This window comes from Mycolicibacterium sediminis (assembly GCF_010731735.1).
GTDB lineage: Bacteria > Actinomycetota > Actinomycetes > Mycobacteriales > Mycobacteriaceae > Mycobacterium > Mycobacterium sediminis.
This window is the reverse complement of sequence record NZ_AP022588.1, coordinates 5,989,678-6,043,616: the sequence shown is the minus strand read 5'-3', so window position 1 is coordinate 6,043,616 and position 53,939 is coordinate 5,989,678. Positions and strand designations below refer to the sequence as shown.

General features: G+C 70.0%; 64 protein-coding genes, 1 tRNA gene and 2 pseudogenes (2 of these 67 only partly in view). 42 read left to right on the top strand and 25 right to left on the bottom strand.

Features of this window, described 5'->3' with window-relative positions; translation table 11 throughout:
* Positions 1–536 carry the 5' portion of an SAF domain-containing protein gene (locus tag G6N64_RS28795; RefSeq protein WP_163801158.1) on the bottom strand. The gene continues 127 nt to the left of window position 1, outside the view, so the window shows 536 of its 663 coding nt (coding positions 1–536); its start codon is at positions 534–536; its stop codon lies off the left edge, out of view.
* Between the two features lie 70 nt (positions 537–606).
* Here G6N64_RS28795 and G6N64_RS30770 point away from each other — a divergent pair, with 70 nt between their 5' ends.
* Positions 607–855 carry a hypothetical protein gene (locus tag G6N64_RS30770; RefSeq protein ID WP_409370730.1) on the top strand — a complete coding sequence of 83 codons (249 nt, stop codon included), beginning with the start codon at positions 607–609 and terminating at the stop codon, positions 853–855.
* 14 nt (positions 856–869) lie between these two features.
* Here the strand turns inward: G6N64_RS30770 and G6N64_RS30765 are convergent.
* A pseudogene (locus tag G6N64_RS30765) lies at positions 870–1,010 on the bottom strand (FmdB family zinc ribbon protein); the annotation flags it as partial.
* Positions 1,011–1,112: 102 nt separating this feature from the next.
* A complete protein-coding gene (locus G6N64_RS28785; protein ID WP_246230844.1) occupies positions 1,113–1,727 on the bottom strand; it encodes a 5-formyltetrahydrofolate cyclo-ligase in 615 nt (204 codons plus the stop codon).
* A gap of 90 nt (positions 1,728–1,817) precedes the next feature.
* Here G6N64_RS28785 and G6N64_RS28780 point away from each other — a divergent pair, with 90 nt between their 5' ends.
* From G6N64_RS28780 to G6N64_RS28725, 12 genes are all read left to right on the top strand, one after another.
* On the top strand, positions 1,818–2,732 hold the full coding sequence (locus G6N64_RS28780) for a UTP--glucose-1-phosphate uridylyltransferase (protein ID WP_163801156.1): 915 nt from the start codon (positions 1,818–1,820) through the stop codon (positions 2,730–2,732).
* A 44-nt stretch (positions 2,733–2,776) separates the two neighbouring features.
* Positions 2,777–4,048, top strand: a complete 1,272-nt coding sequence (glp, locus tag G6N64_RS28775) for a molybdotransferase-like divisome protein Glp (RefSeq protein WP_163801155.1) — start codon at positions 2,777–2,779, stop codon at positions 4,046–4,048.
* Between the two features lie 18 nt (positions 4,049–4,066).
* Positions 4,067–4,714, top strand: a complete 648-nt coding sequence (locus tag G6N64_RS28770; RefSeq protein WP_197748310.1) for a GNAT family N-acetyltransferase — start codon at positions 4,067–4,069, stop codon at positions 4,712–4,714.
* 134 nt (positions 4,715–4,848) lie between these two features.
* Positions 4,849–5,970 carry a divisome protein SepX/GlpR gene (sepX, locus tag G6N64_RS28765; RefSeq protein ID WP_163801154.1) on the top strand — a complete coding sequence of 374 codons (1,122 nt, stop codon included), beginning with the start codon at positions 4,849–4,851 and terminating at the stop codon, positions 5,968–5,970.
* 51 nt (positions 5,971–6,021) lie between these two features.
* A tRNA-Ala gene (locus tag G6N64_RS28760) sits at positions 6,022–6,097 on the top strand.
* Between the two features lie 250 nt (positions 6,098–6,347).
* The gene (locus G6N64_RS28755) at positions 6,348–7,304 is read left to right on the top strand and encodes a cutinase family protein (RefSeq protein ID WP_163801153.1); all 957 of its coding nucleotides are present in this window, start codon (positions 6,348–6,350) and stop codon (positions 7,302–7,304) included.
* Between the two features lie 123 nt (positions 7,305–7,427).
* Complete coding sequence (locus tag G6N64_RS28750) at positions 7,428–7,712, top strand: DUF1490 family protein (RefSeq protein WP_163801152.1); 285 nt, start codon at positions 7,428–7,430, stop codon at positions 7,710–7,712.
* A 4-nt stretch (positions 7,713–7,716) separates the two neighbouring features.
* Positions 7,717–9,873, top strand: a complete 2,157-nt coding sequence (locus G6N64_RS28745; RefSeq protein WP_163801151.1) for a heavy metal translocating P-type ATPase — start codon at positions 7,717–7,719, stop codon at positions 9,871–9,873.
* A gap of 125 nt (positions 9,874–9,998) precedes the next feature.
* Positions 9,999–10,403 (top strand): TOBE domain-containing protein, encoded by a 405-nt coding sequence (locus tag G6N64_RS28740; protein ID WP_163802191.1) that lies wholly within the window; start codon positions 9,999–10,001, stop codon positions 10,401–10,403.
* A complete protein-coding gene (modA, locus tag G6N64_RS28735; RefSeq protein WP_163801150.1) occupies positions 10,400–11,191 on the top strand; it encodes a molybdate ABC transporter substrate-binding protein in 792 nt (263 codons plus the stop codon). The genes G6N64_RS28740 and modA overlap by 4 nt, the downstream gene beginning before the upstream one ends.
* A gap of 50 nt (positions 11,192–11,241) precedes the next feature.
* Complete coding sequence (locus G6N64_RS28730; protein WP_163802190.1) at positions 11,242–12,000, top strand: ABC transporter permease; 759 nt, start codon at positions 11,242–11,244, stop codon at positions 11,998–12,000.
* Entirely contained in the window at positions 11,997–13,076 is a 1,080-nt protein-coding gene (locus tag G6N64_RS28725; RefSeq protein WP_163801149.1) for a sulfate/molybdate ABC transporter ATP-binding protein, read from the top strand. Before G6N64_RS28730 ends, G6N64_RS28725 begins: the two co-directional genes overlap by 4 nt.
* On the opposite strand, the gene G6N64_RS28720 is transcribed toward G6N64_RS28725, so the two are convergent.
* Positions 13,077–14,546: a sensor histidine kinase gene (locus tag G6N64_RS28720; protein WP_163801148.1), complete on the bottom strand. Its 1,470-nt coding sequence runs from the start codon at positions 14,544–14,546 to the stop codon at positions 13,077–13,079.
* On the bottom strand, positions 14,543–15,241 hold the full coding sequence (locus tag G6N64_RS28715) for a response regulator transcription factor (RefSeq protein ID WP_163801147.1): 699 nt from the start codon (positions 15,239–15,241) through the stop codon (positions 14,543–14,545). The genes G6N64_RS28720 and G6N64_RS28715 overlap by 4 nt, the downstream gene beginning before the upstream one ends.
* Positions 15,242–15,382: 141 nt before the next feature.
* On the opposite strand from G6N64_RS28715, the gene G6N64_RS28710 reads away from it, so the two are divergent.
* Positions 15,383–16,183 carry a hypothetical protein gene (locus tag G6N64_RS28710; protein ID WP_163795003.1) on the top strand — a complete coding sequence of 267 codons (801 nt, stop codon included), beginning with the start codon at positions 15,383–15,385 and terminating at the stop codon, positions 16,181–16,183.
* A 43-nt stretch (positions 16,184–16,226) separates the two neighbouring features.
* Here G6N64_RS28710 and G6N64_RS28705 read toward each other — a convergent pair whose 3' ends face one another.
* A complete protein-coding gene (locus G6N64_RS28705) occupies positions 16,227–17,579 on the bottom strand; it encodes a PP2C family protein-serine/threonine phosphatase (RefSeq protein WP_163801146.1) in 1,353 nt (450 codons plus the stop codon).
* A 201-nt stretch (positions 17,580–17,780) separates the two neighbouring features.
* Between G6N64_RS28705 and G6N64_RS28700 the strand changes: the two genes are divergently transcribed.
* Complete coding sequence (locus tag G6N64_RS28700; RefSeq protein WP_163801145.1) at positions 17,781–18,581, top strand: alpha/beta fold hydrolase; 801 nt, start codon at positions 17,781–17,783, stop codon at positions 18,579–18,581.
* Entirely contained in the window at positions 18,578–19,762 is a 1,185-nt protein-coding gene (locus tag G6N64_RS28695; protein WP_163801144.1) for a PP2C family protein-serine/threonine phosphatase, read from the top strand. The genes G6N64_RS28700 and G6N64_RS28695 overlap by 4 nt, the downstream gene beginning before the upstream one ends.
* A 4-nt stretch (positions 19,763–19,766) precedes the next feature.
* On the opposite strand, the gene G6N64_RS28690 is transcribed toward G6N64_RS28695, so the two are convergent.
* The 5 genes from G6N64_RS28690 to G6N64_RS28670 form a co-directional block, all read right to left on the bottom strand.
* Entirely contained in the window at positions 19,767–20,006 is a 240-nt protein-coding gene (locus G6N64_RS28690; protein WP_163801143.1) for a hypothetical protein, read from the bottom strand.
* A gap of 161 nt (positions 20,007–20,167) precedes the next feature.
* A complete protein-coding gene (locus G6N64_RS28685; RefSeq protein ID WP_163801142.1) occupies positions 20,168–21,358 on the bottom strand; it encodes a cytochrome P450 in 1,191 nt (396 codons plus the stop codon).
* Positions 21,355–22,905: a bifunctional 3-(3-hydroxy-phenyl)propionate/3-hydroxycinnamic acid hydroxylase MhpA gene (gene mhpA / locus G6N64_RS28680; RefSeq protein ID WP_163801141.1), complete on the bottom strand. Its 1,551-nt coding sequence runs from the start codon at positions 22,903–22,905 to the stop codon at positions 21,355–21,357. Before mhpA ends, G6N64_RS28685 begins: the two co-directional genes overlap by 4 nt.
* 9 nt (positions 22,906–22,914) lie before the next feature.
* Positions 22,915–23,853 (bottom strand): fumarylacetoacetate hydrolase family protein, encoded by a 939-nt coding sequence (locus tag G6N64_RS28675; RefSeq protein WP_163801140.1) that lies wholly within the window; start codon positions 23,851–23,853, stop codon positions 22,915–22,917.
* On the bottom strand, positions 23,850–25,004 hold the full coding sequence (locus G6N64_RS28670; RefSeq protein ID WP_163801139.1) for a VOC family protein: 1,155 nt from the start codon (positions 25,002–25,004) through the stop codon (positions 23,850–23,852). The genes G6N64_RS28675 and G6N64_RS28670 overlap by 4 nt, the downstream gene beginning before the upstream one ends.
* 143 nt (positions 25,005–25,147) lie before the next feature.
* Here G6N64_RS28670 and G6N64_RS28665 point away from each other — a divergent pair, with 143 nt between their 5' ends.
* Entirely contained in the window at positions 25,148–25,810 is a 663-nt protein-coding gene (locus G6N64_RS28665) for a TetR/AcrR family transcriptional regulator (RefSeq protein WP_163801138.1), read from the top strand.
* Positions 25,811–25,980: 170 nt separating this feature from the next.
* Entirely contained in the window at positions 25,981–27,849 is a 1,869-nt protein-coding gene (locus tag G6N64_RS28660) for an HNH endonuclease signature motif containing protein (RefSeq protein ID WP_163801137.1), read from the top strand.
* A gap of 181 nt (positions 27,850–28,030) precedes the next feature.
* Here the strand turns inward: G6N64_RS28660 and G6N64_RS28655 are convergent, their stop codons facing one another.
* Positions 28,031–28,330: a MarR family winged helix-turn-helix transcriptional regulator gene (locus tag G6N64_RS28655; RefSeq protein ID WP_163801136.1), complete on the bottom strand. Its 300-nt coding sequence runs from the start codon at positions 28,328–28,330 to the stop codon at positions 28,031–28,033.
* Positions 28,331–28,527: 197 nt separating this feature from the next.
* Here G6N64_RS28655 and G6N64_RS28650 point away from each other — a divergent pair, with 197 nt between their 5' ends.
* Positions 28,528–28,845, top strand: a complete 318-nt coding sequence (locus G6N64_RS28650; protein WP_163801135.1) for a hypothetical protein — start codon at positions 28,528–28,530, stop codon at positions 28,843–28,845.
* Between the two features lie 3 nt (positions 28,846–28,848).
* Here the strand turns inward: G6N64_RS28650 and G6N64_RS28645 are convergent, their stop codons facing one another.
* The gene (locus G6N64_RS28645; protein WP_163801134.1) at positions 28,849–29,322 is read right to left on the bottom strand and encodes a DUF309 domain-containing protein; all 474 of its coding nucleotides are present in this window, start codon (positions 29,320–29,322) and stop codon (positions 28,849–28,851) included.
* Positions 29,323–29,343: 21 nt separating this feature from the next.
* Complete coding sequence (locus tag G6N64_RS28640; protein WP_163801133.1) at positions 29,344–29,487, bottom strand: hypothetical protein; 144 nt, start codon at positions 29,485–29,487, stop codon at positions 29,344–29,346.
* A 388-nt stretch (positions 29,488–29,875) separates the two neighbouring features.
* On the opposite strand from G6N64_RS28640, the gene G6N64_RS28635 reads away from it, so the two are divergent.
* Entirely contained in the window at positions 29,876–31,114 is a 1,239-nt protein-coding gene (locus G6N64_RS28635) for a KasA/KasB family beta-ketoacyl-ACP synthase (protein ID WP_163801132.1), read from the top strand.
* Positions 31,115–31,117: 3 nt separating this feature from the next.
* Here G6N64_RS28635 and G6N64_RS28630 read toward each other — a convergent pair whose 3' ends face one another.
* Together G6N64_RS28630 and G6N64_RS28625 are read right to left on the bottom strand one after the other, a co-directional pair.
* Positions 31,118–31,339 (bottom strand): hypothetical protein, encoded by a 222-nt coding sequence (locus G6N64_RS28630; RefSeq protein ID WP_163801131.1) that lies wholly within the window; start codon positions 31,337–31,339, stop codon positions 31,118–31,120.
* Positions 31,340–31,463: 124 nt separating this feature from the next.
* On the bottom strand, positions 31,464–32,828 hold the full coding sequence (locus G6N64_RS28625) for a WS/DGAT/MGAT family O-acyltransferase (protein WP_163801130.1): 1,365 nt from the start codon (positions 32,826–32,828) through the stop codon (positions 31,464–31,466).
* Positions 32,829–32,937: 109 nt separating this feature from the next.
* Between G6N64_RS28625 and G6N64_RS28620 the strand changes: the two are divergent.
* A pseudogene (locus G6N64_RS28620) lies at positions 32,938–33,783 on the top strand (alpha/beta fold hydrolase); the annotation flags it as partial.
* 146 nt (positions 33,784–33,929) lie between these two features.
* On the opposite strand, the gene G6N64_RS28615 reads toward G6N64_RS28620, so the two are convergent.
* Both G6N64_RS28615 and G6N64_RS28610 read right to left on the bottom strand, forming a co-directional pair.
* A complete protein-coding gene (locus tag G6N64_RS28615) occupies positions 33,930–34,970 on the bottom strand; it encodes a cobalamin B12-binding domain-containing protein (protein ID WP_163801128.1) in 1,041 nt (346 codons plus the stop codon).
* The gene (locus G6N64_RS28610; RefSeq protein ID WP_163801127.1) at positions 34,955–36,298 is read right to left on the bottom strand and encodes a PP2C family protein-serine/threonine phosphatase; all 1,344 of its coding nucleotides are present in this window, start codon (positions 36,296–36,298) and stop codon (positions 34,955–34,957) included. The genes G6N64_RS28615 and G6N64_RS28610 overlap by 16 nt, the downstream gene beginning before the upstream one ends.
* Positions 36,299–36,539: 241 nt before the next feature.
* Between G6N64_RS28610 and G6N64_RS28605 the strand changes: the two genes are divergently transcribed.
* The 7 genes from G6N64_RS28605 to G6N64_RS28575 all read left to right on the top strand — a co-directional run bounded on the left by G6N64_RS28605 (position 36,540) and on the right by G6N64_RS28575 (position 41,494).
* Entirely contained in the window at positions 36,540–37,076 is a 537-nt protein-coding gene (locus G6N64_RS28605; protein WP_163801126.1) for a cysteine hydrolase family protein, read from the top strand.
* 19 nt (positions 37,077–37,095) lie between these two features.
* Entirely contained in the window at positions 37,096–37,314 is a 219-nt protein-coding gene (locus tag G6N64_RS28600) for a hypervirulence associated TUDOR domain-containing protein (RefSeq protein WP_163801125.1), read from the top strand.
* Positions 37,315–37,323: 9 nt separating this feature from the next.
* Positions 37,324–38,340 carry a DNA topoisomerase IB gene (locus G6N64_RS28595; protein ID WP_163801124.1) on the top strand — a complete coding sequence of 339 codons (1,017 nt, stop codon included), beginning with the start codon at positions 37,324–37,326 and terminating at the stop codon, positions 38,338–38,340.
* A gap of 160 nt (positions 38,341–38,500) precedes the next feature.
* Positions 38,501–39,190 carry a glycosyltransferase family 2 protein gene (locus G6N64_RS28590; RefSeq protein ID WP_246231350.1) on the top strand — a complete coding sequence of 230 codons (690 nt, stop codon included), beginning with the start codon at positions 38,501–38,503 and terminating at the stop codon, positions 39,188–39,190.
* Positions 39,187–40,128, top strand: coding sequence for an acyl-CoA dehydrogenase family protein (locus G6N64_RS28585; protein ID WP_163801123.1), 942 nt, complete (start codon positions 39,187–39,189; stop codon positions 40,126–40,128). Before G6N64_RS28590 ends, G6N64_RS28585 begins: the two co-directional genes overlap by 4 nt.
* On the top strand, positions 40,125–40,874 hold the full coding sequence (locus tag G6N64_RS28580) for a PIG-L deacetylase family protein (protein ID WP_163801122.1): 750 nt from the start codon (positions 40,125–40,127) through the stop codon (positions 40,872–40,874). Before G6N64_RS28585 ends, G6N64_RS28580 begins: the two co-directional genes overlap by 4 nt.
* On the top strand, positions 40,871–41,494 hold the full coding sequence (locus G6N64_RS28575; protein WP_163801121.1) for an SAM-dependent methyltransferase: 624 nt from the start codon (positions 40,871–40,873) through the stop codon (positions 41,492–41,494). The genes G6N64_RS28580 and G6N64_RS28575 overlap by 4 nt, the downstream gene beginning before the upstream one ends.
* Here the strand turns inward: G6N64_RS28575 and G6N64_RS28570 are convergent.
* A complete protein-coding gene (locus G6N64_RS28570; protein ID WP_163801120.1) occupies positions 41,491–41,904 on the bottom strand; it encodes an STAS domain-containing protein in 414 nt (137 codons plus the stop codon). The two genes, G6N64_RS28575 and G6N64_RS28570, sit on opposite strands and share 4 nt — an antisense overlap.
* A gap of 338 nt (positions 41,905–42,242) precedes the next feature.
* Here G6N64_RS28570 and G6N64_RS28565 point away from each other — a divergent pair, with 338 nt between their 5' ends.
* On the top strand, positions 42,243–42,482 hold the full coding sequence (locus G6N64_RS28565) for a hypothetical protein (RefSeq protein WP_163801119.1): 240 nt from the start codon (positions 42,243–42,245) through the stop codon (positions 42,480–42,482).
* Between the two features lie 4 nt (positions 42,483–42,486).
* On the opposite strand, the gene G6N64_RS28560 is transcribed toward G6N64_RS28565, so the two are convergent.
* Entirely contained in the window at positions 42,487–43,164 is a 678-nt protein-coding gene (locus G6N64_RS28560) for an HAD family hydrolase (protein WP_163801118.1), read from the bottom strand.
* Positions 43,165–43,328: 164 nt separating this feature from the next.
* On the opposite strand from G6N64_RS28560, the gene G6N64_RS30380 reads away from it, so the two are divergent.
* The 4 genes from G6N64_RS30380 to G6N64_RS28540 all read left to right on the top strand — a co-directional run bounded on the left by G6N64_RS30380 (position 43,329) and on the right by G6N64_RS28540 (position 45,113).
* Positions 43,329–43,502, top strand: a complete 174-nt coding sequence (locus G6N64_RS30380; protein WP_163801117.1) for a hypothetical protein — start codon at positions 43,329–43,331, stop codon at positions 43,500–43,502.
* On the top strand, positions 43,499–44,368 hold the full coding sequence (locus G6N64_RS28550; RefSeq protein ID WP_163801116.1) for a mechanosensitive ion channel family protein: 870 nt from the start codon (positions 43,499–43,501) through the stop codon (positions 44,366–44,368). The genes G6N64_RS30380 and G6N64_RS28550 overlap by 4 nt, the downstream gene beginning before the upstream one ends.
* A gap of 78 nt (positions 44,369–44,446) precedes the next feature.
* On the top strand, positions 44,447–44,770 hold the full coding sequence (usfY, locus tag G6N64_RS28545) for a protein UsfY (protein ID WP_163801115.1): 324 nt from the start codon (positions 44,447–44,449) through the stop codon (positions 44,768–44,770).
* 10 nt (positions 44,771–44,780) lie between these two features.
* A complete protein-coding gene (locus G6N64_RS28540) occupies positions 44,781–45,113 on the top strand; it encodes a hypothetical protein (protein ID WP_163801114.1) in 333 nt (110 codons plus the stop codon).
* Here G6N64_RS28540 and G6N64_RS28535 read toward each other — a convergent pair.
* Positions 45,058–45,480, bottom strand: a complete 423-nt coding sequence (locus tag G6N64_RS28535) for an STAS domain-containing protein (protein WP_163801113.1) — start codon at positions 45,478–45,480, stop codon at positions 45,058–45,060. The genes G6N64_RS28540 and G6N64_RS28535 overlap by 56 nt on opposite strands.
* 299 nt (positions 45,481–45,779) lie before the next feature.
* Here G6N64_RS28535 and G6N64_RS28530 point away from each other — a divergent pair, with 299 nt between their 5' ends.
* The 5 genes from G6N64_RS28530 to G6N64_RS28510 all read left to right on the top strand — a co-directional run bounded on the left by G6N64_RS28530 (position 45,780) and on the right by G6N64_RS28510 (position 49,095).
* The gene (locus tag G6N64_RS28530) at positions 45,780–46,301 is read left to right on the top strand and encodes a DUF6328 family protein (RefSeq protein WP_220100578.1); all 522 of its coding nucleotides are present in this window, start codon (positions 45,780–45,782) and stop codon (positions 46,299–46,301) included.
* A gap of 21 nt (positions 46,302–46,322) precedes the next feature.
* Complete coding sequence (locus G6N64_RS28525; RefSeq protein ID WP_163801112.1) at positions 46,323–46,808, top strand: hypothetical protein; 486 nt, start codon at positions 46,323–46,325, stop codon at positions 46,806–46,808.
* A 201-nt stretch (positions 46,809–47,009) separates the two neighbouring features.
* Positions 47,010–47,228 (top strand): hypothetical protein, encoded by a 219-nt coding sequence (locus G6N64_RS28520; RefSeq protein ID WP_163801111.1) that lies wholly within the window; start codon positions 47,010–47,012, stop codon positions 47,226–47,228.
* A 50-nt stretch (positions 47,229–47,278) separates the two neighbouring features.
* On the top strand, positions 47,279–48,271 hold the full coding sequence (locus tag G6N64_RS28515; RefSeq protein ID WP_163801110.1) for an acetyltransferase Pat: 993 nt from the start codon (positions 47,279–47,281) through the stop codon (positions 48,269–48,271).
* Positions 48,271–49,095 (top strand): shikimate 5-dehydrogenase, encoded by an 825-nt coding sequence (locus G6N64_RS28510; RefSeq protein WP_163801109.1) that lies wholly within the window; start codon positions 48,271–48,273, stop codon positions 49,093–49,095. Before G6N64_RS28515 ends, G6N64_RS28510 begins: the two co-directional genes overlap by 1 nt.
* 5 nt (positions 49,096–49,100) lie before the next feature.
* Here G6N64_RS28510 and G6N64_RS28505 read toward each other — a convergent pair whose 3' ends face one another.
* Both G6N64_RS28505 and lpqN read right to left on the bottom strand, forming a co-directional pair.
* Positions 49,101–49,487 carry a hypothetical protein gene (locus G6N64_RS28505; protein WP_163801108.1) on the bottom strand — a complete coding sequence of 129 codons (387 nt, stop codon included), beginning with the start codon at positions 49,485–49,487 and terminating at the stop codon, positions 49,101–49,103.
* Positions 49,484–50,188, bottom strand: coding sequence for an envelope biogenesis lipoprotein LpqN (gene lpqN / locus G6N64_RS28500; RefSeq protein ID WP_163801107.1), 705 nt, complete (start codon positions 50,186–50,188; stop codon positions 49,484–49,486). The genes G6N64_RS28505 and lpqN overlap by 4 nt, the downstream gene beginning before the upstream one ends.
* 134 nt (positions 50,189–50,322) lie before the next feature.
* Here lpqN and G6N64_RS28495 point away from each other — a divergent pair, with 134 nt between their 5' ends.
* Genes G6N64_RS28495 through G6N64_RS28485 form a run of 3 tightly spaced genes read left to right on the top strand, consistent with a single transcriptional unit; the run spans position 50,323 to position 52,206 of the window.
* Positions 50,323–51,003, top strand: coding sequence for a DUF5642 family protein (locus G6N64_RS28495; RefSeq protein ID WP_163801106.1), 681 nt, complete (start codon positions 50,323–50,325; stop codon positions 51,001–51,003).
* A gap of 10 nt (positions 51,004–51,013) precedes the next feature.
* Entirely contained in the window at positions 51,014–51,673 is a 660-nt protein-coding gene (locus G6N64_RS28490; protein WP_163801105.1) for a DUF5642 family protein, read from the top strand.
* 8 nt (positions 51,674–51,681) lie between these two features.
* Positions 51,682–52,206 carry a hypothetical protein gene (locus tag G6N64_RS28485; protein ID WP_197748309.1) on the top strand — a complete coding sequence of 175 codons (525 nt, stop codon included), beginning with the start codon at positions 51,682–51,684 and terminating at the stop codon, positions 52,204–52,206.
* Here the strand turns inward: G6N64_RS28485 and G6N64_RS28480 are convergent.
* Positions 52,203–52,808: an alpha-ketoglutarate-dependent dioxygenase AlkB gene (locus tag G6N64_RS28480; protein ID WP_163801104.1), complete on the bottom strand. Its 606-nt coding sequence runs from the start codon at positions 52,806–52,808 to the stop codon at positions 52,203–52,205. The genes G6N64_RS28485 and G6N64_RS28480 overlap by 4 nt on opposite strands.
* Positions 52,809–52,839: 31 nt before the next feature.
* The gene (gene soxR, locus G6N64_RS28475; protein WP_163801103.1) at positions 52,840–53,271 is read right to left on the bottom strand and encodes a redox-sensitive transcriptional activator SoxR; all 432 of its coding nucleotides are present in this window, start codon (positions 53,269–53,271) and stop codon (positions 52,840–52,842) included.
* Between the two features lie 72 nt (positions 53,272–53,343).
* Between soxR and arcA the strand changes: the two genes are divergently transcribed.
* On the top strand, positions 53,344–53,939 hold the start of the coding sequence (gene arcA / locus G6N64_RS28470) for an arginine deiminase (protein WP_163801102.1). 610 nt of this gene lie beyond the right edge of the window; only the first 596 of its 1,206 coding nucleotides appear in the window; the start codon lies at positions 53,344–53,346; its stop codon lies beyond the right edge, outside the window.

The following is a 53,939-nucleotide window of genomic DNA, read 5'->3' as shown; positions in this document are numbered from 1 at the left end:
ACCATCACGACGACGGCAGCCGCTGCGACCACCCGCGGCGGCGCCACCGAGTCGGAACCGGGCGGCGCGGGCTCTGCTGCCAGGACGTCCACGACGTCGCCGGCCCGAAGCAGGTCGAGCAGTGCGGCGTCGGCGAGATCGAGCGCGACCACCCGGGAGTCGGGACCGGCGGTCGCGGCGGTGAGCCGTGGGCTGAGGACCCGAACGTCGGTGATCACCTCGCCGCGGCGGGCGGGGCCCGTCAGGGTCAACCCGACGAGATCGTCGGTGCTCGCCGTGGAACCATCGGGAACCGTTGTCACCGAATGAGATTCGCGGTGAAGATCGGAGTCGGTGAGGGAGGCTCCCGGAGCGAGGTCGTGGGCGGCGACCACGACGTCGACGCGGCCGTCGGCGGGATCGGGTCGTAGGGCCGCCATCGCGGCCAGGATCACCAGCAGCCCGGCGAGTGCCCGACGCGCGGCGACGGTTCTGGTCCAATCCGGGCGCGAGTCGAGCAGCCTGGTCCACGGTTTCGGGTCGAGCGAATCCCCCATGGGGTCACGCTAGACAGAAGCCCCCGTCGCGGGCATCCGCCCGATCGGGTGCCTGTGGATAACTCAGGACTTGGAGCCGGTCGACGCCGGCGTCGAACTGCCGGACGACGACGAGGAGCTGGACCCCGACGAGGACGATCCCGAGGACTTCGAGTCGCTGGAGGACTTCGAGTCGGACGACGACTTCGAGTCGGAGCCGGTCGAGGAACCACCCGAGCCCGAATCCGAGGACGAGGACGATCCGGAGTCGCCGTTCTTCGCCGACGACGAACTACTCGAACTCGACGACTTGGCGGCGTCGCGGCTGTCGTTGCGGTAGAAGCCGCTGCCCTTGAAGACCACGCCGACCTTGCCGAAGAGCTTGCGCAGACGTCCCGAGCACTGCGGGCACGTGGTCAATGCGTCGTCGGTGAATGCCTGCACCGCGTCGAAGCGGTTGTCGCACTCGGTACACGCATATGAGTAGGTCGGCACGTCATCCTCCGAAGGTGGTCGAACTTGTTGGCACTCTACCGTTCCAAGTGCTAAAACCGCCACGCGGGTCGGGCCATTCCCGCGCTCCCCGCTGGCCTCGGGCTACGCGGGCTGCAGTCGGACCACGCCGTGCCCTGGGGTGAGCGCATGGGTCATCGCGACGTCGTGCGGTTCGCCTGGCAAGGCGTCCACCAACTCCTCGTCGCGGACCACCGCTATCAATCTGGCGGCGGGATCGGCGAGTGGCAGCGAGCGGTCGTAGTAGCCGGCACCCCGCCCCAGGCGGATTCCCGCACGGTCGACGGCCAGAGCGGGAACCACGATCACCGTTGCGGACCCGATCGCCCCGGCGTCCAGCGTCGGCGGTGGGGGTTCGAGCAGCCCGAATCGCGCCTCGACGAGCCCTCCGGGCCGGTACTCACCCCACCCGAGCGGTTGCGGGACGCCGTCGTGCTCCCGCGCCACGGGGAGCAGGACCCGGGTGCCGGCGCGGAGCAGACCGTCGAGCATGTCGACCGAGCCCGGCTCGGAACCGACGGGCACGTAGGCGCACGCGACGTCACCGGCGGTTGTGGTGTCGCGCAGGAAACGCGCGAGCGCCGCTGCCTCGACCCGACGGCGGTCGGCGGGCACGGCCCGTCGGCTACGGAGGATCGCCGTGCGGAGATCCGCTTTGGTCGATCCGTCGGCAGTGGCGTCCACCCCGTCAGTGTCCACCCGTCCTCCGTCGGTCGTGCGCGTCGGTGCGCCGCGCGGACCTGGGGACTCGGGGGGTGGACGGCCATGCAGGACGTTATGGTGTGTGCGATGACGACACAGGCTCAGGTGCCGATTCCGCGCACCGCAGTCGTTCCCGCGGCGGGAATGGGGACGCGATTTCTCCCTGCCACGAAGACCGTGCCCAAGGAGCTCCTGCCGGTCGTCGACACGCCCGGCATCGAGCTGGTCGCCGCGGAGGCCGCGGAGGCCGGCGGGCAGCGGTTGATCATCGTCACCTCCGAGGGCAAGGACGGGGTCGTCGCGCACTTCGTCCAGGACCTCATCCTCGAGGGCAAGCTGGAGGCGCGCGGCAAGCACGTGATGCTGGAGAAGGTCCGCCGCGCACCGGGATTGCTGAAGGTCGAGTCGGTCGTCCAGTCGGAGCCGCTCGGCCTCGGTCACGCCGTGGGGTGCGTCGAGGACAAGCTGGACGACGACGAGGACGCCATCGCGGTGTTGCTTCCCGACGACCTGGTGCTGCCGACCGGTGTGCTCGAGACCATGTCGAAGGTCCGCGCCAAGCGCGGCGGGTCGGTGTTGTGTGCGATCGAGGTGAAGCCCGAAGAGGTGAGCGCCTACGGCGTCTTCGACGTCGAGGTCGTCCCCGACGCCGCGAACCCCAACGTGCTCAAGGTCCTCGGCATGGTCGAGAAGCCCAAGGCAGAGGACGCGCCGTCGCTGTACGCCGCGGCAGGCCGGTACGTCCTGGACCGCAAGATCTTCGATGCCCTGCGACGCGTGAAGAAGGGCGTCGGCGGGGAGATCCAGCTGACCGACGCGATCGCGCTGCTGATCGAAGAGGGCCATCCCGTCCACGTGGTGGTGCACCGGGGATCTCGACACGACTTGGGAAATCCCGGCGGCTACCTCAAGGCTGCGGTTGACTTTGCGTTGGAACGCGACGACTACGGGCCGGAACTGCGGCGCTGGTTGGTCGAGCGATTGGGCCTGAGCGAGCGCTGACCACGGCGGAGCGCACGGCGGGCCTCGAGACAGAAAGGCGCACTTTGCGTTCGGTGGAGGAGCAGCAGGCCAGGGTGGCCGCTGCTGCGGTCGCGCCCAGACCGGTGAGAGTGGCCATCGCCGAGGCGCAGGGTTTGATGTGCGCCGAGGAGGTCGTCACCGAACGGCCGTTACCAGGCTTCGACCAGGCGGCGATCGACGGCTACGCCGTGCGCAGCGTGGACGTGCTCGGTGCCGAACCGATCGGCGACGCAGGTGACGAGCGCGGTTCGGGATCCGTTCAGGAGATCAGCCTCCCGGTGATGGGCGTGATCGAGGCGGGTGCGCGGACCCCCAGCAGGCTGCAGCCCCGTCAGGCGGCGCGCGTCCAGACGGGTGCGCCGATGCCGACGCTCGCCGACGCGGTGCTGCCCCTGCGCTGGACCGACGGCGGCGACTCGCGCGTCCGGGTGCTACGAAGCGTGCGGTCCGGCGCCTACGTGCGCCGTACCGGCGACGACGTGCAACCCGGCGACGTGGCGGTGCGATCGGGGACCATCATCGGGGCGGCCCAGGTGGGTCTGCTGGCGGCGGTGGGCCGGGAACGGGTGCTGGTGCACCCGCGGCCGCGGCTGTCGGTGATGTGCGTCGGCGGCGAGCTCGTCGACATCTCGCGGACCCCCGGTAACGGGCAGGTCTACGACGTCAACTCCTACGCGCTGGCGGCCGCGGGGCGCGACGCGGGCGCGGAGGTCAACCGGGTCGGCATCGTCGACACCGAGTCGAAGACTCTGCGCGACGTCGTCGAAGGGCAGATCAACCGTGCCGAGGTCGTGGTGATCGCGGGCGGCGTCGGTGGCGTGGCGGCCGAGAGCGTGCGGGCGGTGCTGGCAGACATGGGCGACGTGGAGGTCGCGCGGATCGCCATGCACCCCGGGTCGGTGCAGGGCTTCGGGCAACTCGGCCGAGACGGCGTGCCGGTGTTCCTGCTGCCGGCGAACCCCGTCAGCGCGCTGGTCGTGTTCGAGGTCATGGTGCGTCCGCTGATCCGGATGTCGCTCGGCAAGCGGCAGCCGCTGCGCCGGGTGGTCCAGGCGCGCACGCTGTCGCCGATCACCTCGGTCGCCGGACGCAAGGGCTACCTGCGCGGTCAGCTGATGCGCGACAACGACACCGGCGAGTACCTGGTGCAGGCGCTCGGCGGAGCCCCCGGCTCGTCGTCGCACCTGCTGGCCACGCTCGCGGAGGCCAACTGCCTGGTGATCATCCCCAGCGAGGCCGAAGAGGTCCGCACCGGAGAGGTCGTCGAGGTGGCCTTCCTGGCGCAGCGCGGCTGATCGACCCGGCACGTCGACATGTTCCGTTCGAACGCGATGCACCCCGGCTGGCCCCAGCCGGTCGGTCCGATCCGGGTGCCCGCGGGCCTGGTGCGCCTGCGGCCCATCCGGCTGCGCGACGGCGGGGTGTGGAGTCGGATCCGGCTGGCCGACCGCGACCACCTCGAGCCCTGGGAGCCCGTCGCCGAGGTGAATTGGGAACTGCGCCACGCGGTCTCGTCGTGGCCGTCGATCTGCTCGGGGCTCCGCTCGGAGGCGCGCAAGGGTCGCATGCTGCCCTACGCGATCGAACTCGACGGGCAGTTCTGCGGCCAGTTGACGCTCGGCAACGTCACGCATGGAGCACTGCGGTCGGCGTGGATCGGCTACTGGGTGGCCCGCGAGTTCACCGGCGGTGGAGTGGCGACGGCGGCTCTGGCGATGGGCCTGGACCACGGCTTCCAGGCGGTGATGCTGCACCGCATCGAGGCCACGGTGCGCCCGGAGAACGCGCCGAGTCGCCGGGTGCTGGCGAAGGCGGGCTTTCGGGAGGAGGGGCTGCTGAAGCGCTACCTCGAGGTCGACGGAGCCTGGCGGGATCATCTGCTGGTCGCGTTGACGGTCGAGGAGATCGAGACCTCCGCGACGTCGGCGCTGGTGCGATCTGGACGGGCGAACTGGGCATGAGCTTGTTGCAGTTGTGACATCTGTGACGAATGTGCTTGGTGAAAGCGAATTACAGGTGTGTAATTGCTTTCGGCGCGTCACCCCTCGATGCGCTGGTCAGCAGACCTAGCCTGTAGGGGAAAGGAGCCGGCGTCATGCCAAGCATCCCCCAATCCCTCCTGTGGATCTCCCTCGTCGTGCTGTGGTTGTTCGTGCTCGTGCCGATGCTGATCAGCAAGCGAGACGCGGTGCGCCGCACCAGCGACGTCGCCCTGGCGACGCGCGTGCTGAACACCGGCCGCGGCGCGCGACTGCGGCGGCGAGGTCCCGCGGCGGGCCACTACAGCGATCCCGACTGGCGGCCGAGCGCCGACGATCTGGACGACGACTTCGACGGTGACGACTCGGCCACCGCGCCGCGCAAGGCCGTCGTGCTCGCCGCGGCGACCGTTTCCGAGGAGCCCGACTACCTCGACGTGGACGTCGTCGAGATGGACAGCGGCGCACTGCCGGTCGGCAGCCTGACCGAGCCCCGCCCGGCGGACCCGCAGCTGCCGCTCGAGTTCGACCCCGCCGCGGAAGCCGGGCCCGAGACCCAGGCGATCCGCACCTTCGCCGACGCCGACTTCGGCGACGAGCCCGCGGCCGCGGCGCCGGACGAGGCGGCATCGGACGCCGTCGCCCCCGACGAGGCGGCTCCGGAGGAGACGGTCGAGGAGACCCCGATCGCGGAGACCGACGACGACGTCGACGACGGCACCGACCACGACTACGAGTACGTCGACGACTCGTCGGGCATGGAAGCACCGTCGGAGAACGACGTGAAGCTGGCGGACTCGATGTCGCAGGCGCGGCGTCACCGCTACGAGACGAAGACCTCACTTGCCGTGCGGGAGCGCAAGATCGCCTTCCGCAAGCGGATGCTGGTCGCCATGGGCGTGGCCCTGCTGGTCTCCGCCATCGCCGCGTTCGCGCTGGCGCCGAGCCTGTGGTGGGCGTGCGGCGCGATCGGCGTCGTGACCGTCCTCTACCTCGGCTACCTGCGCCGCCAGACGCGCATCGAGGAGCAGCTCCGGCGGCGACGCGCGAAGCGGGTGGCGCGGTCACGGCTCGGGGTGGAGAACACCGACGACCCCCAGTACGACGTCGTCCCGTCGCGGCTGAAGCGCCCCGGGGCAGTGGTGCTGGACATCGACGACGAGGACCCGATCTTCGAACATCTCGACTACGCGTCGCTGGCCGGCACCTACGACCTGCCGCGGGCTTCGGGCCAGTAGCGCGGCCGTTTTCTCGTCGGGCGCGGTGACTGATAACCTGAACCGGCACTAGGGGCTATGGCGCAGTTGGTAGCGCGACTCGTTCGCATCGAGTAGGTCGGGAGTTCGATTCTCCCTAGCTCCACCACAGTTCGACGGCATCGCGCCGGGGCGCGTCAACGAACGATGACGGCGTGCGGCGCAGTAGTGCCCTTCTCGCCGAGCGGGAACATTCACCTCGCACGGCTCAGCACGTGATTCGTCACCGATCCCGACCGTTCGCGGTGGGTCGCCCTTTGCCTGCCGGCACACGCGACCATCGGCGTCTCGGCGATGCTGACTCCGTACGCGCAGTTCACCGGGCTGGACACACCTCGATGCGCGGGTAAAATCCGGCAATGGTCGATCGCCGGGTGCGTAGCCCGCATACCAACGATGCGCGTCGCTTCTTCGGTCTCGCCGCGACTGCGTCAATCGTCGCTGCGATCCCGCTCGCCATCCTGGGCGGCGCTCCAATGGCATCCGCCGACGACTGTCCCGACGCCGAGGTCATCTTCGCGCGGGGTACCGACGAGCCCGACGGCATGGGGGTGGTCGGCGATGCACTCGTCGGCTCACTGCGCCAGCAGGCCGGCTCGCTGAACATCAGGACCTACCCGGTGGACTACTCGGCGGGCAAGCTGCAGCTGGACGGTCGCGGCGGTGCCAAGGACGTCGTGTCGCGGGTGGAGTCCACGGCGTCCGCCTGTCCCGACACCAAGATCGTTCTGGGCGGTTACTCGCAGGGCGCTACCGTGATCGACCTCGTGGCCGGGGTGCCCGTCGGCGGTGTCCCGCTGGGGTTGGGTAAATCCCTGGCCGCGGAGTACGCAGACAACGTTGCGGCAGTGGTCACGTTCGGCAACGTGATCGGCCGCGGCGGCGACTCGGTGGCGACGCGCAGTGCTTTGCTCGGCTCGAAGGCGATGGACTTCTGCAACCCCGGCGACCCGATCTGTCACGCCGGTCCCGGCAACTCGTGGAGCGGACACACCGACGGTTACGTTCCCGGGTACACCGACCAGGCAGCGGCGTTCGTCGCGGCCAAGCTCCTCACCGGGTACGAGGACGCCTATCCCGGCTACGGCCCTGCGCTGCCGGGCTATGGACTCCAGCCGGGCTACGGGTATGGGCCGCAGACGGAGCACGGCATGCCGCCCGGCCCGCAGCCGGTGGTCGACCCGTCGGCTCAGCGCAGCGAGCACATGCCGCCCGGATACGTCTCGGACACTCAGGCGTCGGACTCGCACGGTTCCGGGTCCAGCCCCTGGGTGTCGAGCCTGCCCTCCACGTCCCCCGAAGCGGGCGTGCACTGACGTCTGAGAACGGTGGGATCGCTGTCTCCCCGTCGTTGCATGCCCCAAGACGCACGTGTTCAGCGGCTCGACAACCGCTAGATTGGGCCAGAACTGATCGGGCTCGCGGCTGAAAGGGTGGCAATGCTTCTCGGAGGATTGGTGGCCAAGGCTGCCGGCACGGTCGTGACGGGAGTCGTGGGAGTCGCCGCCTACGAGGCGCTGCGCAAGGCATACGCGAAGGCTCCGGTCCGCGAGGCCGCCGTGTCGACCACCGCACTCGCGCTCAGGGGAGTGCGCAAGGCCGAGGAGGGCGCCGAGTCCGCGCGACTCAGCGTCGCCGACGTCGTCGCCGAGGCCCGCGAACGCATTGGCGAAGAGGTGGCGCCGCCCGTCGTCGGAGAAGCCCCACACGACCACGACCACTGACGACGTGCAGGATCTGACAGTCCTGTCCGACGCTGCTGGCCGAATCCGGGTTCGGGTGCCCTGGCTCCGGTCAGCGACGATCCGTGCCGTAGCCATCGAGAACGCAGTCGATCAGGTGGCGGGCGTCCGCACCGTGCACGCCTACCCGCGAACCGGATCGGTGGTCGTCTGGTACGCCCCGCGAGGGTGCGACACGTCGGCACTCCTGGACGCCATCGATGGCTCGCGACACGTCGTCCCAACCGGGACCGCGCTCACGCCGCGATCGGCGGACATCCGCAACGCCGACGTCCTGCGCATCGTCGTCGGCGGAACCGCGCTCGCGCTGCTGGGCGTCCGGCGCTACGGGCTCCGGCGGCCGCCGCTCCTCGGGACCACCTCGCGACTGTTCGCGACCGGAGCGACGATCGTCACCGGCTATCCCTTCCTGCGCGGAGCCCTCCGCTCGCTGCGCGGCGGCAAGTCCGCGGGCACCGATCTCCTGGTGTCGGCTGCGACCATCGCCAGCCTGGTGCTGCGCGAGAACGTCGTCGCGTTGACGGTGCTGTGGCTGCTCAACATCGGCGAGTACCTCCAGGATCTGACACTGCGTCGTACCCGACGTGCGATAGCCAACCTGCTGCAGGGCAATCAGGACACCGCGTGGACACAGCTGCCCGACGGCACCGAGGTGCAGGTGTCGCTGGACGACGTCGGCGTGGGCGACCGGGTGATCGTGCACGAACAGGTGGCGATTCCCGTGGACGGCACCGTCACCGACGGAGAGGCCATCGTCGACCAGTCGGCGATAACCGGCGAGACCCTGCCGGTCACCGTCGTCGCCGGGGCGTGGGTGCACGCCGGCTCGGTCGTCGTCCGCGGCCGCCTGGTGGTCGAGGCGGCCGCCGTGGGCCGCGACACCGCGATCGGGCGAATCATCACCAGGGTCGAGGAGGCTCAGCACCACCGGGCGCCGATCCAGACGGTGGGTGAGAACTTCTCCCGGCGCTTCGTCCCGCTGTCGTTCCTCGTGTCGGCGCTGACGCTGGTGGTCACCGGTGACGTACGTCGGGCGATGACCATGCTGCTGGTCGCCTGCCCGTGTGCGGTCGGCCTGTCGACGCCGACGGCGATCAGCGCCGCCATCGGCAACGGCGCCCGTCGCGGCATCCTTATCAAGGGCGGCGCACACCTCGAGGAGGCGGGCCGCCTCGACGCGGTCGTCTTCGACAAGACCGGGACGCTGACGCGCGGCCGTCCGGTGGTGACCAACGTCGTCAGCTTCCACGACGACTGGCCGCCCGAGCGGGTGCTCGCCTATGCGGCGTCCTCGGAGATCCACTCGCGACATCCGTTGGCAGAAGCGGTGATTCGGTCCACCGAGGAGCGGCACATCACGATTCCGCCGCACGAGGAGTGCGAGGTGCTCGTCGGTCTCGGGATGCGCACGCGGGCAGACGGGCAGACCCTCCTGCTGGGCAGCCCGGCGCTCCTGGCTCAGGAGAGCGTGCACGTATACGACGACGCCGCGCGATGGGTGGTCAAGTTGCGCGCAGAGGCCGAGACCCCGCTGCTGCTGGCGGTCGACGGCGAGTTGGTGGGGCTGATCAGCCTGCGCGACGAGATCCGCCCGGAGGCGCTTCCGGTGCTGGAGGCGCTGCGGAAGAACGGCGTTCGCCGCATCGTCATGTTGACCGGCGACCATCCGCAGACCGCGCGCGCCGTCGCGGAGGCGCTGGGCATCACCGAGTGGCGCGCTGAGGTGCTGCCGGAGGAGAAGCTCGAAGTGGTCCACGCGCTGCGCGAGGCGGGCTACGTCGTCGCGATGGTCGGTGACGGGATCAACGACGCCCCGGCGCTGGCCGCGGCCGACATCGGCATCGCCATGGGGTTGGGCGGCACCGATGTCGCAGTGGAGACCGCCGACGTCGCACTGGCCGGCGACGACCTACGCCGACTGCTCGACGTCCGTGCGCTCGGCGGGCGGGCGGTCGAGGTCATCCAACAGAACTACGCCATGGCGATCGCGGTCAACGCCTTCGGCCTGCTGCTCGGCGCGGGCGGTGCGCTGTCCCCGGTGCTCGCCGCCATCCTTCACAACGCGTCCTCGGTGGCCGTGGTCACAAACAGTTCTCGCCTGATCCGCCACGAACTGGAGTACCGGCCCGCCGAGCACCGCTGAGCCCACGCTCGTCGACGCTCCGTCTGGTTCACCCGGGGTGCACTATGCCCCAGGTTGACGCATATGCTGCTTCCAAGACCTATTTGATCCGCATCTGCGGATCTTGCGAACGGGAGGGGTCGATGCTGTCGTCCATTCGGATCCGGGACGCCGCGTCCCTGCTCGGCGTCAGCGACGACACGGTGCGCCGCTGGATCGACTCCGGTGCCCTCGCCGCGGAGAAGGACGAGTCCGGCCGGAAGGTCATCAGGGGCGACGTGCTGGCCGAGTTCGCCAGGTCGCACGCCGAACCGCCGCACGATCCGCTGGGCATCGCCAGCTCGGCCCGCAACCGGTTCGTCGGACTCGTCACCAAGGTGACCGCCGACGGCGTGATGGCCGAGGTGCAGATGCAGTGCGGTCCGTTCACGGTCGTCTCGCTGATGAGTAGCTCGTCCGCCGCGGAGCTGGGTCTCGAACCCGGCAAGCTCGCCGTCGCCGTCGTCAAGGCGACCACCGTCATCGTCGAAACCCCTGGGGGAAGCTCGTGAATCGCACGGCCCGCATCGCGCTCGCAGTGATCGGCGCCGCAGCCCTGGTCGCCGGGTGCTCGGGTTCGGGGTCGGATTCCGCGTCCTCGTCGACGACGAGTTCGTCCGATGTGACCGGCGACCTCACCGTCTTCGCCGCCGCCTCGCTGAAGTCGACCTTCACCACGCTCGGCGAGCAGTTCGAGTCCGCGCACCCGGGAACCACCGTCACCTTCAACTTCGCGGGATCCTCGGACCTGGTCACCCAGCTGACGCAGGGAGCGCCCGCCGACGTCTTCGCGTCGGCCGACGAAAAGAACATGACGAAGGCCGTCGACGCCGGTCTGCTCCCCGGTGACCCGGTGAACTTCGCCACGAACACGTTGACCATCGTGACGCCCCCCGGCAACCCCAAGGGCGTCGCCTCATTCGCCGATCTGGCGAAACCTGGTGTATCCGTGGTGGTGTGCGCGCCCCAGGTGCCGTGCGGGTCCGCCACGAAGAAGGTCGAGGACGCGACCGGCGTGACGTTGACGCCGGTGAGCGAGGAGTCCGCGGTGACCGACGTGCTCGGCAAGATCACTTCCGGGCAGGCGGACGCCGGGCTCGTGTACGTCACCGACGCCAAGGGCGCAGGCGACGAGGTCACCGCAGTCGAGTTCCCGGAGTCGAGCGACGCCGTGAACACCTACCCCATCACGGTGCTGACGAGCGCCCAGAACGCCGCGGCTGCAGGCGCGTTCGTCGACCTCGTCACCGGCGCCGACGGCCAGAGGGTGCTGGCCGACGCCGGCTTCTCCGGCCCGTGAGGCGTGGCCCCAAGCCGGGTGGCTTGACCGCAGTCGGTCTCCCCGCCTGGATGTACCTGCCCGCGGCGGTCGGGGCGCTGCTCGTCGTCGTTCCGCTGGTCGCGATCCTGCTCAAGATCGACTGGGCGGACTTCATCCCGTTGATCACCTCGGAGTCGTCCCGAGCGGCGCTGCTGCTGAGCCTGAAGACCGCGTCGGCGAGCACCGTGGTGTGCATCCTGCTGGGCGTGCCGATGGCAGTCGTATTGGCGCGGGCGAGCTTTCGCGGGCAGTCGGTTCTGCGGGCCCTGGTGTTGCTGCCGCTCGTCCTGCCGCCGGTGGTGGGCGGCATCGCGCTGCTCTACACGTTCGGCCGCATGGGGCTACTCGGTCAGCATCTGGAGACGCTCGGCGTCCGCATCGCGTTCACGACCACCGCCGTGGTGCTGGCACAGTCGTTCGTGTCACTGCCGTTCCTGGTGGTCAGCCTCGAGGGCGCGTTGCGCTCGGCGGGCGGGCGGTACGAGGACATCGCCGCGACCCTGGGTGCGCGGCCGACGACGGTGCTGCGAACCGTCACGCTGCCGCTCGTCCTCCCGGGTCTGATGTCAGGTGCCGTACTGGCGTTCGCGCGATCGCTCGGCGAGTTCGGTGCGACGCTCACCTTCGCGGGCTCGCTGCAGGGCGTAACCAGGACACTGCCCCTGGAGATCTACCTGCAGCGCGAGACCGATCCCGATGCAGCCGTGGCACTCTCGCTGCTGCTGATCGTCGTGGCCGCGCTCATCGTCGTCGCGTCGGCGTCACGGCGATTGGCGGGTCCGGCGTGAGTGCCCTTCGGTTGAACGCCCGCTTGGCGCAGCGGGACGCCGACTTCGACGTCACGCTCGATGACGGGGAGGTGCTAGCCGTCCTCGGACCCAATGGGGCGGGTAAGTCCACGCTGCTGGCGCTGATCGCCGGGCTGCTGCGCCCCGACGAGGGGACGGTCGCGATCGGTGACACCGTCGTCACCGACACCCGCTCGGGGATCTTCGTCCCGCCACACGCGCGCGGCGTCGCGATGCTCGCTCAGCAGGCGCTGCTGTTCCCGCACATGACGGTTTCGCGGAACGTCGCCTATGCGCCACGCAGCAAGGGGCAGGGGAGGTCTCGCGCCGCCGCGGCGGCTCAGCGGTGGCTGCGTGCCGTGGATGCCGAACACCTCGCCGATCGCAGGCCATCGCAACTCTCGGGCGGTCAGGCGCAGCGGGTCGCCGTCGCCCGTGCTCTGGCGGCGGAACCACGGATCCTGCTGCTCGACGAACCGATGTCCGCCCTCGACGTGACCGCCGCGCCGTCGCTTCGGCGACTGCTGCGCGAGGTCCTCCGGGACGACCGACGCACCGCGGTCATGGTGACCCACGACCTGCTCGACGCGCTGGCGATCGCCACGAAGGTGATCGTCGTCGAGAACGGCAGGGTGGTCGAAGCAGGGCCCGTGCGCGACGTCCTCACCTCGCCCCGCAGCGCGTTCGCGGCGCGGCTGGCCGGGGTCAACCTGATCTCGGGCACCATGGCGGAGCCGGGCGTGCTCCACACGCTTTGGGGCGCCGCCATCTTCGGATCCGGTGAGCTGCCTCCGGGCTCGCCGGCCGTCGCGCTGTTCACCCCGGGGGCGGTGTCGGTGCACCTCGACCGGCCGCACGCGAGTCCACGCAACGTGCTCGAGGTGACGATCGCCGAGATGGACGTCCACGGAAACACCGTCCGCATCCGCGGTGCCGATCAACCGGATGGGGCCCCCGGCCTCAGCGCGGACGTGACGGCTGCCGCCGTCGCCGACCTCGATCTCGTGCCCGGGCTGACGGTGTACTTCGCCGTGAAGGCCCACGAGGTGGGCCTGCATCCCTCCCCGGCCGGGTAGTCACCGTCCGAGCAGGGCCGGCAGGGTCAGGGTGAACCGGGCGCCCGGTCGGTACGCCTCGCACACCAGGTCACCGCCGTGCGCCCGTGCGAGCGCCCGTGCGATCGACAGTCCCAGGCCCGCGCCGCCGCGATCCCGCGACCGCGCGTCGTCGAGCCGCACCAGTCGGTCGAAGATCCGCTCGCACTGGTCCTCGGGGACGCCGTTGCCGGTGTCGGTGACCGTCAGCCGTGCCGTCGAACCCGTTCGGCGGACGTCGAAGACGACCGAGCCACCGGCCGGGGTGTGCCGTCGCGCGTTGTCGGCGAGATTCGCAAGGATCTGGGCGATCCGGATCGCGTCGACGTCGACGCTCACCGCCGGGTCGCCGGTCAGGGTGACGGTGAGCGACGGGGCGAGGAGCGCGGTGCGCTGACGTTCGGCGTCGGCGAGCGCGACGAGGTCGCACCGACGGACGTCCATGTGCAGGCCCGCGTCGATCCGCCCGAGGTCCAACATGTCCGAGACGAGGCGGCCTGCCCTGCGGGCCTCGGTCAGTACCAGGTCGGCGCGGTGACGCTGGGCGTCGGCGTCGGGATCGTCGACGTGCTGGATGGCCGACGCGGCGATCTGCTCCGCGCCGGCCTGGATGCCCGCGATGGGGGTGCGGAGTTCGTGCGCGGCATCGGCCAGGAACCGTCGGGTGGACGCATCGGCCTGCTCCGCGACGTCCGCGGCGTGCCGGGCGCGGCGCTCGGAGTCCTCGAGAGCGTCGAGCATGGTGTCGAAAGCCGCTGCGGCGCGGCCCAACTCGGTATGCGGACGGTCGGGTCGGATCCTTCTGCCCCGGTTGCCGGACGTGATGGACTCGGCGACCGCGCTGAGACGGTCCAGTGGGCGCATCGCCGTCCGCACCAGCAGGGCGAGTCCAGCGGCGGCGACGAGCAGCACGCCGATCGAGGACGCCACCACGATGACCCGCAGCTGGCTCAGCAGCGCCGTCGTCGCGGTGGTGTCTGCGACCAGGAGCAGGCGCCCACCGTCGGGCAGCCGGTGGTCGATGCTCGTGGCGGTGGCGTCGGGGGGAGTGGGCGGACGCGGTGGACGGGGTCCCGTCGGCCCGCCGGGCGCCTGGTCCGGCGGCCCCGGCGGCGGACCCGGTGGGCGTGGCGGGCGCGGTCCCTCGGGCAGATCGGTCGGGACGGCGGGATCGCCGTAAGTCGTTCCGCCGGGGGTGATCAGTCGCGCCCGTATCTCGCCGCCTCCGATCTCCGCGAGGAGTCGGGCCGGTGACGCGCCTTCGAGCACGAGGCCGTCGGCACGCGACACGGTGGTCTGCAGCCGGTCGTTGAGATCCCGACGGGCCTGCGCGCCGACCACCAGGTCGATGGTGACGCCCAGCAGGATCAGCAGGATCGTCAGCAGACCGAGGGTGACGACGACGACGCGCAGGCGCAGCGACGGCGTGGAGGTCGCAGGCGACTCGGTCACGGCGTAGCCGCCTGGAGCCGGTAGCCGATGCCCCGCACGGTGTGCACGATCCGCGGCCCGTGCGCCTCGAGCTTGCGGCGCAGGCTGCTGATGTGGACGTGGACGAGGTTGTCGTCGTAGGCGGAGTAGCCCCAGACCGTCGTGAGGATCTGCGCCGCGCTGACGATCCGGCCGCGCTGATCGACGAGGAACTCGAGCACCTTGAGTTCGGTCGCGGTCAGCGACAGCGGCGTACCCGCCCGGGTCGCGACACCTGCGGTCCGGTCGAGGAGCAGGTCCCCGATCTGGACGGTGGCCGCGACACTGCCGCGCCGCCGCAGGACCGCTCCGACGCGGGACAGCAGCTCCGACATCTCGAACGGCTTGACCACGTAGTCGTCGGCGCCGCCGTCGAGCCCGCGCAGGCGGTCGGGCAGCCCGTCGCGGGCCGTGAGCATGACGATGCCGACGTCCCCCCAGTCGCGCACCACGTCGATCAGTTCGAATCCGCTGCGGCCCGGGATCATCACGTCGAGCACCACGGCGTCGGGTCGGAACCCGTCGAGCAGCGTCTCCAGACCGTGGCCGTCGACGGCGCCGGTCGCCGCGTGACCCGCATGCTGAAGCGCCTCGACCACCATCTCGCGGATGGCGTCCGAGTCCTCGACGACGAGCACGCGCGAGGCGCCGCCCTGTCCGCCGCTGGAAGATGACATGGCTTCATTGTGGTCGTAGCCACCTGAACCCCACCTGAAGATGTCGCCGACACCCGTCGTCTTCAGGTTGGCTTCACCAAGCCCTCATAGCGTCGCCTACGTCGAACACGACCAGCAGTCACCGACCGATGAGGAGTCACGATGAGCAATGACGAACGGAATCAACACGATCCGGACGAATCCCTGAACCACCCGACCGAGCCGATCGCCGGTGAGCGGTACGACGGTCGGCCCGACGAGCCCGTCACCTACGAGGGCGAGCGGCCGGCCGCCCACGACGATCGCCCGGTGGCGGTCGAGGAGAAGCGCGACCGGTGGACGGCCGGCCGGGAGAAGGTCCGGAGCCATCCCGTCGGCACCGCCGTCGGCGCCGCGGTGATCGGCCTGTTCGTCGGTCTGCTCGGTGGGGTGGCGGTGAACTCGCATCCGGTGATGTCGTTCAGCGTCGGCACCGCGGCCAACACGGAGGCCGCACCGGGATGGCCGGGTGGTCCCGGTGGCCCCGGTGGCCCCGGTGGTCCCGGTGGGCCAGGTCATCGGCAGGGCCCGGCGGACGGGCCGATGGCGCCGCCGCCCCCCGGTCGCGATGGTGGTCCTCGAGGTGGTCAGGACGGACCGCCGCCGCCTCCTCCGCCAGGACAGGGTCCGGATGCCGGGCGTGGACCGGGTGGACCGGGTGGACCCGGCGGGCCGCCGCCGCCTCCGGGGCAGGGCCCCGACGGTCAGGGCCCCGGCGGTCAGGGCCCCGGCGGTGGATCGCGTGCCGATCAGCCGCGTGGCCAGGCTCCCGGACCCGCCCAGGAGCGGGGACCGGACCGCGACGCTCCGCGCCCGCCGGCGGACGGCCCGCAAGTACCCGCCGGGCCGCAGGACGGCCAGCGTGGCGAGCAGCCCCAGCAGCCGCCGCTGCCCGCGGAACGCCCCGCGTCACCCAGCGCGTGACCGCGTCGGTGCGCCGCCACATCCGGCGGTGCACCGGCCGGCGTCAGTCCGCGCGGAAGGCGAGCACCGCGACGTCGTCGTCGGGCTCCAGCTTGGGGATCATGGTGGCGAGGTCGCCGATGAGGTCGTGCGCGCTGCGGCCCGCATGTTCGAGTGCGAAGTCGGCCAGGCCCTCCTGGTCGAAGGGGTCGTCGCCACGACGGGCCTCGATGATGCCGTCGGTGTAGAACAGCAGCGTCTGTCCCGGGTGCAGGTGGACGTCGCACGAGTCGAACCGCGCGTTGGGCGTGGCACCGATCAGCATGCCGCCCTTCGACCGGATCGGGGCGACGGTGCCCGCCACGGGGTCGAGCAGCAGCGCCGGGGGATGGCCACCGGTGGCGATCGTGACGTCGAAGCCGTTCCCCGGACCGCACGGCGTGAGGGTGCCGAACAGCACCGTGCAGAAGCGTCGTGGGTCGGAGTCCCGCAGCAGAATCAGGTTGAGTTCGGTCAGCACGTCGATCGGGTCGGCATGGTGCAGCGCCGCGGATCGCAGCGAGTACCGGATCAGCGACGTGACCGACGCGGCGCCGGTGCCGTGCCCCTCGACGTCGCCGACGAAGAACGCCCACCGGCCATCGCCGAGGCCGAAGACGTCGTAGAAGTCGCCGCCGACCTGACGCGGTGATGCCGGGTGGTAGTGCGCCGACAGTTCCAGGTCGTCGACGACCGGCAGCGACGGTGGGAGCAGCGTCCGCTGCAGCACGGTCGCCCACTCCTCGGTCGCGTCGCGCTCCTGTTCGGCCAGGTCGCGGTCGCGGCGGGCCTCGTTGCGGTCCTCGCGGGCGTTGACCAGGTCGACCTGCGCGTCGTGGCGGGCGTACTCCGCGGCGTCTCGCAGCCGGCGTTCGGTGTGCAGCGCGTCCAGCGAGGACAGCCGGAGTTCGAGCTGCTCCATGACGACCGCCGCGAAGTCCTCGAGGACGCCGGCCTGGTCGTCGGACGACGTTCTGGGGCGGTGGTCCATCACGGCCACGGCGCCCAGGCGGTACCCGTCGAAGTTGACGATCGGCGCGCAGCGGTAGAAGGCGATGTCGTGGTCCTCGACGAACGTGCCGACGGTCGGCGACCCCGCACGAACGTCGTCCACGACGTAGGGACCGTCGTCGATGACGGCCGAGGCGCAGAGACCGTCGGCGTGCGCGACGTAGGCGAGCTGCGTGTCGATCCCGTGCAGTGCGGCGAACCAGATTCGGTCCCGATCGACGATCGAGACCATGGCCATGGGGGCATCGAAGAACCGGGCCGCCAGCGCGGCGATCCGTTCGAACACCCGATCCGGCGGGGTGTCGACGATGCGGTAGCGCTCGACGGCCTTGATCCGGGCGGCTTCGTACTTCCCGCCGGTGGTCATGTGATCGGAAATGTGCGACGCGTTTTCTCTTAGAAGGGCAGGTGGGTACCTGTGTGCGACGACCTCGCCATGGTAGCCGTTCGGCCTGCACGGCGAGGGCTACGGCTGATCGCACGTCACCAACTCGTGAGGGGGCTCGGCTCTGGGTGCGGCCCTCAGAAGTGGTACGCCCCGGACCTTCGGCGTCCTAGGCTTGGCGGCGTGGACGTGCGGGTCAGGAACAACATCACGATCGTCGGTGCCGAGAACGGCCCGACGGTCATGCTGGCGCACGGCTTCGGCTGTGACCAGAACCTGTGGCGTCCCGTCGTCGACCGGCTGCGATCCGACTTCCGGATCCTGCTGTTCGACCACGTCGGCGCCGGCGCGTCGGATCCGCGGGCGTGGGACGCCGACAAGTATTCGTCGCTCGACGGCTACGCCTCCGACGTCGTCGACATCCTGCGGGACCTCGACTTGCGCGACGTCGTCTACGTCGGACACTCGGTGGCGTCGATGATCGGTGCGCTGGCGGCCATCGCCGAACCGACCCGCATCGCCAAGCTCGTCATGGTGACCCCGTCACCCCGCTACATCGACGACGTCGACTACCGCGGCGGCTTCTCGAGGGCGGACATCGACGAACTGCTCGAGTCGATGGAACTCAACTACCTGGGCTGGTCTCACACCATGTCCGGCGTCATCATGGGCAACCCCGATCGCCCGGAACTCGGGGAGCGGCTCGAGCGGGCGTTCTGCAGTACGGATCCGGACCGGGCCCGCGTCTTCGCGCGTACCACGTTCCTGTCCGACAATCGGGACGACCTGGCCCGAATCCCGGTGCCCACGTTGATCGTCGAGTGCACTCGGGACGTCATCGCGCCACGGGAGGTGGGCGCGTACGTCCACCGGCAGGTGCCCGGCAGTCGACTCGTCACGCTGGATGCGATCGGGCACTGCCCGCACATGAGTGCGCCGGACCAGACTGCACGGGCGATCTCCGACTTCGCCCGCCCGACGTGACCGACGCCGACGTCCGGGGCGGCATCGAGGACCACTGGGACAACGCGCCGTGCGGTCACGTGATCGCCCGACCGGACGGGACGATCGTCCTCGTCAACGCGACCATGGCGCGCTGGCTCGGTTACGGGCGCGACGCCCTCCGCGGCAGGTCGATCCTCGATCTGCTCACCGCCGGCGGGCGGATCCACTACGAGACCCACTTCGGTCCGCTGCTCCTCGTCAACGGCGAATTGAACGGCGTCACGGTCGATCTGGTGGCCGCCGACGGCGCCAGGCTGCCGATGTTCCTGACGGGCAACGTGCGGACGGGCGACGGCGACGGGCCCGACCTCATCCGCATCACCGCGGTGGACGCCTCCGACCGCCGCGCCTACGAACGCGAACTGCTCCATCAGCGCCGACGGATCGAGGCCGAGCACGGCCAGGTCATGGCGTTCGCCGAGACGCTCCGCAAAGCGCTTCTCCCACCCGTCCTTTCGCCACCGGATGGGCTGGAGGCCGCCGGCTACTACTACGCCGCGTCCGCCGAGGAGGTCGGAGGCGACTTCTACGACCTGTTCCCGCTGTCGGAGTCGACGTGGGGGTTCTTCCTGGGCGACGTCGCCGGCAAGGGCGTTGACGCCGCCGTCGTCACGGGCCTGATCCGCTACGTCCTCAGGTCGGCCGCCGTCTCGGAGGGCGAGCCCGTCCGGGTGCTGCACAACCTGAACGAGGTACTCGGCCAGGAACTCGGACTCGGCAGCCACCGTTTGTGCACGCTGGTGTACGGCAACCTGATTCGCCGGGGCGCCGGTTTCGACGTCGACCTGGCCGGCGGCGGACATCCGCCGCCGCTCGTGCTCGCGGCGAACGGGCACACCCGCTACGTCGACACCACGGGCGGCTACGCGGTGGGCATCACGTCCACGCCGCGATTCGTCTCGACCCGTTTCCACCTCGGCGCGGGCGACACCCTGATGCTCTACACCGACGGGTTGACCGAGGCGAGCACCGGCCGTGGCCGCGAACGCTTCGACGACGAGGGCGCGCTGATGCTCTTCGCCCGCGAACATGCGCCCGCCACCCCGGACGGCATCGTCCGGGCCGTGCACCGGCTGCTCGACGAGTTGGGCGCGGGCGTGCAGGACGATGCGGCGGTGCTGGCGTTCGGCGTGCCCGCACGCGTGCGTCTGCACGCCTGACCGTCTAGCCGATCAGCCAGCGGCACACGACGGGGTTCTGGTTGCACGCGGCGTTGATGTCGGGCAGAGCCCCGGAACACGGCATGCCGTTCTCGTGCACGCAGCCCGGAGCCATCGGCGGGCACGGTGTCCCGTCGGGTCGGACGCAGGCCTGCACGGGCTCCGCGTAGGCCGGTGTCGCAGTGGTGAACGACATGGCCAGGGCAACGGCGCCCGCCCCGTACAGAATTCGGTTGAGTCTCATCGATTGCTGCCTCTCTCGGCGACCATCTGGTCGCCGCCCCTCCGTGGCACCCACCGTGCCCCCCGCTCAGCAAAGTCTGCCGGGCTGTTCGGAGAGGTTAACCGGAGGCAGTGACATGCGGCGGGGAATGACCGAGGTGGGCAGCCCCGGCGGTGCGGAGGTCAGCCGGCGACGAGCCGCAGCGGCAGTCGTTCATGCCGTCGGATGACGTTGTTCATGGCCCAGGTGGGCCGGCCGGTGACCTCGATGCGATCGACTCGGTGCAGGAGCGCGCGCAGCATCGCCGTCGTCTCCAGTCGGGCCAGGCCCTGCCCGGCGCACGCGTGGGCACCGTTGCCGAACCCGAGGTGACGGCCCGCGTCACGACGGATGTCGAAGGTGTCGGGATCGTCCCACTCGAGTTCGTCGCGGTTCGCCGAGGCGTAGAGGACCAGCACGCGGGAACCGGCGGGCAACGTGGTGCCCGCGATCTCGACGTCGCGTGCGACCTTGCGGCCGAAGCCCCGCAACGGCGACTCGTAGCGGATCACCTCGTTGATGGCGTTGGGGATGAGTGTGTCGTCGTCCCTGAGCATCTGCCACTGATCGGGGTGAGTGCCGAACAGGTACAGCGCATTCGAGATGGCGCTGATCGTGGTGTCGAGCGACGGCGCGATGTAGTCCACCATCAGGGCGGGCAGCTCGCCGTGTGACAGCGTGCCCGCGTCCGCGGCGCACAGCAGTTCGTGCGCCATGCTGCCGTCGAGCACCGTCCGGTCTCGAATGACGCGGCGCGCGAACCGCAGCATCCGGACCGTCCCGGGCATCGCCTTGACCGCCTGGCCGTTCAGCGGTCCGAGCACGTCGAACGTGGCTCCACCCCAGTCGATGAGGTGTTCTCGTCCGTCCCGGGGCCACCCGACGAGGTCGGGCACGATGGCCGACGGCAGCGCGGTGGCGAGGTCGGCGACACCGTCCACGACTCCGCGTCGCACCGCCGCGTCGACGATCGCCGCGGCCTGCTCGTCGACCGTCTCGCTGATCGAGCGCAGCGCGCGAGGCAGCAACCGGTGCGCGAGGAGTTTGCGACGCGCACTGTGTTCGGCGCCGTCGCTGGCGAGCGTCGTGCCGCGGGAGAGCCGGTTGCTGATCGGATTCAGGGCGACGCCGCCGGTCGAGGTGAACGACTCGTCGTCGCGCAGGGTCGCCTTGCACTCGGCATACCGCGGCAGGGCGTAGACCCGGTGTCGCGGCAGCCACACGACGGGACCCATACCCCGCAGACGCGCGTAGTGCGGGTACGGGTCGAGGATGGCGTCCGGGGCGTAGACGTCGGTCGGGTCGGCGGGAATGACGCTGCTGGACAGCTTCATCGGATACTCCTGGAGGTCGAGGGGGCGCGCAGGTGGTCGAGGTCGTCGCACACCGCGGCCACGTCGCGTCCGGCGCGGAGCACCGTCCGGTCCGGCCGGACGAGCGCGGCACGGGCCCGCCCCCGTCGGAGCCACTCGGCGAGTTCGGTTCCCGGGTCGTCGACGTGGACCAGGGCGTCCCTGCGAGTGACGCGCTCGAGTTGGCTCGCCGTGAGTGATTCGGTGGTGATGACCGCGAAACCGGTGCCCAGGAGGTCGTCGAGACGGGCGCCGCCGTCGACGACGGGGTTGGGGCACAGTCGGCCGGCCAGACCGGCCGCGGCCCGACGTCGCCGGACCAGGGTGGACCGGTGCAGCGCAGGCGTCGTGGAGTCGAGCACCTTCGCGCCGAGTCCGGGCAGCAGGTGCAGTCGCGGGACCAGGACGCGCCGCGCCAGATCGCCGACCGTGCCGCCGGACGTCATCGCCTGGCCTACGTTGCGGGCGAGACGGATCATGCTGCGGGCGTGCGGCTTCCGCTCCTTCTCGTAAGTATCGAGAATCGAGGGCGGCAGCTCCGTCGTCAGCACTCCGGCGAGCTTCCAGGCCAGGTTCATGGCATCGCGGAGCCCGGCCCCGAGGCCCTGTCCGATGAACGGCGGGGTCAGGTGGGCCGCGTCGCCGAGGAGGAACACGCCGCCGCTGCGCCAGCGATCGGCGAGTTGCGCACGAAACGTGTAATCGGTGACCCGGAGGACGTGGAGATCGCCGTCGGCGACCTGCCCGGTCCACGGTGCGATGAGCGGGCGCAGCGCCGAGATCGAGTCGAAGTCCGACGCCGATTCGCCCGGCAGCAGGCGGAATTCCCAGCGGTACCGGTTCGCTCCGATGCGCATGTAGGTGCCCGCGCGGTGGGGGTCGCACAGCTGGTGCACGCCCTCCCACTGCCCGAGGTCGGCATCCGACGCGACGTCGACGACGAGCCAGCGCTGCTCGAAGTGCAACGCGCGCATGGTGGATCCGATGTCGCGGCGGACGGTGCTGTTGGCACCGTCGCACCCCAGGACGTAGTCGGCGGTGAGCGAGATGGCGCTGCCGTCGACGCGGTCGACCGCCGTGACACGGATCGCTCCGCCGGCGCCGGCGACGACGCCGGTCACCTCGACGTCGCCGCGCAGGCGCACCTCGGGGTGGTGGGCGAGATTGGCACGCAGCAGCGCCTCGAACTCCGGTTGGTCGAACATGTTGGCCCGCGGGAAGCCGTTGTCGCTCAGCGACGGATCGCGTCGGAACTCGGCCAGCACGTCGAACTTGCCGTCGATCAGGCGCAGGCCGAGAGCGGGCCGCGAGATGGCTGCGAAGCGGTCTGCGAGACCGAGGCGGGCGACGATGCGCACCACCTCGTCGTCCATGTGTACGGCGCGGGGCTGACGGTAGACGCCGGGCCACTTGTCGAGGACCAGGGTCTCGATGCCGTACTGGGCGAGCAGTGTCGCGACGGTGATGCCGGTCGGACCGGCGCCGACCACGACGACCGGCACGTGCCCGTCGTCCACGAGGTCCGACATGACGGTCCGCTACTCGTAGCGCACGTGGAGACGTTGCGCGCCGAGGTCGACGGCGCCGTCGTCGGTCGCGACGGAGGCATCGATCACGTCGCCGTGCCGCAGGTACTTCGGGTTCTTGGCCTGCGCCCTGAAGAACGCCTTCCACTTCAGCGCCGGCGGCAACAGGCTTCCGATGATCTCGATCGGCTTGGGTGGTGCGCTCAGGGCGGTGCCGACCGGCGTGCCGGTGAGCACGAGGTCGCCGGGGGCGAGATCCTGGAACCGGATCAAAGCCTGCAGAGCCTCTAGCGGCCGATAGAGCATGTCGCCCTCGACCAGTGCGTTCTGGCGTTCGTCGCCGTTCACCGAAAGGCGCAGGCGCAGATTACCGAAGCGCGCGAGTTCGCCGGCGTCGAGCAGCACCAGCGCGGGTCCCACCGGGGTGAAGGTGGGGTAGGACTTGGCCTCGTAGAACTGCGTCTGGGGGAGTTGGACGTCGCGAGCCGAAACGTCGTTCGTGATCACCAAACCGGCGACGACGTCCGCGAGGTTCGCGTCGGTGATCGACGTGCCGACGGCAACGTCACGGCCGATCACCAGGCCGATCTCGATCTCGTAGTCGAGGAGTCGGACGTGGCTGGGTTTGACGACGTCGTCGAACGGGCCGCTGATGGATGCGGACGCCTTCCGGAAGAAGGTCAGCGGCACCGTTGCCGGGTTCATGCCCGCGTCCTTGACGTGGGATTCGAAGTTGGTCATCTGCGCCACCACGCGGCAGGGCCTCGTGACCGGCGAGACCAGGGTCAGCTGGTCGACCGGCACGGTGTCCCCGCCTGCCGCCGCCGCGGCGATGGCGGACCGGTCTGCCAGCAGTTCACCCGTCGTAGCTGCGGGGGTGTCGATGCGGTGTGCGCCGTCGGCGGTCTGGACCCACCAGGTGTCGGCCGAGCGGAGGATGGACGTTGTCATGACTTCGCTACCTTCAGTAGGCCGATGAGGCGGTTGACGTCGAATTCGTTGTCGGAGCGGAGGGCGGTCAGCATCGACATGGCCTCGCGCCGTGCGGATCTGGGGCTGGTGCCCAGGAAGTCGGCGCTGACGGGCGGGCCCCACTGAGCGAGCCCCGAGGCGGTGAACGGGGCCCAGCCCGGTTCGAGGGACGAGTCGAACAGATCGCCGTCGGCGAAGTGTTCGACGAGGAAGCCGTCCGGGTCGCGCCAGTAGTCGAACAGCTGGCTGCCCTGGATGTGCCGCCCGATGCCCCACGACCGGAAGTAGCCCCGTTCGAGGAGGTACTCGCCGCCCGCGGCCAGGGCGTCGAGATCCGACACCTGGTAGGCGGAGTGCACGTACCGGTTGGCGGGCCCCAGCGCGAGCGCGAGTGAGTGGTGATCGGCAGGCGTGTCGCCGAGGTCGCAGCGGATGAAGCTCATGGCCGGCCCGCGGTGACGCTGACCGGGGAAGTAGAGGAAGTCGCTGACGATCATCCCTAGGTGGTCGAGGTACCAGTTGAGGGTGTCGAGGTAGGTCGTCGATTGGAGGACGACGTGCCCGAGGCGCTGCACCCGTGCGGGAACGCGCAGCGGGCGCTGGGTCAGGTTCACCCTGCGCACGTCGCGACCCGTGTTCAGCGGCAACGGTTCCTGCGGAGGCAGGGCGGGTAGCTCGTGCATGCCCGAGACGATGCGAACGGGGATGCCGCTGGGGTCGGTGAGCGCGACGCCGAGGCCGTCCATCGACTCGGGCAGCGCCGATGCCGGTACGCCCGTGCGGTCGGCGAGACGGAGCACGTCGACCTCGCTGTGGGCTCGGAACGCGACGCCGGCGAAACGGCTGCGCGCGCCCTGCCGCAGCACCACGCACGGTGCACCCGAACCGGTTCCGCGTAGGTGTACCTCGCTGGGCGTCCGGAGCGCCACCTGGAAGCCGAATGCCCGGGCGAACGCCTCCGCGCGCATCAGATCGGGCTTCTCGAACTCGAGCCACGCGATGTCGGCGACCTTGATGATCGGGTTGCGGCTGCGTCCCGGGTGCTCCCCGCGCCGTGCGCCGTCCTCGGCGTGCATGCCGTGGTGGACGTCGGTTCGCGTCTCACCGTGGTGTGCCGTGGTCTCACTCATTCGCGCCTCCTAGCCGTCGGGCGAAACTTTGTTGACGAAATCGTCACATATGCGGATATCCTCAGTCAAGGTAGTTGACGAAATCCTCAGAAGTGAGGTCGCGTTGTTATGCTCGATCGGTTCCGACGAAGGGGAGGACGCCGATGTCCGATGAGGCACAGGGTCCCGTCAGTCGCCTGCAACGTCGCAAGCAACGCACCAGGGCGGCGCTAGTCAAGGCCGCCCAGGCGTTCATCGCCGAGGGAAAGCTCAATGCGCCGGTGCTCGAGATCACGCAGGCGGCGGACGTCGGCATGGGTTCCTTCTACAACCACTTCGACAGCAAGGAACAGTTGTTCGAGGCCGCCGTCACCGACGTCCTCGACGGTCACGGCGCGATCCTGGACGAGTTCACGGCATCCATCGATGATCCTGCGGAGACCTTCGCGACGTGTTTTCGCCTGACAGGCAGGCTCTTTCGTCGACGCCCGCAGGAGAGTCAGATCCTGCTGGCGAACGGGATGTCGCTGCTGCTGTCCGATCGTGGACTCGCGCCTCGGGCGCTGCGGGACATCGTCGCGGGCGTGGCCGCCGGTCGGTTCCGCGTGGAGGATCCCGAACTCGCACTGGCGGTGGCCGGCGGCGCACTGCTCGGATTGGGCAATCTCCTTCGCGCGCAACCAGACCGCGACGACGCCCGCGACACCGATGCCGTCACGCGGGATGTCCTGGTGCTGTTCGGCATGACCGCGGAGCAGGCGCAGGAGGTGTGCGAGCGCGAACTTCCGGACCTCGCCGTGGTGCTCGCCGCGGAGTCGGTGGCGTGACTGATTCACGGCTTCGAGGTATCGGAATCCAAACGCTGGATTGACACCACTGGCCACTCGAGTTCTGTTGCGTCGCTTGTGTTCCAGTGGTCACACCGCGCCATGAATTCTTCGGATTTCCTTAGGCTCCAGCCCTTGAAACCCGCTGTGTTCGAACGTATGTTCGATACATGTCGGTCGACGAGGTCCTCGCAGCGCTCACCGCGCTGTGCGACGCCTACGACACCTTCGATCGCTGCGACCTCGACACCCTCACCAGCCCTCAACTGCTTCAGGTCCTCGACCGGCTGCAGACCCTGGGCTGCCAACTCCCCACCCAGGACCACCGGATCCTGGCCCGCCTGCGCGCCGAGACCACCCCGGCGGAGTTGGGGGCGAAGTCCTGGCGCGACGTCCTGGCGACCCGGTACCGCCTGTCCACCGCCGAGGCCGGGCGCCGGCTCACCGACGCCGACCACCTCGGCCCCCGCCAGTCCCTGACCGGGGAACCGATGGCGCCTCGGTTGGCGGCGACCGCCGCCGCGCAACGGCTGGGACTCATCACCGGCGAACACGTCACCGTGATCCGCACACAATTCAAGAAGGTTCCCGGCTGGGTGGACGGCGCGACCCGCGACCAGATCGAAGTCGACTGGGTCCGCCACGCCGTGGGCTGCGGGCCCACCGAACTGGAGAACCTCGCCCGCCGCACGGTGTTCCTCCTCGACCAGGACGGCCCCGCCCCCGACGACACCGAACGCGCCCGCCGCCGCAGCCTCGTCTTCGGCCGCCAGCAGGACGACGCCATGACCGGGGTGAAGGGCAACCTCACCCCGTCGGCGTACGCCGTGTGGGAAGCCCTCGACGCCCGGTTCTCCGCCCGAGGGATGTGCAACCCCGCCGACGAGCACCCCTGCACCACCGGCACCCCCACCCAAGACCAGATCGACGGCGACCTACGCACCCTCGAACAGCGCCGTCACGACGCATTCGAATACATCGGCCGGATGGCCCTGGACAAGACAGAACGCGGCCAGCACGGCGGCCTACCCACCACCATCATCGTCCGCACCACCCTGCAGGAGTTGGCCACCCGGGCGGGGATCGGCGTCACCGGCGGCGGCACCCTCATCCCCGTCGCCGACGTCCTCAACCTGGCCGCACGAAAGGATGCCACCAACTACCTCGCCGTGTTCGACGACGCCACCGGCGCGGTCCTGGACCTGTTCCGCACCCGCCGCACCGCCTCCGTCGCCCAACGCCTCGCCCTGATCGCCCGCGACGGGGGTTGCACCAAACCCGGCTGCACCGTCCCCGCCTACCGCACCCAGGTCCACCACGCCGCCGCCGACTGGAGCAATGGTGGGGACACCAACGTCGACGACCTCACCCTCGCCTGCGGACCCGACAACCGCGCCGTCGGCCCCGGCGGCTGGACCACCCGCCTCACCGACACCCACCACGTCGAATGGATCCCCCCACCGGGCCTCGACACCGGACAAACACGCACCAACGACTACCACCACCCCGAAACACTGCGCCCACCACCACAGGACGCCTGGCAACCACCCGAGTGGCAACCACCCACGCCGACGGCCGGCGCCGACGACGCGGCAGTCACGGCTCCCGACCCCGCGACGAACCCCACCACCGACGAGCAGCACCGCGCCGAACCGTGGCCGCCCGAACACCTTGCTTCAATCGCCGACGAACCCGCCGACTACGAGCGACTCGACCACGACGACGCGACCGCCGACTCCCACGGCGAGCCCATCCCGTGGTGGCCCGTGGACCCCGCCTGGCAGGCCGCCGAAGCCGCACGCGCAACGCGCGAACGCGCCACGGCCCAGCCCGCATTGGCGCACGACGCACCATCAGCGCCGGGTCCCGAAGATGGTGACGCGGAGAACCAGGCACTCGAAGAGCCGTGGCAGCGGTTGGACACCGCCGACCAGCCAGGGGACACCGCGATCGAACACCCCAATCCGCCAGACGAGCACGGCGACAACGACACCCACGAACCCGGCGCACCAGCACCACCCACCAGCACCGCGGCCTAGGTCGTCCCCTGCGCATCCCAGCCGGGTAGTGGGCGGGCCGCCTCGACCAGTGTCTCCAGGACGCGTTTCGCGACTTCCAGGTCGGCGTCCAGTACGCCCTCAAGGGCACCTCGGTAGTGCTGGGCAATCGGGCGAAAGTACTTCTGCGTCAACCGATGTCCGCACTCCGAATAGTGCAGATTCACCTTGCGTCGGTCTCGCGGCGCACGTGTCCCGCGCGAACCAGACGATCGACGATGTAGGTGACGGCACCCGCGGAGACGTTGAGACGATGGCGAAGATCGCTCGCGGTCAGCGGATCGCCGACGTTCTCGGAGTCGACGACGTGGAGTAGTGCGCGGAAGTCGCTGCCAGACAAACCATGATCGGCGGCGAAGCGCTGAGCGAGGCGGTCGGTTTCGAAGACCAGTGCTCGGAGGCCGAGGATCACGTCGCGCATGTCTCGGCGACGGTCGTCCGAATCGGCGAACAATGGGTCCACCAGACGTCGTCCTCTCCTGATCCGTGCGGCTCGATGTACGTGCGGTGGTAAGACGGCCTACCCGACGGATTCACAGGCATTCGTCGAATTGCCGGCGGGTAGTCCCCATGAGCGCGGATGTGGGATGAGCGACCGTCGAGTTTTGCGAGCGCGATCCCGGGAACGCCGGTAAGCGATCCCGACGAGAGGAGACGCACGTGACCTCGAGCCTCAACGACGTGGAGAAGCGGTGGCACGACCCCGCCGCACTCCGCTCGGCCATCGGTTACGTCGCGGCCGTGGTCGCCGTCGCGGTGGCGGTGTTCGTCGGCTACGCGGTGTCCGACCAACACGACCTGCTGTGGGCGGTGGCGACTCCCGCCACGCTGTTCGTCGGCGCGCTCGGCGCCTTCGTCAAGACCTACCTCGACTGGCGGCATGGGCGCACCTGGCCCATCTGGCACGGTGCCGGATGGTCCCTGCTCACACTGACGATGGTGGCCATGGCCGTGCCCGCCATGGGCATCGCGGGGTGACGGCTAAGCGCTCTTGATGAGCGTCAGCCGCAGCGTCCCGGGCGGGGGATCCCGCCCGTCGTCCAGGTCGTCGGCCAGAGCGCGGGCACGGGCGATCAGGCCTTCTGCGTCGACGCCGTGAGGTACGTCCCCGCGATCGATGCCCTCCGCACCGCGACGTAGCAGGGCCGCGGCACCGCGACGGTTCCCCCGCTGCGCATGCGTGAGGCCGACCGCCAGCTGTGCCAGACCTCGCCACAACCACCGCTCGTCATCGGTAGCCGCCTTCCACGCCGCTTCCAGCACGTCGTGGGCGTGGAAGGCGTTGCCGTCGTCGAGCAGTCGCTGTGCGGTCGCCAGCGTCCGCCGGGGGTCCGGGTCGGGGTCATCGGGGATCCGGGGAACGCCCTGAGCGCCGCGGGGGAGCGGTCTGCCCAGGGCGTCACGTGGGCGGGCGTTGAGTGCGCGCCCTTCGTCGTCCCTGTCGCGTTCCGTCACGTCACCTCGTCGTCGCCGACGTCAGTCGGTGGGTTCACCCTGATCGGTGTCGACGTCGGGCGTGTCCTTGCTGGTGTCCACGTCGTCGGCCGACTGTACGGTTCCGCCGCGATCGTCGCCGTCGGGCTCGTCGGTGTTCTCGTAGATTCCCTGTCCGCGTGGCACGGTCCGACCTTTCCTGATGGTGGGGTGCGGATCACCTCGGGTGGCAACGGTGAGCCCTCGGTTCGGATCCGCCATGCCGGGTGCCCGCACTGTCCGATGCGAAACGCGGCGAGCCGCCGACCCGGGGCCGGCGAGACCCACCGGTGTGCTCTCCGTCCGCGCGGGATTCGGCCCATCCGGGGGTCTGATCGAGCGCTCCGCGGCCCGCCGGATGTTTGTCACGGCCACGAGCGGGCATTTGAGGTTTCGCCGCAGTCGATATAAAACGGTGGGCAACGAATGGTGGGGGCGCCCGTCGGCGACTATCTGCGACGAGCAAACGACATGGATCTTCCTGATCGATCCGACCCGGTGACGACCGGCTTCGACCAGGGGAAAGGTGGCTTTCATGCTGGGTTCACACCCCAACGTCGTCATCACCGGTGTCGCCATGACCACTGCGCTCGCACCGCAGGCGCAGGACACGTGGACCGCCCTGCTTCATGGTCAAAGCGGCATCCGGCCGCTGTCCGCCCCTAATCTCGAGGGGCTGGACCTGCCCTCGACGATCGGCGGTCAGCTCCGCGAGAACCTCGACGACGAACTCAGCCGAGTCGAGATGCGCAGGCTCTCGTTCACCCAGCGGATGGCCATCGTGCTGAGCCGGCGCGCGTGGGCCGACGCCGGCGACCCCGAGGTCGACACCGCTCGGCTGGGCGTGACGGTCGGAACCGGCCTCGGCAGCACCGAGGACATCATCATCGCCTACCACGAGATGCAGGACAGGGGTCTCAAGGCGGTCTCGCCGCTGGCCGTGCAGATGTACATGCCCAACGGGGCGGCGGCCGCGGTCGGCCTCGACCGCAAGGCCCGCGCGGGCGTCACCGCGCCGCTGACGGGCGACGTGTCCGGCGCATCCGCCATCGTGGAGGCCTGGCGCAACATCGTGTTCGGCGACGCCGACATCGTCATCTGTGGCGGCGTGGAACTGAAGCTGGAGGGCGTCCCCTTCGCGGCGTACGGCCAGATCGACGGGGTCATGTCGACGGAGAACGACGACCCGGTCGGCGCCTGCCGTCCCTTCGATCAGACCAGGTCCGGCATGGTGCTCGGCGAGGGCGGCGCCATGCTGATCATGGAGACCGAGGAGCACGCCAGGGCGCGCGGTGCGCGGGTCCTCGCACGCGTGCTCGGTGGGGCGCTGTCGTCGGACGGGTATGACGCCTTCCGCTCCGACCCCGACGCCGAGCAGGAGGCGCATGCCATCTCGCGCGCTCTCGAGCTGGCGGGCCTGTCACCGGGCGACGTCGACCACGTCAACGCTCACGCCACCGGAACCGTCGACGGCGATCTCGTCGAGGCGGTGGCGATCCAGAAGGTGTTCGGTGGCCACCACCCGGCGGTCTATGCGTCCAAGGCGGCGCTCGGTCACTCGTTCGGCGCGGCGGGTGCCATCGAGGCGGTGCTCACCGTGCTCGCGCTCCGGGACGGGTGCATCCCCCCGACGCTGAATCTCCGCCAGCTCGACGACCGGATGGATCTCGACGTCGTCGCCGGCTCCGCGCGCAGCGTCGACGTGCGCTACGCCGTCAGCAACAGCTTCGGCTTCGGTGGACACAACGCCGCCATCGCGTTCGGCAAGGCCTGACCGCTAGGCCATCTCGCCGACGACCAGTTCCTCGGCGTCCTCGGCGTCGGCGAGCACGAAACGTCGGCAATCGCATTGCGACAGTTCGTGATCGGGGCCCTCGCTGAGGTCCTGGTCGGGCACCGCGAAGTCCACGCAGTCCAGGCATGCGCGGCAGGTGCCGAACAGCGAGTGCTCGGGATGCACGTGCCCGCACTCACACCGGTCGTAGAGGCCGTGGCTCATCGCGTTCCACGCTCCCTCCGCTGGCCGGGCCGGGCGCCCGAGTCGACTCGAGGCCCCAGCATCGCAGGAAAACCTGGAAGGGCCCGCATCGCCCGCTGATCGGTCGCTTCGGAACGGCTGTGGGTCAGACGCCCACGGCCTTCTCCAGATCGGCGAGCGAGTCCTCGAGGTGGCCCAGCAGGCGCTGCAGGTGGGGGACGCTGCGGCGACACCCGACCAGCCCGAAGTCGAGGTTGTCGGCATTGTTGGTGAGCGTGATGTTGAGGGCCTGACCGTCGAGCGCGATCGAGAACGGGTAGTTGCCGTCCAGTCGCGCGCCGTTCCAGTACATCGGCTCCCGCGCACCCGGCACGTTCGAGATGACGAGGTTGAACGGCGGTGGCGCCGACGACACGAACCCGGGCACCAGACCCATCGCGATGCCGGACATGAGGAACGCCGACAGCGCCAGGGCCTGTGTCTTGGGCAGCTCGGCGAACACCTGCTTGTTCTCGCGCATCGACTTGCTGATCGCATCGAGCCGGACGACGGGGTCCGCGGCGTCGGTCGCCAGGTTGCACAGGATGGTACCCACCATGTTGCCGCCGGCGTCCTGCTCGCCCTCGGTACGCAGGTTGACGGGCACCATCGCGACCAGGGGCGTGTCGGGCAGTGCGTCCCGATCGGTGAGGTAGGAGCGCAGTGCACCGGAGCACATGGCGAGGACGACGTCGTTGACCGTGGCCCCCGTCGCGTCCTTCACGTTCCTGATCCGCTCCAGCGGCCACGACTGGGCGGCCACGCGTCGGGCACCGCCGATCGGGACGTTGAACATCGTCCTGGGCGCCCGGAACGGCAGGGTCAACTGCTGCTCGACCAGCGCGGCCTTGGCCACCGACAGTCCCGTCGGCGCGAGCGAGGCCAACGACCCCGCCGTCCCCGCCAACTGCTGCAGGGCCGATCGCGACGGTGCCGGCTCGCGGGTCCGCTTCCGCGGACCGAGCGTCCATGGCACCTGCGGATCGCGGTCGTCCGGGTCGGTGGTCATGGCCCGCAGGAACAGTCGCTGCGCGGACACCCCGTCGATCAGCGAGTGGTGGAACTTGACGTAGACGGCGAACCGGCCGTCGGACAGTCCTTCGATGAGGTGGGTCTCCCACAGCGGACGGTGACGGTCGAGGAGCGTCCCGTGCATGCGCGAGGTCAGCTCCAGGAGGTCGCGCACGCGGCCGGGGCGGGGCAGCGCGGACCTGCGCAGGTGGTAGTCGATGTCGACGTAGTCGTCGAACGCCCACGCCAGGTTCGAGATCCCGCCGAGCAGTCGCCCGGGATGCTTGCGGAAGGTCGGCTGGAACTGGTCCGCCTTGACCATGACCTCGTGCAGGTCGCGCAGGTATTCCGGTCCGGCGTCGGCCGGCGGCTCGAACAGTTGCAGACCGGCCACGTGCATCGGGTGCTCGCGGGATTCGCCGACGAGGAACAGTGAGTCGGTCGGCGAGATGAGCTTCATGAGCATGACGGTACCTAGCCGGGCTTGATTCGACCTGCACACGGCGATCTGTCGCCAGAAAAGTTACCGATGGGTAGGGTGGAGGGTCGAGGGAGTGGAGAATCCTGCGATGGAACTCAAGTTCATCGACCTGCACGGCGAACGTCTGGCGTACTACGACGAGGGTCGCGGAGAGGCACTGCTGCTGATCCACGGCATGGCCGGCAGCTCTCAGACGTGGCGCGCCATCCTGCCGCAGCTGGCGAAGAAGTACCGCGTGATCGCGCCGGACCTGATGGGTCACGGCCAGTCGAGCAAGCCGCGCAGCGACTACTCGCTGGGCGCCTTCGCCGTCGGTCTGCGCGATCTGCTCGACGAGGTCGGCGTCGACTCGGCGACGGTCGTCGGCCACTCGCTCGGCGGCGGCATCGCAATGCAGTTCCTGTACCAGCATCCCGACTACTGCCGCAGGCTCATCCTGATCAGCAGCGGTGGGCTCGGCCAGGACGTCGGGTGGATCCTGCGTCTGCTGTCCGCGCCCGGCGCGGAGCTGATCATGCCGGTCATCGCACCGACGCCGGTGCTGCGGGCGGGCAACACCGTCAAGGGCTGGCTGACGTCCATGGGGCTGCGTTCCCCGCGCGGCGCCGAGATCTGGAGTTCGTACTCGTCGTTCAACGATCCGCAGACCCGCGCGGCGTTCCTGCGCACCCTGCGGTCGGTGGTCGACTACCGCGGGCAGTCGGTGAGCGCGTTGAACCGGCTCAAGCTCAAAGCGGATCTCCCGACGCTCGCCATCTGGGGTGAGGACGACAACATCATCCCCGTCGACCACGCCTATGCGGCGCTCGAGGCGCGCCCGGACTGCCGGGTGGAGGTGCTGCCGGACGTCGGACACTTCGCGCACGTCGAGGCTCCGACGAGGGTCTACGACGTGATCGACGAGTTCATCACCGCGACGGCGTCAGCCGAGGCGCATCTGACCGGGGCGACGGCGTCAGCCGAAGCGGAGGGCCAGCAGGCCGGGACAGCGTCCCTGGCCGACGCGAATACCAGTGGCGCGACGGCAGACGTCGAGGACGCGACGGCTCCGGCGGGGTCGGAACCGGCGAGCCACGGGGTCTAGATCCGGACCGGTACGAAGCCCTCCGCGACGATGCCCGACGCGAGCGGATAGTCACGCAGGGCGGTGGCGAGCAGGCCGCCGAGTTCGGCGACGTGCCCTTGCCCGGCACCTCGATCGCGTAGCAGGTCGTCGATCCAGGCGGCGGTCTCCGGCACCGGCCGCGGATCTCCGGTCAACAGCGCGGCTGACACGGCGTGCAGGGTCTGGTTCAGGACGTCGTTGACCTCGTCGGGTTCCAGTTGGACGGTCGATCCCGCGGTGTCGACGTCCACGGCCACCGACCACGCGGTGGACAGCTGACCGATGATCCGACGATGGTCGAGGTCGAGCGCGGCCTGTTCGGACACGGCCTCCTCGGGCAGCGGTGCGGCGGGTTCCACCACCGCGGGTAGGTCGCGCATCGCGCGTACCGCTCCGTGCGCATCCTTGGCCCAGGCCGTGGCGCCGAGCGCACGGGCGCGGAGGTCGTCGGGCCCGAACGCGGGCCCGCCGACCAGGATCGGCACACCGGCCGACGTACTCGCCTCGATGAACCGCCGCGAGGTCGGGAGCGCGCCGAGCACCGAGCAGCTCACGGCCACGCCCTCGGGGCCGAGATCCTGCAGGAGCTTGTTCAGGCGAAGCGGGGTGCTCGACGCACCGAGCAGGGTGGTGTCCCACCCGTCGGCCCGCAGCGAGCACTCGATGATCATCGCGGGCAATGCATGCCACTCGCGTTCGGCGCAGGCCACGACCACCCGGCCTCGCGTCGTCGGCGTGCGCTTCACCCACCGCGACACGGCCTTGGTCGCGCCTATCGCGAGTGCAGTCGCCGCGTGCTCCTGTGCCACGGTCCACTCCCCGCGCTGCCACCGCTCGCCGACTTCGCGCTGGGCGGCGGCGATCACGTCGGTGAGTACGGTCACCGGCTCCGCGCCGCCGGTGAGCATGCGGTTGATGGCATCGACGACACCCGCGCCGTCACTCCTGGCGATGGCGTCGTCGTAGGCCTGCGGCGGTACGTCGGCGTCGACCGACGGGGTCACGTCTTGCGGCATGCCACCGCGAGCACTGCCATGTCGTCGTGCGGGCGGCCGTCGAGGTACTCGATGACGTTGCGTTCCACGGCGTCGCAGATGATGTCCGGTGCGGCGCCCGCGTAGGCGGGCAGCAGCGCCAGGAGTCGATCGGCGCCGTAGATCCCGTCGGCGCCGAAGGCCTCGTCGATGCCGTCGGTGAACATGAGCATCGTGTCCCCGTCGGCGAGATGGACCGGGCACGAGGCGTAGTCGACGGCGGCGATCATGCCGATCGCGGTGCCGGTGACGGCCACCTGCTCGACTCGACCGTCGGCTCGCAGCACAAGCGGCTGCGGATGGCCGGCCGACGCCACCTCGGCGTCGATGCCGCCGTCGGCCCGGGGGGTCAACCTGGCGCACAGCATCGTGACGAACTTGTCGGTGCCCGACTCGTAGAGCACGGTGTTGAGCGCGCCGAGGAGCGCGGCGGGCCTACGGTCGAAGTGCGCCGCGGTGCGGATGCTCTGCCGGGTCCGGCCCGTGACGGCGGCGGCCTCGACGCCCTTGCCGCTCACGTCGCCGAGGGTCAGCAGACAGTCGTCGCCGAGGATCTGCACGTCGTAGAAGTCACCGCCGATGTCGAGGTGTTCCGCGGCGGGACGGTACAGGGCGGCCAGCGGCATGCCCGCCAGCTCGGGTAGCTGCGGTGGCCGGAGGCTGCGCTGCAGCACCGACGCGATGCGGGCGCTCTCCTCGTACAGCCGGGCCGAGTCCAGTGCGAGCGCAGCCCGTTCGGCGACCCGTTCGATGAAGGCGACGTCGTCGTCGTCGAAGCCGCGCCCCCGTCCCTTGACCAGGATGAGTGCGCCGACCGTGGCGCCCCGGGCCGTGAGCCCCACGCCGACGACGTCGGCCGGCCGCAGTGCCGCAGCCTCGGCGACGAGTTTCGCGTGCGGGATCATGGTCGCGAGCGCGTCGTTCTCGGTGGAGCCGGTGAGGGTCTCCACGGCGACGTGCAGGAGTTCGGTGCGTCCGGTGCGCAGGACCCGTCCCAGGCCCTGGTCGTGGACCTGAGAGCGCGAGACGACGTCGCTGAATCCCGCGTCGGCGCCGCCGACGGCGAGGAGGCCGCCCGTCGCGCTGTCCGGGGTCAGGACCACGGCCCAATCCGCGAGCCGAGGTGTGACGAGGGTCAGCAGCCGCAGCGCGGTGCGACGGGGGTTCAGCGAGCCTGCCATTCCGAGCGTGATCTGCTCGATCAGCTCGGAGCGGTCGAACGGCGTCTCTGTGGGGACTTCGGGGGCACGGGCGTCGCGGGCGGGCCGTGTCTCGCCGGCCAGACCCGTCACGGTGCGTTGTTCGAGCATCCCATCGGCTCTCCCGCCCTGGTGGGCGCTACTCGTCGACGGCTTCCGTTCAAGGCAGCGACCGACGGTGAATGCGTGGTGGTGTGTTCGTCCACTACGCACGAGGGGGCATCCATCCTCGCGGGGATACCGACGGCTGCAAGCTCAACCACACTCCAAGTTACGCATTGCGAGGTGCCATCGCCAGCGAGCGCGCCCGCAGCCGCTGAGTCAATCGCCGATCAGCGGGTACGACGCGGTCATGAGTGAAACCGCACTACTGGTGATCGACATGCTGAACACCTACGACCATCCCGATGCCGGCGACCTCGCCGACCATGCCGAGGGCATGGTGGGCACCCTGGCCGACCTGATCGGCAGGGCACGCGAGCGCGACGACGTCGACGTCATCTACGTCAACGACAACCACGGGGACTTCAGCGCGGACCGCCGCGACCTGGTCCGTGCCGCGTTGGACGGCGAGCGACCGGACCTCGTCGAACCGATCGCGCCCGGCGACGACGCGACCTTCCTGACCAAGGTGCGCCACAGCGCCTTCTACGGGACCGCGCTCGACTACCTCCTCGGCCGACTCAAGACCGAGCGGGTGATCCTCACCGGACAGGTGACCGAGCAGTGCATCCTCTACACCGCGCTGGACGGCTACATCCGGCACTTCGACGTGATCGTGCCGCCGGACGCCGTCGCCCACATCTACCCGGACCTCGGCAAGGCGGCGCTGACGCTGATGGAGCGAAACATGCATGCGGAATTGAAGTCGGCCGTTAACTGCCTGTGACAGCGGGTATATCGCGGCCATGAGCGAGAAGGACTTCAAGAAGGGCGACAAAGTGGAGTGGGACAGCCACGGCAGCACCGCCCACGGCACCGTCGAAGAGAAGATCACCGAGGACACGAAGGCCGCCAAGCGCACCGTGCGGGCCAGTTCCGACGATCCGCAGTATCGGGTCCGCAGCGAGAAGAGCGGCAACGACGCCGTGCACAAGCCCGATGCGCTGCGCAAGGAGAAGGGCTGAGGAGGGCCCATGCGACTTCGTCGCAGCGTGGTGACCGGTCCGGGCATCACGCGGGTGAGGCGCGGCAAGGGGTTCTCCTACGTCGACCACGCCGGCGCACCGGTCACCGACGAACGGGACCTCACCCGCATCAAGGAACTGGTCATCCCGCCGGCCTGGAAGAAGGTGTGGATCAGTCCGCACGGCAACGGACACATCCAGGCGCTGGGCACCGACGCCGCCGGGCGCAAACAGTACCTCTACCACCAGAGGTGGCAGGAGGAACGGGCCGAGGAGAAGTTCGACCGCGTGCTCTCCATGTCGAAGCGCCTGCCCGAGTGGCGATCTCGCGTCGGTGAGGATCTACGGGGCAGGGGACTGACCCGTGACCGGGTGCTGGCGTTGGCGCTGCACCTCCTCGACCGCGGGTACTTCCGCGCGGGCGGTGAGCAGTACGCCGAGGAGAACGAGTCGTACGGGATCGCCACGCTGCTGTGTGATCACGTCACGGTTCGCAAGAACGCCGTCGCGTTCGACTACCCCGCAAAGAGTGGCGTGCGGCGGACCATCGAGATCGAGGATCCCGAGATCGTCCGCGCCTCCAAGGCTCTGGTGCGCCGGGATGACCGCGCGGGGCGGTTCCTGGTGTGCCGCACCGTCAACGGCTGGGCGGACGTGCACGCCGACGATCTGAACGCCCGGTTCAAGGAGATGGTCGGCGACGAGTACAGCGTGAAGGACCTCCGCACGTGGCACGGAACGGTGCTCGGGGCGAAGGCCTTCGTCGGATCCGATCCGCCGGTCTCCGCCCGGGTGATCAAACGGGTGGAGTCGGCGGTGATGAAGGAGGTCTCCGAAGGCCTCGGCAACACGCCGGCGGTGGCGCGGGCGTCCTATGTCGACCCTCGCGTCGTCAGCGCCTACGAGAAGGGCCTGACCATCGACCGCGCGGTGCGTCGGGCGTCGCGTAGCGACGACGCCAACGAGGCACAGGCGATCGTGGAGAAGGCGACCCGCGACCTGATCACCCGGATGGCGAAGGGCTGAGGTCCGGCCCGACCGCACCACCGAACTGCCCGTTCCGGTTTCCGCGCGCCCCCCGTGGGTAGTACGGGTACGTGAACGCCCGTGGGTTCGTCCCGGCATTGACCCGGCAGTCCTGAGCCCGGCCGTGTATCCCGCACAGCCCCCCCGCCGGATCGTGGTGGTGGTGCCCGCCCACGACGAGGCGGCCGACCTGCCCAGATGCCTCGAGGCGATCGGCGTCGCGTCCGCGCACGCCCCCTGCCCGGTCTTGGTCGTCGTCGTCCTCGATGCCTGCGACGACGGGTCCGCCGAGCTGGCCGGGCGGTTCGGACCCGACGTGCACTTCGTCGAGGTCGACGAACGCAACGTGGGCGCGGCCCGGGCGGCCGGCTTCGCGTACGCCCGCGCGGCGCACGGCACCGAGGGCATCGACGAGTCCACGATCTGGTACGCGACCACCGATGCCGACACCGCCGTGGATCCGGGATGGCTGACGAGCCAGGCCCGTTCCGGGGCCGACATGGTGCTCGGGCTGGTGCGCATCGCCGACTGGCGACGCACGCCGGGGTCGGCGATCCGTCGGTACCTCGAGGCGTACCGCGCCAAGGTATGGCCCGACGGTCACGCCCACGTCCACGGTGCCAACATGGGGTTTCGGGCCGACGCCTACTGGGCGACAGGCGGTTTTGCGTCCATGGCGTCGGACGAGGACGTCGATCTGGTCCGTAGGTTCGAAGCGCACGGGTTCGACGTCCACCGCGACCGCCGCCTCTCGGTGGCCACCTCGGCACGCGCGGTGGGCCGCGCGCCGCGGGGGTTCGCCGCCCACCTCAGGAGCATGAGCCGCTCCGGTAGGCAGGAGACCGCATGAGCGCCGATCTGATCCACCGCTGGCTGCGGGCCGGGCAACTCGACCTGCCGCTGCCCGGGTCGGGGAACACCGCGGCGCGGTGGTGGAAGCTGGCGGCTCTCGCCGAGAACGACGTCGTCGCCGGGCGCCTCGCGGAGGCGCACGCCGACGCCGCCGCCATCCTGACCGAACTCGAGGCCGAGGCGCCGCGGAGCGGACAGCTCTGGGGCGTGTGGGCCGCCGAGGCCCCCGAGGCCGTGGTGACCGTTCGCGAAGGAGACGACGGCGTCGTGCTCGACGGCACGAAGGCGTGGTGCTCGGGTGCGGGCATCTGCACCCACGCACTGGTCACCGCGCTCCGCGACGACGGCGAGCGAGGGCTGTACGCCGTCGACCTCTCGGCCCCGGGTGTCCAGGCACTGCCCTCGACGTGGAGCAACGCCGGCATGCGCGACTCCGACACCCGTTCCGTCCAATTCAGCGGCGTCGTCGCGGTACCGGTCGGGAAGCCCGGCGCGTACCTCCGCAGGCCGGGCTTCTGGCACGGCGCGATGGGGGTCGCCGCCTGCTGGCTGGGCGGCGCGCGAGCGGTCGCCGGACCGCTCTACCGGGCCGTCGCCGACGAGCATGGGTCCGCGTCGTCCGACGAACACGCGCACGCGCATCTCGGCGTCGTCGACGCCGCACTCGCCGCCGGGGAGGCGGTGCTGCTGTCGGCCGCGCACTCGGTCGACGGCGCACCCGGTGACCCGCGTGCCGAGCTGCTCGCCCGGCGGGCCCGTGCGGTCGTCGAGCACGCGGTCGACGAGACGATCACGCGGACCGGCCGCGCCCTCGGACCGAAACCCCTGGCGCTGGACGCACGCCACGCCCAGCGCGTCGCCGACCTGACGATGTACGTGCGGCAGAGCCACGCCGAGAAGGACCTCGCCGCGCTCGGGCGGCTGGCGGCCCGGTGACCAACGGACCCCGGTTCGCGGCCCGGCCCATCGACCAGGGCGGCACCCCGACCTCCGCGTGGCTCGCCCGGCGGCCCGCGTTCCCCGAACTCGACCTGTCGGGATGCCCGGCGCTCACCGTCGTCGCACCCCACCCGGACGACGAGACGCTCGGCTTCGGGGCGACGGCGGCGACACTGCGCGAGCGCGGCATCCCGGTGCGGATTGTCTCGGTGACCGACGGCGGGGGCGCCTACCCGCACTCGCACCTCGACCGCGGCCGGCTCGAGCGCGACCGGCGTGCCGAGGGCGAGCGCGCCGCCGAGACGCTCGGGCTTGATCCCCCGATCAGTCTGGGCCTACCCGATGGCGAACTGACACAGCACGTCTCGGCCCTGACGGACGCTCTCGGCGACCTCCTCTCCGGCGACCCTCCGGGCTCGTGGTGCGCCGCGACCTGGCGCGGGGACGGTCACCCGGACCACGAGGCCGTCGGACTCGCGGCGGCCGAGGCCTGCGCCGACGGCCGGGCGCGCCTGCTCGAGTACCCGGTCTGGATGTGGCACTGGGCGCTGCCGGACGACGAGGCGGTGCCGTGGCATCGGATGTCTGCCGTTCCCCTCGAATCGTCGGCCGTGGCCAGGAAGCGCAGCGCCATCGCGGCCTTCGAGACGCAGCTGACTGCCTCACCGTCCGGCGAGGCCGCGGTGCTGCCGCCGTTCGTCGTCGACCGGTTACTGGCGGTCGGCGAGGTGGTGTTCGCGTGACCGCCCGACTGCCCGACCAGTACTTCGCCGACGTCTACGCGGCCTCACCCGATCCCTGGCGTCTCGCCGAGCGGTGGTACGAGCAGCGCAAGTACGCGATCACGACGGCCATGCTGCCCAGGCCGCGCTACCGGCACGCCTTCGAGCCGGGCTGCTCCGTCGGCGTGCTGACCGAACTCCTCGCCGCCCGCTGCGACGCCGTCACGGCCACCGACGTCGCCCCGGCCGCCCTGGACGCCGCACGCGAGCGCCTCGAGCGGGCCGGGCTCGCCGACGGCGTGGAGTTCGCCGGGCGCTCGCTCGACGACGACTGGCCGACCGGGGTCGACCTCGTCGTCGTGTCCGAGGTGGCGTACTACCTGAGTGCCGCGACGTTCCGCGAGGTGCTCGACCGCGAGTGCCCCCGGCTCGGGACGGGCGCGACGCTCGTGGCCGCGCACTGGCGCCATCCCGTCGCCGACTACCCGATGACGGGCGACGAGGTCCACGAACTCATCGCGGACACGGCGGATCTGCACCGCCTGGGTCGGTACCGGGACGACGACGTCGTGATCGAGGTCTTCGTGACGGGAACCGCGGTCTCGGTGGCGACGGAGACCGGCGTGCCGGGCGCCGTCTAGAGCGCCGGTGCCGAGCAGCCGGACGCGCCGACGGTCAGGGCGGATGCGGCGTCGTCCAGCGTCGTGACGACGCCGAGCGCGCCATGCGGGTCGCAGACGCGCAGGACCCGCCGCACCTCCGGGCCGGCCACGATAGCGACGGAGACGTGATGCTTGGCGCACGCCGCCCGGATGCGATTCAGCGCCCACAGCCCCTCGGTGCCGAAGAAGGCCAGCGGGCCGAGGTCCACGATCAGGGCCGTGTGACTGCGCGCGACGTCGTCGACGACGTCGACGAGGGTCCGGGCGGTCTGCGCGTCCAGCTCGCCGCGGGCCGTGATCAGCTGCGCCGAGGCCAGCGAGCCGCGGGTGAGGCGCAGGGCGCCCTGAGGCAGGGTCTCGAGCGGGCGGGCCGCCATGGCGATCGACACGAGATCCTCCATCGGTAGAAGCGGTTCGTACCGGAATTCACGTCAGGGGTCGGGGTCCGCGGATGAAGCCGTTCCGGCCGCCGGTGACGTCACTGCGGCTGTTCGCTCAACCCGAGGATGAGGCTAGTGCGGAATCAGCAGCCGGGCAATACGCTGACCGAAGGCCGGAAAGCGCAGATGAGCGCCGGGTTACGTGCCGCGCGACCTTCAGCTACGAGCGCCGCTCTGCCACCGACCCACGGATTCCGTCGCCCCGCAACGGGGCGAAGTTTCTCCAGGCTGCGGCGGGGGTACTGGTAGCGCATCGGTCACCGCGGCATTTCGGGAAGAGAACGGCGATGGAAGCGAAGTTTCAGGCACGTGGATCACGCCCAGACGGGCCTGCATTCGTCGTCGCGGCGGGCGCGGCACTGCTGCTGCTCGCAGTGGTGATCTCGGCGGCGGTCGTCTACTTCATCGGTGCGACTCTGCCGTACGCGGGATCGCCGGAGTTCGGCCCACCGCCGGTCGACCCCACCGTCTCGACGAGTGACTCCACCGCGGGACTCGCCGGCGAACTGCCGGTCCTGACTCCCTGACCGGTCAGTTCGCCAGAGCCGCCAGCTTCCCGATCGGGCTGTCCCGCAGTCCTTTGCGAAGGTCGTCGGGGTCGTCGAACACCGTCACGGCACCTTCGGCCGACAGTTCGCGCTCACCGATGCCGCCGCTGCGCAACGCGATGCACTCCACGCCGGCCCGCGCCGCCGCACGGACGTCCCACACCGTGTCGCCCACGAACACCGCGCGCTCGGCGGGGACGCCGGCACGTTCGAGCGCGACGGCCACGATGTCCGGCCGCGGCTTGGCGGTCTCGACGTCCTCCGACGACGTGACGGCGGAGACGACGTCCTCCTCGTCGAGGACGTCACGCAGGATCGCCAGTTCGTTCTCGGGTGCCGACGTGGCGAGCACGACCTGCAGGCCCAGCTCGGCGACCGCGTCCAGCAGCTTCCGGCCCGAGGCGAGTGGCCTGATCAGGCCCGACGACTCCTGGTAGTACTGCGTGTGCAGATCCTTCGCACGTGACTTCTCGTCCTCCGACGCGTCGGGCAGCAGTTCCTCGAGCAGCGACCCGCCGTCCATCCCGATCCGATGGTGGATGCGCCAGGACTCGACCTGGACGCCGACCTCGACGAATGCCCGGTGCCACGCGTGAACGTGGAGGTAGTTGGTGTCGACGAGCGTTCCGTCGATGTCGAAGAGCACGGCGGGATTGACCATGGACGGACGGGTGCCCCGCCACGCCGTGGCGAAACGCCGGTGCCGTGCGCCCGGACAGTGGTGTTTTGCACGTCCGGTCCAGGGAACGCCGACACCGGGCCGACGAGCGCGGGAGCCCTCACCGTCGTCAATCCCGCGCGGACGACGAGGACGAAGGAGCGACCGTGGTCGATCACGACGACGCCCGGGAGACCGTCGGGCGCAGTGCCCCGCCAGGCGGGGCGGACCTCGACGAGGCCAACGCCGAACGGCGGGAGATGCGGCGGGTCGCGGACGCCGAGGGCGCTCGCGATGCGGTCACCGCCAATGCGGCGCGGCGGAACGACCCCGCCAGGTGACGGACGCGCTGCGCCACGCGTGGTCGTCGCCCATCGGGGAGTGGATCGCCACCCGCGGCCTGCACGTCGTGCTGGTGGTCATCGCCGCCATCCTCGCCACCCGCGTCATCAGGTTCGTGGCCAAGGGGATCAGTCGCAGACTGGCGCGCGGCGGGCCCACCGACGGTGCCGTGCCGTCGGAGACCGTGAAGCATCGCCGGGCGCTGGCAGCGGTCATCTCGTCGGTCGCGATCGCCGTGCTCTACGCGGTCGTCGCCGTCGACGTCCTCAACACGCTCGGCCTTCCCCTGGGGTCGCTCGTGGCTCCCGCTGCCGTCCTGGGCGCCGCCCTCGGCTTCGGCGCCCAGCGACTGGTGCAGGACCTCCTGAGCGGCTTCTTCGTGATCACCGAAAAGCAGTACGGCTTCGGAGACCTGGTGCAGCTCACCATCACCGGATCGTCCAAGGACGCGCGCGGAACCGTCGAGGACGTGACGCTACGGGTGACGAAACTGCGGACGAGCGACGGCGAGGTCTTCACCGTGCCGAACGGTCAGATCGTGAAGGCCCAGAACCTGTCCAAGGATTGGGCGCGCGCCGTCGTCGACATCCCGGTGCCCACGTCCGCCGACCTCAACCGCGTCAACGAGGTGCTTCGCGACGTCGCTAAGCAGGCGATGTTGGACGACGGCCTGCCCGAACTGCTGCTCGACGAACCCGCACTGATGGGGGTCGAGAGCATCGGAGTCGACGAGGTCAGGCTCCGGATGGTGGCGCGAACCCTGCCCGGCAAGCAGTTCGACGCCGGGCGCCGGTTGCGTCAGCTGGTCGTGGCGAATCTGCGGCGATCGGGCATCTCCAGCGGCTCGTCCACGACGGTGTCCTGAGTGCCCCCGCGGCCGGTTTCGCCACGGGGCCGACGGGTATCCGATTCGCACGCGACAGTCGAAGACACGAGGTGAACCATGGGCGACACGTCACGTGATCCCGTCGATCACGCACGAACCACCCGACAGCACGCCGGCGAGAGCATGAAGAACGGCCACAACGCCCCGGGGCTCATCGGAGTGGCGCTCGGCGTCGTCTCGCTGTTCATCGGACTCGCGGCCTTCGCGTCGGGCGGGACGATGGCCGGAGTCATCTGCGTGTCGGTTTCCGCGGTCGCCTTCATCGCCGGCGGCACCTGGCTCTTTCTGGCCCACCGTCGAGTGCGCAGGCAGGAGTTGGAGTGGGCCGACAAGAACCCACGCGTCGACTCGGACGTCGTAGCCCAACCGCCCACCAGCTGAGGACACCACGATGGCGAAGCGACCGGGAATCTCGAACTACTGGGTCCCGCTGCTGGGGCTGGTGTGCATCGGCGGCGGTGTGGCGACGTTCGGCATCCTGCTGGCAGTCGCGGGCGGGGACAGCGGGTGGCTACGGACCATTGCGCTGTTGGTGGCCGCCGTGGCGTTGTGCGGCGGCGGTTACTGGATGATGGCGCGCAGCGGCAAGCAGGCGGGCGGCTGGCGCATGACGTCGATGGATCCCGAGGAGAAGAAGGTCTATCGCGCGGAGTTTCGAGGGTTCAACCTCAATCGCCTGCGACGAGCCTCAGGTGCGGCGAAGCCGGAGAAGCCACGGCACTGATCGCCGCCTCCAGCGTCCGTACGACCGGGAGGCCACCGCCGGGGTCGCAGATCCGCAGGATCCGATCTACTTCGTCGCCTGCCAGTATCGCTAGGCTCGTGGCCTGCCGGGAACTGATCACGTTGACCCGGTGAATCGCCGAAAAGCCGTGCGTGCCACAGAATGTCAGGCCGCGCAGGTCGAGGATGAGCCGTCCGGCGCCACCGAGGTTCGCCTCCACGAATTGCGAGACTGCGGTGGCATTGGCGGCGTCGATCTCGCCGGTGATCGAGTGCAGGGCTATCGAGGGCCCGATCTGACCGGCCTCGAAGTGAGCGCCACGGCGGCAGGGGAGCGTGTCGCGAGTCGCGCGGAATGGATTGGACACCGCAGACTCCTATCTTGGGGTTCGACATCACGCCAAGGGGAGTGGGCCCTGTTGCTGAAAGCGACCGCTCGCAGTTGGTGACGGATTCGTCGGGTGAGGCGGTACTGCGGCTGTGCTTTCAACCTGGTTGAGACTCTAATACCGCAACGTGCGCCGGACAATCACTTTTGCGCAGTCCTCAGGGTCTTCACGGGTTGCATCCGCGCCGGTGGTCACCGGTGTGTTTGCCGGGCCGCCGATCGGGCATCCGATGCCACTTGAACGTCGTCTTCGCGGAGGTGAGTGCGGTGTCGGACCTCATCGCCCGGGACGCACTTGGCGCGCAGTCCGCCGGCGTGGCCGGTGACGATCGCAGCGAGTCCCCGACCGAACGCCTCGACCGCAATTGGGGGAGTCTGCTCCAGGAGATGCGGGTGGTGCAGACGGGCGTGCAACTACTCACCGGCTTTCTGCTGACCCTCCCCTTCCAATCCCGGTTCGACGTCCTCGACCGCGGGCTCCGACTGGTCTTCCTCGGCACGGTCGCGCTGTCGGTGTCCGCCACGGTGGTGCTCATCGCTCCAGTGGCTCTGCATCGCGTCCTATTCCGTAGGCATCGCCTCGACACGCTGGTGACGGCTGCGCACCGCATGACCTATGCCGGTCTCCTGCTCCTGGGAGCCGCGCTGGTCGGGTCGACGGTGGTCGTCTTCGGTGCCGTCGTGGGTCACGGGCCGGCAATGGTGGCGGGCGGCATCGCCGTGGGTGCCTTCACTGCCTTCTGGATCGTCTTTCCGCTGTGGATGCGTGTTTTCCCGCCCGGACGCCCGGGTATCCGCTGAGCAACGCAGCAACGTCAACCGTTGGAAGGCGAGACCCAGAACATGGGCAGTAGGCACCGCAGGCAAGACCACGGCACGTACGACCGGGAGACGCGCCGCATGGTGGCCATCTACCTCTCCATCTCCTGCGCGGTGGCCTTCGCGGCGATCGTCGCAGCAGTCCTGGTCCGGACCGCGGGCGGTGTCACGCCGGCTGCAGCCGCTCCGACCATCTCGTCGGCGGCGGCACAGACCATCAGCCAGGAGGGGCGCCTCGTCGCGGTGACACCGACGTCTCTGACCGCACGTGGCGCAGACGGTGTCGCACGGACGTATGCCGTGACGGCACAGACCAACGCCATCACCGCCTCCGGCAGCCAGCTGGGTGACGCGGTGGGCACGTTCTCGGTCGACGACGAGGTGGCGATCGTCGGGGTCGTGCGCGACGGCACCGCGGTGGCGACGGCGGTCGCTCATCGGGCTGTCAGCGCTCTCAACGGGCCGCCGATGGAGACGATCACGCCGTAGAGCCGTTCCTCCCGTGCGCGTCGGACGATCCGTCCGGCGCGTTTCTCGTCCCTGGACCTCGGTGCCGACGAGAAGAATCGGACCCAAGGTGGGATTCGGGGAATGTATGACGTAGGTCGGTCGGTTCTATCTCTGGTGGAGCGAAGTCACCACATCGAGGAGATACGAAACGTGAACGCACATGCGTCAAACGCAAAACCGTTGGCAGCCATCATCGGTGGCGTCGCCGTCACCGCCGCGGCGGTCATCGGAGGAGTCCTCCAGAGCGCGTCGGACGCCGGCCCCGTCGCCGGCGACATGAGCACCGGGGTGACCGTCACGGCCACGAAGGCGCCGAGTGAGGCGCCGATTCCCGCCGCGGCCCCCGAGATCAAGGGCCCCGCGCCGCTGCCCGCCGAGGAGCAGGGACTGCCTGGCTGATCGGCCTGACGTCCTTGCCCGTCGCGCCGTACCCGCCGTAGCCTCGGGGCGTGGCGGGATCAGGAATCGTCGGCGCCGCCGAATTGGCTGCACTGGGGTTCTTCGCCGGATGCCCGACCGCGACGCTCGAGGCCCTTGCCGCGCAACTGCGGCCGCTGACGGCCGATCCCGGCGAGGTGCTGATGCGCCAGGGCGAGCAGGCGGTGTCGTTCCTGCTCGTCTCCGGCGGCCGGGTCACGATCTCGCACACCGGTGACGACGGCGACGCCACGGTCACCATCGGACCCGGTGCGATCGTCGGCGAGATTGCCCTCCTGCGGGATTCGCCGCGCAACGCCACCGTGGTCGCCGCCGAGCCGCTCACCGGATGGGTGGGCGGCCGGGATGCCTTTGCGACCATGCTCGAAGCGCCGTGCATGCTGGACGAGTTGGTCCGCACCGCGCGTCAGCGACTCGCGAGCTACGTCGCGCCGATCCCGGTGGGGCTGCGCGACGGGTCGGAGCTGTGTCTGCGGCCGGTGCTGCCCGGCGACAACGAGCGCACCGCGCGTGGCCCCGTGCAGTTCTCGAGCGAGACGTTCTACCGGCGCTTCCAGACCACCAGGGCGCCCACGCCGTCGTTGATGCGCTACCTCTTCGAGGTCGACTACGTCGACCACTTCGTCTGGGTGATGACCGACGGCGCCGACGGACCCGTCGTGGCCGATGCGCGCTTCGTCCGCGAGGAGGATCCGCACGTCGCCGAGGTGGCGTTCCTCGTCGGCGACGACTATCAGCGGCGCGGGATCGGCAGCTTCCTCATGGATGCCCTGGCTGTCGCCGCACACGTCGACGGCGTGAAGCGGTTCAGTGCGCGGGTGCTGTCCGACAATTACGCCATGCGCGCCATTCTCAACCGTCACGGTGCACGGTGGCATCGCGACGACCTGGGAGTGGTGACTACCGTGGTCGACGTGCCCACCTTGCGAGACACCTCCCTGACTCCCACGCAGTATCGCGAGATCCGTTCGCTGGCAAAGCAAGTGATGCGGGCGGTCGGCTGATGCCGTCCCAACCACCCCTAAACAAGGACACTCGGCTCTGCATCTCGCTGGCGGCCAGGCCCAGCAACATCGGTACGAGGTTCCACAACCACCTGTACGACGTGCTCGGCCTCGACTTCGTCTATAAGGCGTTCACCACCACCGACATCGCCGCGGCGATCGGCGGTGTGCGCGCACTGGGGATCCGCGGGTGCTCGGTGTCGATGCCGTTCAAGGAGGACGTCATCGCGCTGGTCGACGAGGTCGAGGAGTCCGCTCGGGTGATCAATTCGGTCAACACCATCGTCAACGACGACGGCCGGCTGATCGCCTCCAACACCGACTATCTCGCCATTCGGCGACTGATCTCCGAGCACCGTCTGGATCCGGGTGACGCGGTGGTGATCCGCGGCAGCGGCGGGATGGCCAGCGCGGTGGGCGCGGCGTTCCGCGACAGCGGTTTCGCCGCCGGGACGATCGTCGCGCGCAACGCCGAGACCGGGGCAGCCCTGGCCGACCGGTTGGGCTACGCCTTCGCGACCGACCTCGGCGACCGCACGGCCGATGTCATCGTGAACGTGACGCCGATCGGGATGGCGGGCGGCAGCGAGGAGACCGATCTTGCGTTCGACGACTCGACCATCGGCGCTGCAAAGACCGTGTTCGACGTCGTCGCGCTGCCGTCGGAGACGCCGCTGATCGTCGCGGCCCGCGCAGTCGGGATCGGCGTCATCACCGGCGCGGAGGTCATCGCCCTGCAGGCCGCCGAACAGTTCGAGCGCTACACCGGCGTACGGCCGACCGACGAGCAGGTCGCCGAGGCCTCCGCACTCTCGCGAGCCTGATCAGCTCAGGTCTGCCACCACTTCTTCCCCTCGTACTTTGCGCGGTTCGCGGCGTAATCCTCGGGGTGATTCTTCTTTTGATGCGCGCGCATCGGCCAGAACAGCAGCCACAGCACCGGGTAGACCGTCACGTAGAACAGCACGTGCACCACCCCGCCCGCCAGCACGGCGAACACGAAGGCCGGATACACCAGGATCAGGCAGAACTGCAGGAACTGCTTGATCACCACCGGGTGGCCGTCGGCCATCGACCAGACGTACCGGGGACTCATGGTGTGCAGGTACTTCCGAAACGTCGACTTCTCGGGCTCGACGTCCAGCCCCAGTTCCCCGTGCGTCGAGTTCCCCGCGGGCAGTGGAGGTTCCGGTACCGGTGGCTGCCCCGTGGTCATGGCGTGATGACGGTCTTCTCGTCGATCTCGCTGGTCGCGTCCATCAGCGGGCCCATCTGAGCCTCGAGGCCGTCGGCGTTGAGCTGCAGGACGTAGACGTCCGGGCCGCTGGGGATCACGACGGTCTTCTGGGCGACCATCCGCTTCACACCCTCGCGGACCCAGGTGCCACCGATCTGGAACGCCTCGAAGGAGCCCAGCGTGCTGGGGCTGCCGTCGCTGCCCTCGAACTCGGGCAGGGCCTTCAGCTCGCCGGGCGCGTATTGGATGATCTTGCTCGGATCCACGTTGCCCGTCAGCTTGGACATGATGGCGATGATGGTCGGCGGGTCCTCGGCGGCTGCGGGATCACCGGTGAAGATGATTCCGCCCCAGGCGAATTCGGGCGCCCTGGCCCCGAGGTCCTCCCAGCCGGCGGGGATCGGCAGGTCGATCGTGGGCGTGCCGGGATCGCCGCGCTTGACCGGTGTCTCGGTGATGCCTGCCGTCTTGACGTACTCGGCAAGGGTCATCCCCGGAACGCCGGGCGCCGCCACCGGCGCTTCCGACGTGGTCTCGGCTTCGCTGCTCGCAGAGCTGCTGCTCGATGACGACGAGGACGACGTCGCCTCCGTCTTGGAGTCCGACCCGCAACCGGTGAGGGCGAGGGCCAGGGCGACGACGGCGAGGGCGGTTCCGCCGGCCTTCGTGGGGATGTTCAAGGGGGTCTCCTGTCGTCTGAAAGCAGGATGAGCCTACGGTCAGCAAACCGGATGCGCAGGCAATCTGGCATCCAAGGTCAGATTGCCGGGTTTCGCGACGCCGGATGCCGCCGCGGCTGTGATAGCAAGGCCGTATGCGCGTGTTCGCGGCCTGCCTGGCGGTGCTGACGTGCGTGGCGTGCGGCGAGCCGGGGCCGCCCTCCGCACCGCCCGCGTCGCCGGAGGTGGCCGCCCCCGTCGTGGCGGCGGTCGATCCCGCCAGGGTCGTGCAGTCTCGCAGCGAAGTCCCCGCCGGCTTCGAATTCGCCGACGTCGCAGGACGAGTGGCGCCCGTGGCGCAGTGGGGGCTCGGGCCTGCGTGGACGGCCAACCCGCCGACGTGTGCGGCGCTGGGCAACCCCGCGGTGGACGAGGCGACCGTGCGCGGGTGGTCGGCATCGGGACCGGGTGCCATCGTCTACGCGGTCGCGGCGGCCGTGTCGGCCGGGCTGGACACCGGTGTGCTCGGCGACTGCGAGCGCTTCGCGGTGGCGGCCGGACACACCACCGGTGCGGTGTCGATCGTCGACGGGCCTCCCATCGCGGACGTGCCGACGGTGGGGTTGCGGGCCGAGACGGTCACCGTGGTGGAGGGCGGTACCGAAACGCGTTCGCACGCCGAGACGTTCGCGGCGTACCCGGCCGGGCACGTCGTATACGTGACCGTGGTGAGCGACCCGGGGTCGGGTGACTCCGTGCTCGGCCCCGGCTTCGCCGCGCGACTCCTGGCGGGCACCACCTCCGCGGTGCGTGGCGTGCCGGTCGCCGGCGGGTAGATTGGCCGCGATGTCGAGGATCCTGCTCGCCCTGCTCTGCGCCGCGGCGGTGACGTCGTGCTCCGGCGGAGGGGGTGCCGACGCCTCGCAGGCCGACATCGGCGCCGTTCGCGACGTGAAGTCCACCTTCGGACCCGAGTTCACCGTCAAGACCGTCGACCCCACCGGCATCGATCCGCGCCTGCTCGCACCGCAGACGTTGCCCGCGGGCGTGCGGTTCGACCCACCCGGCTGCACGGACCTCGCCAAGGGACTGGAACTGCCGCCGGGTTTGCAGGGCAACATGTCCGCCGTCACCGCCGAGGGGGCGGGCAACCGGTTCATCACGATCGCCGTCGAGACGTCGGAGTCCGTGCCGTTCCCCGAGCCCGGACCGGACTGCCAGAAGGTCGCGTACGCGGGTCCGGGCGCCCGGGGTCTGGTCGAGGTGACGGAGTCGCCGGACATCGAGGGTGCCCGCACGCTGGGCACCCATCGGGTGGTCCAGACGATGGTGGGCGGCAAGCCGGCGACCGGCGAGCTCTACAACTACGTCGCGAGTGTCGGCCGAACGCTGGTGATCGTCACGGCCAACCCGCTGGTCGTGCCCGACAAGCCCGTCGTACCCGTCGACGTCCAGCGCGCCCGCGATCTGCTCGTCTCGGCAGTCAACGACGTGCGCGCGCCGTAGCGCCCGTCATGGCCGATCCCACCGACGCGGACGTCGCCTTCGCGGCCGACGTCCTCCGGAACTTGCTGCACCGCATTGAGGCGGCCAATGCCAACGCGGCGACCGGCTCACCGACGGGCCGGTATGCGTTCCTGGTGTCGCATGCGTGGACCGACGGTGCCGTCCTGCACGTCGTCTACGCAGCACCGCCGTCGGATCGCAACTGGGGACTGGCCCGCGACACCCGACGGTCACTGATCGACCCGTCCGCGTGGAACGCCGCCGACGACCCGGCGCTGTACTACTACCTGCTCGATCTCGAGGAGAACTGGCCCGGCGGCGCCGTCGGGGTGCCCGGTGAGGATCCGGATCTCGTTCGGTGGTCGGGCGATCCGCTGACAACCCTGCCCGGTCGTCTCTCGGCGATCCCCGAGGCCCACCGATACGTCGCGCCGCCCGTGGACCCGTCCTGGATCGACCGCACTCCGCCGGTAATCACCCAGCCTCGCTTGTACGCCGATCCGAACGGACCGCTGCCACCGCGGCCGTCCTAGCGCACGTCGCGGGGGCGGAATTGGATGCTGATCCGCGGGCCCGTCGGCTTGCTGGTCTTCGGCACCGAGTGCTCCCACGTCCGCTGGCAGGAACCGCCCATCACGATGAGATCGCCGTGGCCCTGCGGCAGGCGCAGCGACCGGCCACCGGTGCGTGGCCGCAACGCGAGGGTCCGGGTGGCGCCGAGGCTCACGATGGCGACCATCGTGTCCTCGGTCCTGCTGCGTCCGATGTCGTCGCCGTGCCACGCCACGCTGTCCGAGCCGTCGCGATACAGACACAGTCCGGCGGTGGTGAAAGGCTCGCCGAGTTCGCGCGCGTAGATGTCGTTGAGCCGGACCCGCATCTTCGCGATCGCGGGATGCGGGGCCGATCCGGCGACGAGGTCGTGGAAGCTGACCAGGCGGGGCACGTCGAGCACGCGGTCGTACATCTGCCTGCGCTCCGCGCGCCAGGGGATCGTCGTCGCGAGGTCGTCGAACAGTTCGTCGTCGTCGCTCAGCCATCCGGCGCGGACGTCGATCCACGCGCCGTCGCCCAGCACCCGGCGCTCGTCGCAGTCGAACAGTCCCACCTGGACCGACAGCCCGCTTTCAGCCACGGTCCGATCGTATCGCACAGACGTTCGACGGTCACAGATTGGCGGCGCCCGGACCGCGTTCGGCGAGGACGTCGCCCGGGTTGGCCAGCGCGCACGCCTTGAGGCTCAGGCAGCCGCAGCCGATGCAGCCGGACAGGTTGTCCCGCAAGCGTTGCAGGTGCAGGATTCGCTCGTCGAGGTCGGCGCGCCACCCGGCCGAGAGGCGGGCCCAGTCCTTGCTGGTGGGCACGCGGTCGGTCGGCAGGGTGGCGAGCGCCTCGCGGATGCGGGAGAGCGGGATGCCGAGGCGCTGGGACATCCTGATGAACGCGACGCGGCGAATGGTCTCGCGCGCGTAGCGGCGTTGGTTGCCCGTGGTCCGCCGACACGTGATGAGGCCCTCGCGCTCGTAGAAGTGCAGCGCGGACACGGCCACGCCGCTGCGCAGTGACATCTCGCCAGGAGTGAGATCGAGCGTCTCCATGACCTGAACCATAGTTGAGGTGCCGCTCTCGAAAGAAGGATGAACCGGCCGACTCGCAGTACGGTGCTACTCATGACGGACACGGTGCTGGGAGCGAACTCTGAGGTCGGCACGCTGCGGGTCGTCATCCTGCACCGGCCCGGCGCCGAACTGCAGCGGCTGACGCCGCGCAACAACGACCGGTTGCTGTTCGACGGGCTGCCGTGGGTCGCGAAGGCGCAGCAGGAGCACGACGCGTTCGCGGGCATCCTCCGCTCGCGTGGCGTCGAGGTCCTGCTGGTGTCCGACCTGTTGACCGAGGCGCTCGCCAGCGGTGCGGCGCGCATGCACGGCATCTCGGCGGCGGTCGACTCGCGCCGACTCGGCTTGCCTCTGGCGCAAGAACTCTCGACCTACCTGCGTACACTCGACGCCGCAGCGCTGGCCCACGTGCTGATGGCCGGGATGACGTTCGACGAGTTGCCGTTCGGGGAGAACGAGCTATCGCTGGTGAGGCGGATGCACCACGGCGGCGACTTCGTGATCGAGCCGCTGCCGAACCTGCTGTTCGCACGCGACTCGTCCTTCTGGATCGGGCCGCGCGTGGCGATCACGTCGCTGGCCATGCCGGCCCGCATCCGCGAGACGTCGCTGACCGACCTCATCTACGCCCACCACCCGCGGTTCCT

What these genes read in the sequence shown, in the direction of transcription:
- G6N64_RS28685 (WP_163801142.1), bottom strand. Translation starts at nt 21,358, where the DNA reads ATGAAGCTGTCCAGCAGCGTCATTCCCGCCGACCCGACCGACGTCTAC.
- G6N64_RS28565 (WP_163801119.1), top strand. Translation starts at nt 42,243, where the DNA reads ATGGAAGCGAAGTTTCAGGCACGTGGATCACGCCCAGACGGGCCTGCA.
- G6N64_RS28510 (WP_163801109.1), top strand. Translation starts at nt 48,271, where the DNA reads ATGCCGTCCCAACCACCCCTAAACAAGGACACTCGGCTCTGCATCTCG.
- G6N64_RS28600 (WP_163801125.1), top strand. Translation starts at nt 37,096, where the DNA reads ATGAGCGAGAAGGACTTCAAGAAGGGCGACAAAGTGGAGTGGGACAGC.
- G6N64_RS28715 (WP_163801147.1), bottom strand. Translation starts at nt 15,241, where the DNA reads ATGTCATCTTCCAGCGGCGGACAGGGCGGCGCCTCGCGCGTGCTCGTC.
- G6N64_RS28660 (WP_163801137.1), top strand. Translation starts at nt 25,981, where the DNA reads ATGTCGGTCGACGAGGTCCTCGCAGCGCTCACCGCGCTGTGCGACGCC.
- mhpA (WP_163801141.1), bottom strand. Translation starts at nt 22,905, where the DNA reads ATGTCGGACCTCGTGGACGACGGGCACGTGCCGGTCGTCGTGGTCGGC.
- soxR (WP_163801103.1), bottom strand. Translation starts at nt 53,271, where the DNA reads ATGGAGACGCTCGATCTCACTCCTGGCGAGATGTCACTGCGCAGCGGC.
- G6N64_RS28705 (WP_163801146.1), bottom strand. Translation starts at nt 17,579, where the DNA reads ATGACCACCGGCGGGAAGTACGAAGCCGCCCGGATCAAGGCCGTCGAG.
- G6N64_RS28690 (WP_163801143.1), bottom strand. Translation starts at nt 20,006, where the DNA reads ATGAGACTCAACCGAATTCTGTACGGGGCGGGCGCCGTTGCCCTGGCC.
- G6N64_RS28750 (WP_163801152.1), top strand. Translation starts at nt 7,428, where the DNA reads ATGCTTCTCGGAGGATTGGTGGCCAAGGCTGCCGGCACGGTCGTGACG.
- G6N64_RS28595 (WP_163801124.1), top strand. Translation starts at nt 37,324, where the DNA reads ATGCGACTTCGTCGCAGCGTGGTGACCGGTCCGGGCATCACGCGGGTG.
- G6N64_RS28615 (WP_163801128.1), bottom strand. Translation starts at nt 34,970, where the DNA reads ATGCCGCAAGACGTGACCCCGTCGGTCGACGCCGACGTACCGCCGCAG.
- G6N64_RS28730 (WP_163802190.1), top strand. Translation starts at nt 11,242, where the DNA reads ATGTACCTGCCCGCGGCGGTCGGGGCGCTGCTCGTCGTCGTTCCGCTG.
- sepX (WP_163801154.1), top strand. Translation starts at nt 4,849, where the DNA reads ATGCCAAGCATCCCCCAATCCCTCCTGTGGATCTCCCTCGTCGTGCTG.
- G6N64_RS28490 (WP_163801105.1), top strand. Translation starts at nt 51,014, where the DNA reads ATGTCGAGGATCCTGCTCGCCCTGCTCTGCGCCGCGGCGGTGACGTCG.
- G6N64_RS28710 (WP_163795003.1), top strand. Translation starts at nt 15,383, where the DNA reads ATGAGCAATGACGAACGGAATCAACACGATCCGGACGAATCCCTGAAC.
- usfY (WP_163801115.1), top strand. Translation starts at nt 44,447, where the DNA reads ATGGGCGACACGTCACGTGATCCCGTCGATCACGCACGAACCACCCGA.
- G6N64_RS28625 (WP_163801130.1), bottom strand. Translation starts at nt 32,828, where the DNA reads ATGAAGCTCATCTCGCCGACCGACTCACTGTTCCTCGTCGGCGAATCC.
- G6N64_RS28770 (WP_197748310.1), top strand. Translation starts at nt 4,067, where the DNA reads ATGTTCCGTTCGAACGCGATGCACCCCGGCTGGCCCCAGCCGGTCGGT.
- G6N64_RS28675 (WP_163801140.1), bottom strand. Translation starts at nt 23,853, where the DNA reads ATGACAACGTCCATCCTCCGCTCGGCCGACACCTGGTGGGTCCAGACC.
- G6N64_RS28670 (WP_163801139.1), bottom strand. Translation starts at nt 25,004, where the DNA reads ATGAGTGAGACCACGGCACACCACGGTGAGACGCGAACCGACGTCCAC.
- G6N64_RS28630 (WP_163801131.1), bottom strand. Translation starts at nt 31,339, where the DNA reads ATGAGCCACGGCCTCTACGACCGGTGTGAGTGCGGGCACGTGCATCCC.
- G6N64_RS28495 (WP_163801106.1), top strand. Translation starts at nt 50,323, where the DNA reads ATGCGCGTGTTCGCGGCCTGCCTGGCGGTGCTGACGTGCGTGGCGTGC.
- G6N64_RS28585 (WP_163801123.1), top strand. Translation starts at nt 39,187, where the DNA reads ATGAGCGCCGATCTGATCCACCGCTGGCTGCGGGCCGGGCAACTCGAC.
- G6N64_RS28635 (WP_163801132.1), top strand. Translation starts at nt 29,876, where the DNA reads ATGCTGGGTTCACACCCCAACGTCGTCATCACCGGTGTCGCCATGACC.
- G6N64_RS28665 (WP_163801138.1), top strand. Translation starts at nt 25,148, where the DNA reads ATGTCCGATGAGGCACAGGGTCCCGTCAGTCGCCTGCAACGTCGCAAG.
- G6N64_RS28755 (WP_163801153.1), top strand. Translation starts at nt 6,348, where the DNA reads ATGGTCGATCGCCGGGTGCGTAGCCCGCATACCAACGATGCGCGTCGC.
- G6N64_RS28610 (WP_163801127.1), bottom strand. Translation starts at nt 36,298, where the DNA reads ATGCTCGAACAACGCACCGTGACGGGTCTGGCCGGCGAGACACGGCCC.
- G6N64_RS28560 (WP_163801118.1), bottom strand. Translation starts at nt 43,164, where the DNA reads ATGGTCAATCCCGCCGTGCTCTTCGACATCGACGGAACGCTCGTCGAC.
- G6N64_RS28540 (WP_163801114.1), top strand. Translation starts at nt 44,781, where the DNA reads ATGGCGAAGCGACCGGGAATCTCGAACTACTGGGTCCCGCTGCTGGGG.
- G6N64_RS28505 (WP_163801108.1), bottom strand. Translation starts at nt 49,487, where the DNA reads ATGACCACGGGGCAGCCACCGGTACCGGAACCTCCACTGCCCGCGGGG.
- G6N64_RS28605 (WP_163801126.1), top strand. Translation starts at nt 36,540, where the DNA reads ATGAGTGAAACCGCACTACTGGTGATCGACATGCTGAACACCTACGAC.
- G6N64_RS28780 (WP_163801156.1), top strand. Translation starts at nt 1,818, where the DNA reads ATGACGACACAGGCTCAGGTGCCGATTCCGCGCACCGCAGTCGTTCCC.
- G6N64_RS28485 (WP_197748309.1), top strand. Translation starts at nt 51,682, where the DNA reads ATGGCCGATCCCACCGACGCGGACGTCGCCTTCGCGGCCGACGTCCTC.